At 49.8% G+C, this 57,164-nt stretch carries 54 protein-coding genes (2 of these 54 cut by a window edge); 35 read left to right on the forward strand and 19 right to left on the reverse strand.

Annotated elements, in window-relative coordinates:
* Positions 1-1,450: the final stretch of a RecQ family ATP-dependent DNA helicase gene (locus Q0Y46_RS02340; protein ID WP_297944426.1), read on the forward strand. It extends 3,395 nt beyond the left edge of the window; 1,450 of the gene's 4,845 nt are visible here — the last part of the coding sequence; the start codon falls outside the window, past its left edge; it ends in the stop codon at positions 1,448-1,450.
* 66 nt (positions 1,451-1,516) lie between these two features.
* Here Q0Y46_RS02340 and Q0Y46_RS02345 read toward each other — a convergent pair whose 3' ends face one another.
* Together Q0Y46_RS02345 and Q0Y46_RS02350 are read right to left on the reverse strand one after the other, a co-directional pair.
* Positions 1,517-2,461: a hypothetical protein gene (locus Q0Y46_RS02345; protein WP_297944429.1), complete on the reverse strand. Its 945-nt coding sequence runs from the start codon at positions 2,459-2,461 to the stop codon at positions 1,517-1,519.
* The gene (locus Q0Y46_RS02350) at positions 2,458-3,456 is read right to left on the reverse strand and encodes a DGQHR domain-containing protein (RefSeq protein ID WP_297944433.1); all 999 of its coding nucleotides are present in this window, start codon (positions 3,454-3,456) and stop codon (positions 2,458-2,460) included. The genes Q0Y46_RS02345 and Q0Y46_RS02350 overlap by 4 nt, the downstream gene beginning before the upstream one ends.
* Before the next feature lie 484 nt (positions 3,457-3,940).
* Here Q0Y46_RS02350 and Q0Y46_RS02355 point away from each other — a divergent pair, with 484 nt between their 5' ends.
* On the forward strand, positions 3,941-4,810 hold the full coding sequence (locus tag Q0Y46_RS02355; RefSeq protein ID WP_297944436.1) for a DNA methyltransferase: 870 nt from the start codon (positions 3,941-3,943) through the stop codon (positions 4,808-4,810).
* Between the two features lie 94 nt (positions 4,811-4,904).
* On the forward strand, positions 4,905-5,624 hold the full coding sequence (locus Q0Y46_RS02360; protein WP_297944439.1) for a hypothetical protein: 720 nt from the start codon (positions 4,905-4,907) through the stop codon (positions 5,622-5,624).
* A 137-nt stretch (positions 5,625-5,761) separates the two neighbouring features.
* Here the strand turns inward: Q0Y46_RS02360 and Q0Y46_RS02365 are convergent, their stop codons facing one another.
* Positions 5,762-6,403, reverse strand: coding sequence for a hypothetical protein (locus Q0Y46_RS02365; RefSeq protein WP_297944442.1), 642 nt, complete (start codon positions 6,401-6,403; stop codon positions 5,762-5,764).
* A 306-nt stretch (positions 6,404-6,709) separates the two neighbouring features.
* On the opposite strand from Q0Y46_RS02365, the gene Q0Y46_RS02370 reads away from it, so the two are divergent.
* The 4 genes from Q0Y46_RS02370 (at position 6,710) to Q0Y46_RS02385 (ending at position 12,190) form a co-directional block, all read left to right on the forward strand.
* Positions 6,710-7,207 (forward strand): XRE family transcriptional regulator, encoded by a 498-nt coding sequence (locus tag Q0Y46_RS02370; protein ID WP_297944445.1) that lies wholly within the window; start codon positions 6,710-6,712, stop codon positions 7,205-7,207.
* Positions 7,208-7,211: 4 nt separating this feature from the next.
* Complete coding sequence (locus tag Q0Y46_RS02375) at positions 7,212-9,149, forward strand: DUF3578 domain-containing protein (RefSeq protein ID WP_297944448.1); 1,938 nt, start codon at positions 7,212-7,214, stop codon at positions 9,147-9,149.
* Between the two features lie 17 nt (positions 9,150-9,166).
* On the forward strand, positions 9,167-11,215 hold the full coding sequence (locus tag Q0Y46_RS02380) for an LlaJI family restriction endonuclease (RefSeq protein ID WP_297944451.1): 2,049 nt from the start codon (positions 9,167-9,169) through the stop codon (positions 11,213-11,215).
* Positions 11,216-11,491: 276 nt separating this feature from the next.
* Positions 11,492-12,190 (forward strand): hypothetical protein, encoded by a 699-nt coding sequence (locus tag Q0Y46_RS02385; RefSeq protein ID WP_297944454.1) that lies wholly within the window; start codon positions 11,492-11,494, stop codon positions 12,188-12,190.
* Between the two features lie 186 nt (positions 12,191-12,376).
* Here the strand turns inward: Q0Y46_RS02385 and Q0Y46_RS02390 are convergent, their stop codons facing one another.
* Entirely contained in the window at positions 12,377-12,760 is a 384-nt protein-coding gene (locus Q0Y46_RS02390) for a hypothetical protein (RefSeq protein WP_297944457.1), read from the reverse strand.
* A gap of 466 nt (positions 12,761-13,226) precedes the next feature.
* Between Q0Y46_RS02390 and Q0Y46_RS02395 the strand changes: the two genes are divergently transcribed.
* From Q0Y46_RS02395 to Q0Y46_RS02410, 4 genes are read left to right on the forward strand one after another with little or no spacing between them, the layout of a single operon-like run.
* Complete coding sequence (locus Q0Y46_RS02395; RefSeq protein WP_297944460.1) at positions 13,227-14,276, forward strand: ORF6N domain-containing protein; 1,050 nt, start codon at positions 13,227-13,229, stop codon at positions 14,274-14,276.
* Between the two features lie 32 nt (positions 14,277-14,308).
* A complete protein-coding gene (locus tag Q0Y46_RS02400; RefSeq protein WP_297944463.1) occupies positions 14,309-15,370 on the forward strand; it encodes a PDDEXK nuclease domain-containing protein in 1,062 nt (353 codons plus the stop codon).
* 46 nt (positions 15,371-15,416) lie between these two features.
* Entirely contained in the window at positions 15,417-15,614 is a 198-nt protein-coding gene (locus Q0Y46_RS02405; protein WP_297944466.1) for a hypothetical protein, read from the forward strand.
* A 25-nt stretch (positions 15,615-15,639) separates the two neighbouring features.
* Positions 15,640-15,993: a hypothetical protein gene (locus Q0Y46_RS02410; RefSeq protein WP_297944469.1), complete on the forward strand. Its 354-nt coding sequence runs from the start codon at positions 15,640-15,642 to the stop codon at positions 15,991-15,993.
* Between the two features lie 55 nt (positions 15,994-16,048).
* Here the strand turns inward: Q0Y46_RS02410 and Q0Y46_RS02415 are convergent, their stop codons facing one another.
* A complete protein-coding gene (locus Q0Y46_RS02415) occupies positions 16,049-16,789 on the reverse strand; it encodes a hypothetical protein (RefSeq protein ID WP_297944471.1) in 741 nt (246 codons plus the stop codon).
* A 125-nt stretch (positions 16,790-16,914) separates the two neighbouring features.
* Here Q0Y46_RS02415 and Q0Y46_RS02420 point away from each other — a divergent pair, with 125 nt between their 5' ends.
* The 11 genes from Q0Y46_RS02420 (at position 16,915) to Q0Y46_RS02470 (ending at position 29,011) form a co-directional block, all read left to right on the forward strand.
* On the forward strand, positions 16,915-18,582 hold the full coding sequence (locus Q0Y46_RS02420) for a thiamine pyrophosphate-dependent enzyme (protein ID WP_290735951.1): 1,668 nt from the start codon (positions 16,915-16,917) through the stop codon (positions 18,580-18,582).
* A 12-nt stretch (positions 18,583-18,594) separates the two neighbouring features.
* Complete coding sequence (locus Q0Y46_RS02425) at positions 18,595-19,068, forward strand: 2-oxoacid:acceptor oxidoreductase family protein (protein WP_073189284.1); 474 nt, start codon at positions 18,595-18,597, stop codon at positions 19,066-19,068.
* Positions 19,069-19,124: 56 nt separating this feature from the next.
* On the forward strand, positions 19,125-21,137 hold the full coding sequence (locus Q0Y46_RS02430) for a sulfatase-like hydrolase/transferase (RefSeq protein WP_297944477.1): 2,013 nt from the start codon (positions 19,125-19,127) through the stop codon (positions 21,135-21,137).
* Positions 21,138-21,222: 85 nt separating this feature from the next.
* Positions 21,223-22,233: an LPS export ABC transporter periplasmic protein LptC gene (lptC, locus tag Q0Y46_RS02435; RefSeq protein WP_297944480.1), complete on the forward strand. Its 1,011-nt coding sequence runs from the start codon at positions 21,223-21,225 to the stop codon at positions 22,231-22,233.
* A complete protein-coding gene (locus Q0Y46_RS02440; protein ID WP_297944483.1) occupies positions 22,230-23,639 on the forward strand; it encodes a hypothetical protein in 1,410 nt (469 codons plus the stop codon). The genes lptC and Q0Y46_RS02440 overlap by 4 nt, the downstream gene beginning before the upstream one ends.
* On the forward strand, positions 23,636-24,373 hold the full coding sequence (lptB, locus tag Q0Y46_RS02445; protein WP_173843511.1) for an LPS export ABC transporter ATP-binding protein: 738 nt from the start codon (positions 23,636-23,638) through the stop codon (positions 24,371-24,373). Before Q0Y46_RS02440 ends, lptB begins: the two co-directional genes overlap by 4 nt.
* 10 nt (positions 24,374-24,383) lie before the next feature.
* Positions 24,384-26,024: an RNA polymerase factor sigma-54 gene (gene rpoN, locus Q0Y46_RS02450; protein WP_297944487.1), complete on the forward strand. Its 1,641-nt coding sequence runs from the start codon at positions 24,384-24,386 to the stop codon at positions 26,022-26,024.
* Positions 26,025-26,165: 141 nt separating this feature from the next.
* Positions 26,166-26,483 (forward strand): ribosome-associated translation inhibitor RaiA, encoded by a 318-nt coding sequence (raiA, locus tag Q0Y46_RS02455; RefSeq protein ID WP_173843509.1) that lies wholly within the window; start codon positions 26,166-26,168, stop codon positions 26,481-26,483.
* A 3-nt stretch (positions 26,484-26,486) separates the two neighbouring features.
* Positions 26,487-27,518: an HPr(Ser) kinase/phosphatase gene (hprK, locus tag Q0Y46_RS02460; RefSeq protein WP_173843508.1), complete on the forward strand. Its 1,032-nt coding sequence runs from the start codon at positions 26,487-26,489 to the stop codon at positions 27,516-27,518.
* Between the two features lie 2 nt (positions 27,519-27,520).
* The gene (locus Q0Y46_RS02465; protein ID WP_295683304.1) at positions 27,521-28,435 is read left to right on the forward strand and encodes an MlaD family protein; all 915 of its coding nucleotides are present in this window, start codon (positions 27,521-27,523) and stop codon (positions 28,433-28,435) included.
* A gap of 102 nt (positions 28,436-28,537) precedes the next feature.
* Positions 28,538-29,011 (forward strand): TraR/DksA C4-type zinc finger protein, encoded by a 474-nt coding sequence (locus Q0Y46_RS02470; RefSeq protein ID WP_173843506.1) that lies wholly within the window; start codon positions 28,538-28,540, stop codon positions 29,009-29,011.
* Between the two features lie 197 nt (positions 29,012-29,208).
* Here the strand turns inward: Q0Y46_RS02470 and carB are convergent, their stop codons facing one another.
* A complete protein-coding gene (gene carB / locus Q0Y46_RS02475; protein WP_297944493.1) occupies positions 29,209-32,427 on the reverse strand; it encodes a carbamoyl-phosphate synthase large subunit in 3,219 nt (1,072 codons plus the stop codon).
* Positions 32,428-32,463: 36 nt separating this feature from the next.
* Between carB and Q0Y46_RS02480 the strand changes: the two genes are divergently transcribed.
* Positions 32,464-32,673 (forward strand): hypothetical protein, encoded by a 210-nt coding sequence (locus Q0Y46_RS02480; RefSeq protein ID WP_295684585.1) that lies wholly within the window; start codon positions 32,464-32,466, stop codon positions 32,671-32,673.
* A gap of 42 nt (positions 32,674-32,715) precedes the next feature.
* Here Q0Y46_RS02480 and Q0Y46_RS02485 read toward each other — a convergent pair whose 3' ends face one another.
* The 6 genes from Q0Y46_RS02485 to Q0Y46_RS02510 all read right to left on the reverse strand — a co-directional run bounded on the left by Q0Y46_RS02485 (position 32,716) and on the right by Q0Y46_RS02510 (position 36,544).
* The gene (locus tag Q0Y46_RS02485) at positions 32,716-32,883 is read right to left on the reverse strand and encodes a hypothetical protein (RefSeq protein ID WP_295684588.1); all 168 of its coding nucleotides are present in this window, start codon (positions 32,881-32,883) and stop codon (positions 32,716-32,718) included.
* Between the two features lie 129 nt (positions 32,884-33,012).
* Positions 33,013-33,312, reverse strand: coding sequence for an HU family DNA-binding protein (locus Q0Y46_RS02490; RefSeq protein WP_290960217.1), 300 nt, complete (start codon positions 33,310-33,312; stop codon positions 33,013-33,015).
* Positions 33,313-33,420: 108 nt separating this feature from the next.
* The gene (locus Q0Y46_RS02495; protein ID WP_295684592.1) at positions 33,421-34,548 is read right to left on the reverse strand and encodes an AI-2E family transporter; all 1,128 of its coding nucleotides are present in this window, start codon (positions 34,546-34,548) and stop codon (positions 33,421-33,423) included.
* The gene (locus tag Q0Y46_RS02500; RefSeq protein ID WP_297944499.1) at positions 34,541-35,323 is read right to left on the reverse strand and encodes a CIA30 family protein; all 783 of its coding nucleotides are present in this window, start codon (positions 35,321-35,323) and stop codon (positions 34,541-34,543) included. The genes Q0Y46_RS02495 and Q0Y46_RS02500 overlap by 8 nt, the downstream gene beginning before the upstream one ends.
* Positions 35,304-36,035, reverse strand: coding sequence for a hypothetical protein (locus Q0Y46_RS02505; RefSeq protein WP_295684599.1), 732 nt, complete (start codon positions 36,033-36,035; stop codon positions 35,304-35,306). Before Q0Y46_RS02505 ends, Q0Y46_RS02500 begins: the two co-directional genes overlap by 20 nt.
* Positions 36,032-36,544 (reverse strand): hypothetical protein, encoded by a 513-nt coding sequence (locus Q0Y46_RS02510; protein WP_295684602.1) that lies wholly within the window; start codon positions 36,542-36,544, stop codon positions 36,032-36,034. The genes Q0Y46_RS02505 and Q0Y46_RS02510 overlap by 4 nt, the downstream gene beginning before the upstream one ends.
* Before the next feature lie 43 nt (positions 36,545-36,587).
* Here Q0Y46_RS02510 and Q0Y46_RS02515 point away from each other — a divergent pair, with 43 nt between their 5' ends.
* Complete coding sequence (locus Q0Y46_RS02515; RefSeq protein ID WP_297944504.1) at positions 36,588-37,412, forward strand: tetratricopeptide repeat protein; 825 nt, start codon at positions 36,588-36,590, stop codon at positions 37,410-37,412.
* Between the two features lie 73 nt (positions 37,413-37,485).
* On the opposite strand, the gene Q0Y46_RS02520 is transcribed toward Q0Y46_RS02515, so the two are convergent.
* Entirely contained in the window at positions 37,486-38,631 is a 1,146-nt protein-coding gene (locus Q0Y46_RS02520; RefSeq protein WP_297944507.1) for a 1-deoxy-D-xylulose-5-phosphate reductoisomerase, read from the reverse strand.
* 122 nt (positions 38,632-38,753) lie between these two features.
* Here Q0Y46_RS02520 and Q0Y46_RS02525 point away from each other — a divergent pair, with 122 nt between their 5' ends.
* Entirely contained in the window at positions 38,754-40,736 is a 1,983-nt protein-coding gene (locus Q0Y46_RS02525) for an SUMF1/EgtB/PvdO family nonheme iron enzyme (protein WP_297944510.1), read from the forward strand.
* Positions 40,736-41,902 (forward strand): histidine phosphatase family protein, encoded by a 1,167-nt coding sequence (locus tag Q0Y46_RS02530; protein WP_297944513.1) that lies wholly within the window; start codon positions 40,736-40,738, stop codon positions 41,900-41,902. Before Q0Y46_RS02525 ends, Q0Y46_RS02530 begins: the two co-directional genes overlap by 1 nt.
* A 62-nt stretch (positions 41,903-41,964) precedes the next feature.
* Here the strand turns inward: Q0Y46_RS02530 and Q0Y46_RS02535 are convergent, their stop codons facing one another.
* Genes Q0Y46_RS02535 through frr form a run of 3 tightly spaced genes read right to left on the reverse strand, consistent with a single transcriptional unit; the run spans position 41,965 to position 44,090 of the window.
* The gene (locus Q0Y46_RS02535) at positions 41,965-42,840 is read right to left on the reverse strand and encodes a phosphatidate cytidylyltransferase (RefSeq protein WP_295684611.1); all 876 of its coding nucleotides are present in this window, start codon (positions 42,838-42,840) and stop codon (positions 41,965-41,967) included.
* Positions 42,833-43,543, reverse strand: coding sequence for an isoprenyl transferase (locus Q0Y46_RS02540; protein ID WP_295684612.1), 711 nt, complete (start codon positions 43,541-43,543; stop codon positions 42,833-42,835). The genes Q0Y46_RS02535 and Q0Y46_RS02540 overlap by 8 nt, the downstream gene beginning before the upstream one ends.
* A gap of 13 nt (positions 43,544-43,556) precedes the next feature.
* A complete protein-coding gene (gene frr, locus Q0Y46_RS02545) occupies positions 43,557-44,090 on the reverse strand; it encodes a ribosome recycling factor (protein WP_295684615.1) in 534 nt (177 codons plus the stop codon).
* 149 nt (positions 44,091-44,239) lie between these two features.
* Here frr and Q0Y46_RS02550 point away from each other — a divergent pair, with 149 nt between their 5' ends.
* The 5 genes from Q0Y46_RS02550 to Q0Y46_RS02570 all read left to right on the forward strand — a co-directional run bounded on the left by Q0Y46_RS02550 (position 44,240) and on the right by Q0Y46_RS02570 (position 47,684).
* Positions 44,240-45,628 (forward strand): DNA methylase, encoded by a 1,389-nt coding sequence (locus Q0Y46_RS02550; RefSeq protein ID WP_297944517.1) that lies wholly within the window; start codon positions 44,240-44,242, stop codon positions 45,626-45,628.
* Positions 45,629-45,785: 157 nt separating this feature from the next.
* Positions 45,786-46,001: a hypothetical protein gene (locus Q0Y46_RS02555; protein ID WP_295684621.1), complete on the forward strand. Its 216-nt coding sequence runs from the start codon at positions 45,786-45,788 to the stop codon at positions 45,999-46,001.
* Positions 46,002-46,034: 33 nt separating this feature from the next.
* Positions 46,035-46,340: a hypothetical protein gene (locus Q0Y46_RS02560; RefSeq protein WP_295684624.1), complete on the forward strand. Its 306-nt coding sequence runs from the start codon at positions 46,035-46,037 to the stop codon at positions 46,338-46,340.
* Between the two features lie 32 nt (positions 46,341-46,372).
* The gene (locus Q0Y46_RS02565; protein ID WP_295684627.1) at positions 46,373-47,074 is read left to right on the forward strand and encodes an FISUMP domain-containing protein; all 702 of its coding nucleotides are present in this window, start codon (positions 46,373-46,375) and stop codon (positions 47,072-47,074) included.
* A 4-nt stretch (positions 47,075-47,078) separates the two neighbouring features.
* The gene (locus tag Q0Y46_RS02570; protein WP_297944522.1) at positions 47,079-47,684 is read left to right on the forward strand and encodes a fibrobacter succinogenes major paralogous domain-containing protein; all 606 of its coding nucleotides are present in this window, start codon (positions 47,079-47,081) and stop codon (positions 47,682-47,684) included.
* Between the two features lie 3 nt (positions 47,685-47,687).
* Here the strand turns inward: Q0Y46_RS02570 and Q0Y46_RS02575 are convergent, their stop codons facing one another.
* Positions 47,688-49,007 carry a hypothetical protein gene (locus tag Q0Y46_RS02575; RefSeq protein ID WP_297944525.1) on the reverse strand — a complete coding sequence of 440 codons (1,320 nt, stop codon included), beginning with the start codon at positions 49,005-49,007 and terminating at the stop codon, positions 47,688-47,690.
* Positions 49,008-49,532: 525 nt separating this feature from the next.
* Between Q0Y46_RS02575 and Q0Y46_RS02580 the strand changes: the two genes are divergently transcribed.
* Complete coding sequence (locus tag Q0Y46_RS02580) at positions 49,533-51,500, forward strand: GTP-binding protein (protein WP_297944527.1); 1,968 nt, start codon at positions 49,533-49,535, stop codon at positions 51,498-51,500.
* Positions 51,501-51,518: 18 nt separating this feature from the next.
* On the forward strand, positions 51,519-52,256 hold the full coding sequence (locus Q0Y46_RS02585; RefSeq protein WP_297944530.1) for a lysoplasmalogenase family protein: 738 nt from the start codon (positions 51,519-51,521) through the stop codon (positions 52,254-52,256).
* Between the two features lie 14 nt (positions 52,257-52,270).
* Here Q0Y46_RS02585 and Q0Y46_RS02590 read toward each other — a convergent pair whose 3' ends face one another.
* The gene (locus Q0Y46_RS02590; protein ID WP_297944533.1) at positions 52,271-53,182 is read right to left on the reverse strand and encodes a DMT family transporter; all 912 of its coding nucleotides are present in this window, start codon (positions 53,180-53,182) and stop codon (positions 52,271-52,273) included.
* Positions 53,183-53,237: 55 nt separating this feature from the next.
* On the opposite strand from Q0Y46_RS02590, the gene Q0Y46_RS02595 reads away from it, so the two are divergent.
* Together Q0Y46_RS02595 and Q0Y46_RS02600 are read left to right on the forward strand one after the other, a co-directional pair.
* Entirely contained in the window at positions 53,238-54,029 is a 792-nt protein-coding gene (locus Q0Y46_RS02595; protein WP_297944536.1) for an FISUMP domain-containing protein, read from the forward strand.
* 141 nt (positions 54,030-54,170) lie between these two features.
* On the forward strand, positions 54,171-55,448 hold the full coding sequence (locus Q0Y46_RS02600; protein ID WP_297944539.1) for an O-acetylhomoserine aminocarboxypropyltransferase/cysteine synthase family protein: 1,278 nt from the start codon (positions 54,171-54,173) through the stop codon (positions 55,446-55,448).
* Positions 55,449-55,527: 79 nt separating this feature from the next.
* On the opposite strand, the gene Q0Y46_RS02605 is transcribed toward Q0Y46_RS02600, so the two are convergent.
* Positions 55,528-57,164 carry the 3' portion of an LTA synthase family protein gene (locus Q0Y46_RS02605; protein WP_297944542.1) on the reverse strand. It continues 283 nt past the right edge of the window, so only the last 1,637 of its 1,920 coding nucleotides appear in the window; its start codon lies off the right edge, out of view — the gene reads right to left on this strand; its stop codon occupies positions 55,528-55,530.

The following is a 57,164-nucleotide window of genomic DNA, read 5'->3' on the forward strand; positions in this document are numbered from 1 at the left end:
GACGTTCCATTCTTATGCCTTTGATTTGCTTGGAAAGATGGGTGACCTGAACGAATCTGATTCTGTTATCGAAACAGCGGTGCAGATGATTCGCGAGGGGGAAATTGAACAAAGCAAGATAACGAAAAAAGTCCTTGTCATCGATGAAGCCCAGGATATGGATGAGCACCAGTTTGCTCTTGTCCAAGCGTTGATTGAGCAAAACGAAGACATGCGCGTAATAGCCGTCGGGGACGATGATCAAAATATTTTTGAAGGGATTCACAAGAAAAATGGTTCCGGTTCTGTAAATTTGAGCAAGTTTACAGAGATCTACAATGCGAAAAAATACGAACTTGTCGAAAACTATCGAAGCATAAAGCCGGTGGTAGATTTCAGCAATCGCTTTGTGCAGGATATCCCGAACCGTTTGAAAGAGAACCCCATCGTTTCTGTAAGGGAAGGTGTCGGAGCAGTAAGGATTCGAAGGTTCGCTTCTACGAGCCTGGAATACCCGGTATTGAACCATCTGAAGAAATATCCTCCTCTCGGGACAGTGGGCGTATTGACCCAGACCAACGATGATGCGTTAAAGGTCATGGCACTTTTGAATCATGAAAAGATAAAGGCGAAGTTAATCCAAGATAGCGATGGATTTGCCTTGCACGAACTGATAGAATTCAGAAGTTTCTTGAAGTGGGTCCAAAAGGAAAATGAACCGATTATCAGTACGGAAGATTGGAACCTTGCCGTTGAAAAGCTGAAAGAGAAATACCAAAAGAGTTCCATACTTGACATTTGCTTGCGAGCCCTTGACGTTTACAAGAGCCAGAACGACCGTCTTTATCAAAACGACTTCAAACTATTCTTGATGGAATCCAAAATTTCGGACTTTGAAAGAGGAACGAAGAAAGAAGTTGTTGTATCGACTATTCACAAAGCCAAAGGACGTGAATTCGATAGAGTTTATGTGATGGTGAAAGACCAACGAATGAACACGGAGGAAGGAAGACGTGTTCTGTATGTTGCGTTCACTCGTGCGAAGAATCAATTGTACGTTTTCCATTGTTGCCCCTTCTTGGAAGAGTATGCGCCCGAGAAACTAATAGATAAAGCCGAGTATCCAGAACCGGCAGAAATCATTTGCCAGTTCGGGCACAAAAATTTGTGGCTTGATTATTTCTATGGCGAAGCATCGGGTGAAGGCCCGGAATTGAAGAAAAGGGTTTTCGCACTATGTGCGGGAATGCCGTTGCGATTTAGGAACGGTTGCCTGTATGATTCTTCTTCATCCAAAAATGCGATTGCCGTTTTGTCGAAGGACGCAAAAGCAAAAATAGCGCACCTAGAAGAACTGGGCTATGTCGTGAAAAAAGTCAAAATCCGTTACATAGTCGCTTGGAAAAACAAAGAACGCGAAGATGAGTGCCCGATTATTCTGCCAGAAATAGAACTGGAAAGAAGAGGGTAGTTCTTCGGGATTGTTTTGAACTATTACATTTTGACTAAATTTCACAAATCTAAAAATGAGGCTAGTTTAGGCTTTATGTCTTTTTCCTGAGCGCAGCAATTGGTAAAATTCATTTTTTTCATTACCCCTAGATATATACTCATCATAGAGATAATCTGTTAACAAAGAAATAATCTCACGATAATATTGTGTTGCTTGAGCTTTTTCTGGCCAGCCATCATCTTTTTTGCTTTGAAAACGTAACGCATCTTTTATCAGATCTCGGTTTTGACCGGAAATGAACGAAATACGGCTTTGTATATCGTTGTATGCAGATAATGGCGAATAATTATAAAAATTACGAGTTTGCGAAGGAAATGTTTCTCCATATGTTTTCACATATTCATTCAAAGTAGCATATATAGCCCTTTCATCAGCATCGGCAAATCTATATATCTCTTTTTTTACTATATCGGGCAATACCTTCCATAAAGCCTCATGCGTATTGTCTTTTCTGTGCACAAAAGAAACGACAATTTGATTATCGTCGTCAGATTCATCCATTTCTGCCCAAAAGTAATAATTCCCTTTATAAAAACGAATCAGATTATCGCCAGACAACGTTTGATTTATTAGATTTTCTATTTCATTCGCGTTATTTTCGTCAACAAAAACAAAGCCTCTATGAAGGAAAAGGAGTAAAATAAATGATGAAAAAAATAAATCATAATACACCGTCACAAATTTCCAATTGAATGGTCTCTTCAAAGCGTCTATACACTCATGCTGACGCATCCTCTTTATTTGGAAAAGTGACACCTCAGTAATCAGCATTTTGTAGAATTCTTCTTTAAGGAAGGTTATCTTTGTTGATTCAGAATCCTTTTCAAATTTTTTCGCATGTTTTTTGATTAATTCAATTATTGTCCAAAAATGAGCTTTTTTTGGTGTGACTGATGTGCCTACTAGGGGCAACAAAAATCTATTTCTTATATTTAAAAAACCTTGGCCATTCAGATATATACTACTCAAAATATATCATCCTCGTCAATAGAGCTATATTTAGAATACTCCCTCAATTGAGCTTTCATGTCTGCAACCATCTTTGTGACGGTTGCATTACTGGAACCCACATACGAATCATATGATAAATTAGATATCGGAGTCAGAACATCTTTTAAATTTTTCACCTTGATGTTTTGATACTTATCAAAAGCTTTGTCTATACACTCATTAAAAATTGCAAAAACAGCCTTAAATAAAGAGCCATTCGTTAATTTCACTTTCTCGTTATGGCAACTATTCAACACTTGGTCCGCGGCTTCTAAATAATTTTTTACAGCCTTGCAAACAAGATTAACATCTTTTTCTTTAAAATAACCACTTTCTAGTATATTTTTGGTAGCTTCATTAAAAGTCAATCTTGATATGTAGCCAACTCTACTTTTATTTGCGGAAAAACGCCCTGCCAGTACACTATTCTTGTCCAAATAGTCAAAAAGAGTTCGCTGTTTTTCTTCTAAAGACGTTTCTTTTCCAGCAATGTTTTTTATATCCAGCAGTAAAGTTGCTGGGACTCCCTTTTGATTTGTATTAATGTCAATGAAAAGATTCACTTCTGCAGTAATATTTAAATTATTGAAAATTACAACAGGAACTGCGTAATCCTCTTTTGCTAAAAAATAACCAAATAATCTATGTTGTCCATCCAAAACAAGAAACGAATTTTTACTAATGCTAAAAGTCAGTTCTGATTTCTTTTTATCATAAGATATATTTGAGATATTCTGGGCACTTAGGATCAATGAAGACGGTATGCATTTTTTTCCACTATCTAGATATGCAGCAATATTTTTCGCTCTATTTTCATTCAATGTTCTCTGGAAGCCTTTTCGTGGGTCGGATTCTCTTCGCGAGACAAAACAAACCTCCTTTAATATTGAGCTTGACATGACGGCAGAATAAAAAACGATTCCATTTTGACTACAAGGAATTGCTTTAATTGATTGACTTTTTTGTTTAGACATCATTCGCCTCTGTTGGACATTGTTTGTTTTATTATTAAGTAATAATAACATTAATCTTTATCTTTTTCAACTGCAAATTAGTATAAAGATATTTTTCATTGTTTAATATGTCCCAGAAAAAACGTAATTTTTATAATTTACCCAAAATTACATTTAGTAGAGGTAGAGCCGAACCATCGGATAATATTTGTTAGTTGAGCCGATGCTCTGTCGAAGGGAGTCCTCCCTATAAAGATCCAGAAAATCGCCAATGTTGAAGGATTGTTCAATAAGAAGAATTGCTATAGCATGATAATCGGCAAAATTGAGTCGATTGATTCAGCAATTAAGCAGGGGCTCTGGAGCTTCCTTGTGGTAAGATCTCCGGGCGACTTCAGAGTGAGGAGGATGTTCGGAAATCAGAAAAAATTTTTCCCGATTTCGGCGGCTTTTATTTTTCATATGTCACAAATTGACATCATTGTAAATATATATATTTTCATCCATGAAGTCTCTCGCAAATTCTATTTATTCCTGTTTCAAGAAAAAAGGTGAATTCTCGCTCAAGGAAGCCTATTCCAAAAACTCCGACAAGCCTAAGGAAACTGTTCGCGCAAGAATTTATGACAATCTCGGAATAAAATTCGAACGTGTCGCTAAAGGTCTATACAAAACCATCGATGGCGATGAGAGCTGTGTGTTAATAGAAGGTGATGGACGAAATCTAAGTATGCTTGATGATGCTTCTATCGACTGCATCTTGACGGACCATCCTTGGTTGGATAAAAAATCAAACAAGGGTGGAGACCGAAATTTTGCCACATACGACTGTTTCAAATACAATCTGGATGATTTTAAGGAAAAAGCACGCGTCCTCAAGGACGGCTGTTTTCTTGTTGAAATTCTCCCTGCTGAAAACGAGAACAATTATGATTACCTCTATCAAATCAAGAAGTATGCAGAGCAGTGTGGATTACTCTATTATTCTAAAGTCACATGGAAGAAGGGAAATTTTGTCAGTAACACGGGTCGCAAATCTAAAAATACTCAAGACGTGATGATTTTTTCGAAGGGTAAGGCTCGAAACCTTCGAATTGACGTGAAAAAGACAAAAGAAACTGGTGAAATCCACCATATGAGCGGAACTACGCAGATGCTTCCAACGATGTTCGATATTCCACCAGTTGGAAAGGGCGACAAAATTCACCAAAGTGAACTGCCACTAACCTTGTGTGAAAAAATCCTTCAATTTGTGACAAAACAGGGTGAAATAGTGTTAGATTCCTTCGCTGGAAGTGGAGTTGTGGGGGGATGCCGCATTAAATTTGAAACGAAATTGCATCCTGATAGAACATGCGCATCGGAATATTGTTAAAATTAGGGGTAGGCTTGCTGGCAACCTTTTTTCAAAGAGATGTTCTGGCATGCGAAAACATGAATTAAACATCAAGTAATAAAAGGGTTCGTACATGAAAGCAATTTCTCAGACCGAGCAAGTTATTGCAGCGTTGGAAAAAGAAGGCGGGTTCGCGACTTTTAAACGGTTAAATGAAATTGTTGATTTTTCTAAATGGAAAACGAAAACTCCGGAAGCTAGTGTTCGAAGAATTGTTCAAGACAGCGACCAAATTTTCAAGATTAGACCTGGTTTATGGGCTCTGGAAAAATATCGAAAGGAGGTCTTGTTACGTCTTGATTTGAAAATTGGTGACAAAAAAAGTGAACAATCATTTGACCATGGATATTATCAGGGATTGTTGGTTGAAATAGGAAAGTTTAAGAAACTGACCACATATGTTCCTGCACAGGATAAAAATCGCAAGTTTCTTGGGAAAAAGCTAGCGGAAGTTACTGATACTACCGATATTCCGCATTTTACCTATGACACGATTCTAAGAAAGGCCAAAACGGTTGATGTAATATGGTTCAATGAAAGAAATATGCCGTCGTTTTTTTATGAAGTAGAACATACAACTGATATAAAGAACTCTCTTTCCAAATTTTACGAATTGCAAGATTTTTCGGCGGAGTTCTTTATTGTTGCAGCGGCAACGAGAAAAAATGAGTTTGATGACAAATTGAATGCTTCTATTTTTAATTCCATAAAGGAACGAGTGAATTTTTTGGATTATGACAAAGTCGTTAAACGACATGAGGGTTTGACGATCGCTAAAAATGCGTCTTGGTAATTTTATAAAATCAATATGCGAATCTATTTTCGAAAAGTTTGAATTGCCGACGCTATCGTAATTACAGGGAAACTTATGCTTTCCTTATATTAACGTAAGCTTTTAGGTTATTGGGAGTGGATTGTTGTACAGCTATATTATAGCTTTTTCAAAATAACTTGGAGCTGCTGCCAGTAATCTTCTAGTTTTGGACTTGCTGCAGAGAAATGAGGTAGATAATAAACACGATAGCCTTCTTTTTCCAAGGTGTTTCGTAAAAATCGCTCACAATCCCTTCCAAGGGCGATCAGTATAGGCTTTTTTTTATTATCAAGAATACTAAGTTCTTCTTTTAGTTTCTCTATGTTACTTTCTAGCTTTTGCGGGTTGTTTTTTAGAATGCTTTTAAGTTTTTTTGCATCTTTTGTGGGAATATCTTTTATAAGGTCTGTGATATAAGAACCTTTCGCGGTGCAAAAACTATTTTCATTGCGTTTCATAACGGCGAATCGAAGTTTATAGTCGCGCCCTTTACTATAGGATGAATGAAAGTTAATCCAACTATCTTGTTTTGCATGCCCGTTTTTCCCTTTATGATTGTCAGCTGCATTTAGAGCAATGAATACAAAATCTGTTTTTATTTCTTCTATAAGAAGATTTTCATCCTTCGCCCAATTCATTGAGCCGACATTTTCTTTTGTAGATAGATTGTCAGAATTGGGCATATCCCAAATTGCCCAGCTAGCGACTGCCCCGTATTCTTTTTTTAGTTCATTAAATTTATCTTCTTTAATGCTCATGTCGACATCTGCTTTTTTTACAGAATATATAACAAAAGTAATGGGTTCTACGCTATTTGCAAAGTGATCTGCGTGTTATTTTTATAAAAGATGGGTTACTGACACATAATAATCTCTGGTGGTTTAAAATTTCGTTCAAAAATAGTGGTTTCGGATAATCGTAACAGCCGTATAAAACTCTAGCAATCATGCTGGGGCTTCTGGTACTTTGTGGGGCAAATTATAAAAAAAATGTGCACTATATAGCGTGGCTAAAAACTGCACTATTTATATGTTTGAAGAGAACAGCTTAAATGAATTAGTTATATGTCTCTTCAAAATAATATTGGCAAAGCAATTCGCGCTCTACGTTCGCAGAAAGGCGTTTCGCAGGAAAAACTTGCTCTCGAAACAGGTGTTGGCCGACGCTATATGAGCGACATTGAGAACGGCCGCCGCAACGTCTCACTTGAAATTATTGAAAAACTCGCCAATTTCTTTGAATTAAGTCCGAGTGATTTTGTCAAGCGTATCGAAAATGCTGATTTCCCTCCTCTTACGATTGATTCTTTCAAGAAATATCTTTGCGAACATGGTTATGAGGATACCGTAGTCCTTGAAAAGCCTGATTACATGGAAGCCGTTGTTGGTGTTAGTGAAAATGGCCGTGTCATTTACGCATACGAAAAAATGGTTCGTTCACTGATGCTGTTTGACGGCATGAATTACGAAGAAGCTGCTGAATTCATTGACTTCAACACTCTTGGGGCTTTACCTAGCATGGGCGAGAAAGCTCCGATTGTATTGATGGAAATTGAGGAGTAAAAATATGGCACAACAATTAACGGATATCTTGACTTATTTTCTTGATAATTACATTCAAGGGAAAAAGGAAAAGAATGGAAAAGACGCTGCAGCGTGGAAAGCTATTCGTGACAGTGCTCCAGAGAAGGTATACGAAACAGGGCTGGTTGATGCAAAAAAATATTTGGTCAAAGGAAGCGTTGGAAAAGGTGTATGGGCCGATGTTCCTTGGTTAGGAGTTTTTAGAAAAGACATTACAACTAGCGCCCAAAACGGTGTATATATCGTTTATCTTCTTTCTTCAGACTCCAGTGCGATATACTTAACATTCAATCAGGGCGTTACAAATCCAATAAAAAATGTTAACCCCTATTTGAAGGATGTTAAAGATGATGATCTAAAAAAAAGTAAAGGAAAGATTATCCAAGAAAACGTTGCGATTGTACGTAACAAAATTGACAAACGCATTTTTCAATCGGATGATGAAATACATCTCGCAGAGAAAGGTCTTGGAGAGCAATATGAGAAGGGAACCATTTTTTATAAAAAATATGTTAAAGGTGGGTTGCCTTCTGAAGAGCAGCTTCAAAAAGATTTAAAAGAGATGCTTGAAATCTACGAAGAGTTCTATGAACAATTTTATAAAAGCATTCCCGTCAAACAACAAGAAGAGGAAACAAAAATGGCCAACGAAAATATGAATATGATTTTCTTTGGAGCACCAGGAACGGGAAAATCATATAAAATTGACAGCAACCTTTTCAAAGACGAAAACGGAAATTCCCTTGGAAAGGGTATAAAGGCAATCCCAGACGCTCGCAAATTCCGCACAACGTTCCACCCAGATTACGATTATGTACAGTTTGTAGGCGCATACAAACCAAAAAAAGTCGAAAACATCGACAACGGATTGTTGACTAAGGAACAACTTGCGCAGAAGCTATTTGAGGTCTTTCCTAATAATAGTGATGGAGAACTTGATAAAACGACTGCTATTACATTATTCGGCTTACAATACGCCAACTCCTTGAAAGATAAAAACATGAAAGAAATCGTGAGACTTTCTAATATAGGAGCCGACCAATACAAAAGCGCATACCTGTCTGCAGCAACAAAAGCTCGATTAGAATTTTCAGATATTGATGAGAAAATAACTTATTCCTTCGTTCCGCAGGTTTTCGCAAAGGCTTACGCTACCGCTTGGAAGCAGTATATCGCTGCGGGCAATGCTTCGACAACCGAGAACCAGGTCTATCTCGTCATCGAAGAAATCAACCGCGGGAACTGCGCCCAGATATTCGGCGATATTTTCCAGTTGCTTGACCGTGACATTAACGGATTTTCGCAATATCCGATTAACGCAGATTGTGATCTCGCAGATTGGCTAAAAAAAGACTCTGTCTTGAGCGAAAAGTCTGTTTGGGAGGCATACGAAACACTAATCGGCGAAGGTCTGCTGAAGCTCCCACCCAACTTGAACATTCTCGCCACAATGAACACCAGCGACCAGTCGCTGTTCCCCATGGACAGCGCATTCAAGCGCCGCTTTGACTGGGAATATGTACCAATCAAATACGCAAAAGATGCTGATTGTGGAGATAATTGGAACGCCGACGAATTCAAAATTGACGTTAACGGCTCCGCATACATGTGGCTTGATTTCTTGAAGAATGTCAATGCCGATATTTACGACGCGACGCAGAGCGAAGACAAGCAAATGGGTGAATTTTTCATCAAGCCGAAGGATGATAAGACAATCAGGTTTGAAGACTTCCGCTCAAAGGTGCTTTTCTATCTTTGGGATTCTGTCTACAAGGATGAAACAGACCGGAAGAAAGTATTCTTCTTCGAATACAATGCAGAAATTACAAAGGTGACATTCCAGTCACTCTTCGGTAAAGATGCCGAAAGAATCGTGAAAAAGATTATGGAAAACTTGGGCGTTAAAGAAGTGAATGGCTAACGCCATTTGGTTGCTCCATGATTTTCCTGTTCGAAGAATTTGCCTACGATGCCGATTACCTCAAGAGGGTTATCGGCTATAAGGGCAATAGCGATTTCCAGAGCGAAAGCGGTTTCAACACGGAAACGACCGACAAGGGAGCCAAAATAAACGGAGTCGGTTACTGCTTCTTCAATGGGAATCCTGTATTCGTGCTGCCTAAGGTTTTTCTTGATGGCGGCAAAACAAAAGCGTTCGGGGCTCCAATCGATTCCAAGGGTAAGGATATTTTTGGACAGAGCGATTCACCCATAAAGAACATTCAACGCAAGTTCCTCTCGTCCCTTTCGACATGGCTCTATTCTGCCATAGACAAATACCGTTCAGATAGCGACTTGGCAGGAGTCCGTTCCCCCGACCACATGGAACATTCCAAGTTCAAGGGGGATGCCCGCTACGCGACGCTACTCGATGTCATGAGCAGCATGGAACTGTTCTATAAAAAGAACAAGAACCTGTTCGTATTTGTCGCCAAGAACAAACATAGCGGAAACAACAAAATCAACTGGCAGCGGACTATCGCGAAAAAGGCCCCCTTCATCCAGGACAATTCGCCAATCTATATGGAACTGGTGAACAAGAAGAAGGTCTTCGATTTGGACGACCGGCTGCTTGTCTTGTATTTCTCCGCGATGAAGTTCATCCAGGACGAATTCGGGTTCGAAATGCCACAAAGCGAGTACTATGTCCCGCTTAAAAAGCAGGAATTCGCGCGTCTTTTAGAAAACGAGCGCGGTTTGCGCGAGCTTCGCCGCATCAAGTACAAGTATTTCGAAGACCGTCTGCTAAAGCTCTACAATATCATGGATGCGTTTTTCCGTTGGGGCGCCAGGTATACCAATAAAGACGTAAAGGCGAAGGAATACCTGATTGCGAATTCGTTCAATAACGTATTCGAGACGATGATAGATAGCCTCATCAGCGACCAGGACGCAAAAACTAAGAAATTGAAGAACAACGAGGACGGCAAGATAATCGACCACCTGTACAAGGAAAAGTCCCTGATATTTGCCGACGGACACGAAAGCATTTGGCATATTGGCGACAGTAAGTACTATCAGGAAGATAATGACTTGTCGACAGAATCCGTTGCCAAGCAGTACACCTACGCCAAGAATATCGTCCAAAGCTTCTTCTCGCCAAAATTTATAAATGACGACAAGAAATACTATGGTTCGGGAGTCTATGAAGGTATCCGCTATAGGGACCCGTTAACGGAAGGTTATAGCGTCACGCCAAACTTCTTTATACGCGGATTTGTCCCGGAATACGAAGGCGACGAACAATATGACGACCCGTATTTCTCGACGAAGGACGGATTGAGGGATCCCATCAAGTCCGATGAAGACGACATGTGGGATAAGCGCAACCGTCATTTCCGAAATCGTCTTTTTGACCGCGACACGCTCCTACTGAAGGTGTACAACATTAACTTCTTGTATGTGCTCAAGACGTACACTTCCAAACAATCGTCCCTGCGCGAAGATTTCAAGAAAAAGACGCGCAAAAGATTCCGCAAGGAATTCCTGGAATTGTTGGATAAAAAATATGTATTCTATGCGGTATGGCCTAAAGAATCGGAGGTCGATTTTGTCAACGCCCATTTCCGCATGCTGGCCGGAAAAATCTTCAAGCCTACCGGCTTTAAATGTTTGATTTTGGCTTTGGAAAAAGAACCGCCGCAGACCGACAAAGAAAAAGAAGATTTAAATGAAATGTGGGGCAAAATAAAAGATAAATGTGATTGGTTCAATATTACACCAAAAGATATTTTCCCAAATGTACAAGATCTAGAAGAGGCCAAATTTGAAAAAGAAGATTGGCTCTTTGACGAACGAAAGTTTGGAATTTTTATTAAACGAAAAGTTTTTGAAAAAGCGGAAATAGGAAAAACATATCGTTTACCAGCAAATATGGGAGAATACAAACTGGTAGGCAGCGTGTTTGGCGACATTGATTTGGAACGAATAAAGAAGAATAAATCTCCACTAGACGAATATTACTTTTTGCCCTGCAAAGAAGTCTGACACTTCCTGGATCTGCAGTATTCCCAATATGTATGGAATCGTTCAGAAATTAAAGAAAAAATGATGCGCTTGTATGGGATTTCTCTTGCAAATTTACTTTTTTTATTCTAAATCCCTTGACATATCTGATTTCTTTTCTATATATTGCGGCGGATCTCTAGTTCAATAAGGTGACGCCTTGCGTAGAACGCCACGAAAGTGGAAATCCCGGTTCGATTCCGGGGGGGTAAAGCATTGCAAGAAACAGTGTTTTACTCCCCTTAAATTGAGACGAATATGAGCGTGCAATATACGGATTTGTGCGAAAATTGCAGAAAAGCGGAATCTGTTTGGAAATTTTCCAAACGGATTTTTAATGATTGCCTAAAAAGGAATAAAATAGCAGAAGCCGAATGCCAAACAAAAGTTTTGGCGATTTTGTATTGTACCATAGCGGAGTCCTATTATTTAAAAATTTTGTACACTCCGAATTCTTTGTCTGAATCCGAAATTCAAGAAGTAAAGGATACAACAAAGTTTCATGGTATTTCAAAAGGATGGGAAAAATGCTTGGATATTGCATTAAAAAAATGCCAAGCAGCACCGAAAGGCTCTCATATACCGAATGTAAAACAAACTGTTGAACGGCTTATTAAAGCATATATTTTGGACCCGTCATTAATTCGGAATAAATTTGCTCATGGACAATGGTCAAATGCATTAAATAGTGAGCAAACAAAATTAAATTCTGAAGTGACAACAAAAATTCAAAAACTTGACGTGTCTGAAATAGAAAAATGTAAGTATGCTTTAACGAAACTTGCGCAAATAATGACAGACATATTAGCTTCCCCAAATAAAGCGCATATGAGGGATTTCTGGAAACTCATATGTGAATTGGAAGAAGAACTAGATAAACGACGTGAATGGACATTTGTCTCAAAAAAGGAAAAGCTAAAAAAAATCCCAGCGCCATTAAAGTTGCGAAAACGTTAATAATGGCTGAAAGACAATGATTTTCCCGCATCCGCGTAGGGATAGTGACCCCTTGGGGCGGAGACGCGCTTGCGCGGCTCCGTTTTAACAGCGCTGCGGGCGGGCCGCCAGGGCCGACCGGAGCGCGTTAAAATATAGCCCGACCCAGCGGGAGCCGGGGAACGCCCGTAAAGGGGTTCGCGGGATTCACTTGGAAATCTGCATCAGCATCCGGTTTTCCTCATTCCCCCACTGGACCTGGTACGTGTCCCCATCAATCTGGTCCAGCATTATAAAGTTGTACATGTTCTGCGTCGGGAACAGGGCGTAGCGTCCTGCCTTCTGGCTCCTTTTCAGGGCCTTCGCGATGTTCCCCGGGTTCAGCGGCACTTCGAACCGGGTGTCGTTCCCTTTCACCGAGTACTGCACTTGCCAGATTCTGCCTGTCTCCGTGTCGAGCTTCAGGAACGTCCACATGTTCTGCGTCGGGTACAGCTTGTACCGGGCATCCGTCCCGAACACGGAATCCGAGCATGCCGCAAGGCCGAACATGCAAATAGGCAGGAACAACAGGGCGATCATCCTTTTCATCGTACACCTCCGTCTTTTCGTGAACCGCGCCAACATGGCGGCCATCATAGTAAATATACGCCGATTCCACTGTCAAATAATGACAAAACGAATTTAGCCCAAAAAGCGCCATATAGTTAGGCAAATTGCATTTTTTGCAAAATGCTTTTGGAAAGCAGCAATTTTTATGTATATTTACCCCTGTATTACGACAATCCTCGTGACAGTCGGCATAGGCCATTGGCCCGTACGTGCATCCGCGACGAGGCGCATCCACCTTCTTGTAGGTGATGTTGGATAGCTGGCAGGAGAAACAGCCTGCTCGAGTGTGTGGCGGAAGCCATGCCAGGTAACGCCGGGGAAGGCCCCCGCCAACAGCATCGCAAGAGCATCCCAAATATAAACAAACCCTTATTGTGCCTGCAGTGCAGACGCAATTAAAACCGTTTTTAATGTTCGCTCATGCCGAGCGGGCTAAAGGATTATTATGTCAAGAAAAACTGATAAATTGGCTGTCGCGGAGTTCCCGCTTATTGACGAAACCCTGCTCAAATCGCGGATATATACCATCCGCGGGGTCAAGGTGATGCTTGATGCTGACCTGGCCGAGATTTACGGGTATACGACCAAAGCATTCAATCAGCAGGTCAAGAATAATATCGAAAAATTCGATGACGATTTCCGTTTTCAACTAAGCAGCAAAGAAGTTGATGAATGTTCAAGGTCAAAAATTTTGACCTTGAACGGCGGACATCGGGGGACTAACATAAAGTATGCCCCCTATGCATTTACCGAACAGGGTATCTACATGCTTATGACGGTGCTCAAGGGCGAACGGGCGACTGCTCAAAGCAAGGCTTTGATTCGCCTTTTCAAGCAGATGAAGGACTATATCGTTGCTGAAAACCATCAATTGCTCGGGACAGCGGGAATTGCCCAGATTGCAGCACAGACTGTTCAAAACACGCGCGAAATCGCAACGGTTTCCGCTGAAGTAAAGGAGCTTTCCGGCGAAGTTCGCGATATCCGGAGCGATTTGGGAAAAATCAATGTGGACCTCCGGATGGTCATGGAAAATTTCGTTGATCCTTCGTCTTTCAGGCACTTCCTGATTCTGAACGGTCAGAAATTGGAGGCAGATGTCGCTTACGCGCAGATTTACGGCATGGCGAAGAAATCGGTGCTGATTGTAGATAACTATGTAGATGTCAAGACGCTGAATTTGCTCCGGAACGTGCGCAAAGGCGTTTCCGTCCTGATTTTTAGCGACTTGCTCGGTGGAAGCCGCATGACAGACGACATGCTTGCCGATTATCGGGCCGCCCGACCGGACGTGTCGATTGACAAGAAACCCGCCATGCACAAATTCCACGACCGCTACATTCTCGTAGATTTCAAGACCAAGAGCGAAAAACTGTACCATTGCGGCGCATCTTCCAAGGATGCGGGCAACAAGATTACGACCATCGTCCGGCTCGATGATGCTGATGCATACCGGAACATGTTTGAGGAATTGTTGGAGCAGAGCGGAAAGTAACCGGTCGCAAATTGCGACCTCATGGAGGCTATATGACTAAAAATAAAGAGAATGTCCCTGCAAAAGCGGTGGAATCACTATTCAATAAGGTTTCGAACTTGATTGAACAAGCGCGAGTTCGCGTGGCTACGGCAATGAATGTTGCCGAAGTCTACACGAAATACCAGATTGGGCGATTAATCGTAGAAGATGAGCAAAAAGGTAAGTATCGAGCGGAATATGGCAAGCAGATTCTATCGAAATTGTCAGAACGATTGTTATCAACCTATGAAAGTGGGTGGACCGTTGATACGCTCAAGCGTTGTCGCTTTTTTTACCGTGTTTATTGTCCTCAGCAAATTGGGGCAACAGTGTTGCCCCAATCTGAAGTTTTGCCAGAATTCACCCTTTCGTGGTCCCATTACCTGGTGCTCATGCGTATCAAGAATGCCGATGAACGCCGTTTTTACGAGATAGAGGCCACTTCCGGGAACTGGTCTTTTCGCGAGTTGCAGCGGCAGTATGGTTCAAGCCTGTATGAGCGTCTTGCGCTGAGCCGGGACAAGGAGCAGGTTGTCCGTTTGGCACAGGTTGGCAACGTGGTGGAAAAGCCGGAGGATATCATCAAGAATCCGGTGACGCTTGAATTTGTTGGCTTGAAGCCGGACGCTTCGTATTCGGAATCGAAACTGGAATCTGCTATCATCGGTAAATTGCAAGATTTCCTGCTTGAATTGGGGAAAGGATTCCTGTTCGAAGCGCGTCAGAAGCGTTTCTCCTTTGACGAGGACAACTACTATGTGGACTTGGTCTTGTACAATCGTCTGCTGCAGTGCTATGTGCTCGTTGACTTGAAGGTCGATAAGTTGACCCATCAGGATCTCGGCCAGATGCAGATGTACGTAAACTACTACGACCGGTATGTAAAGCAGGATTTCGAAAAGCCGACTATCGGCATTTTGCTTTGCAAGGAGAAGAAGGATACCCTTGTAAGGCTGACATTGCCCGAAGATGCGAATATTTACGCCTCCGCTTATGAGTTGTATCTGCCGGACAAGAAACTATTGCAGGCGAAGGTCAAGGAGTGGGTAAATGAATTTGAAAATGCAAGATAAGAGTATTGTGAAGACGCGCCCTTCAACCAATTAAAGGAGAAATACGATGAAGAAAAAATCAGAAGAAGAGAACAAGAAAGATAATACTGGATGGAATGCCTTTTTGGAATTGCGTAGGCAGGCTCAGCGCGGTATGCTCCGGACCATGCAGCAGCTTTCCGCCGATGCCGAAAAGGTTGGTTCCGCCGAAATGACACTCGACGAAATCAACGCCGAAATCGCCGCAGCCAGGAGCGGGAAATAAACTTAACCATAAAAGTGAGGAAAAAATGGACTATACATTTACAGAAAAAGAAGTTGAAATGATGTATAACTGGGGGATGTACGCTGATGGGGAAAGCGGCTTCAATGAAGAAGAAAAAAAATTATACAATAAATTGGAGCGAATTTTTACACCGCTTCAAAAAGAAAAAGATAATGAGCAAAAGGTTGTAGATTTTTTCGAAGAAATTAGCAATACATACGAAAATGTGAGTTATTATTGGGGTACTGGCACCTGTATCAAATTTATCGACTTTGACAAAACGCTTTGCTTTGACACTAAAAAAACTAAATACACAGATGTAGTGCTCGAGGTGTCGAAGGTAATAAACAAATTGAAGGTGAAGAAGCGAAGCAATTGAAAATTCAACCGGTCACAAATTGGGGCAACAGTGTTGCCCCATAGCTCGAACTGGGCTAGTCCTCTTCCTCTTCTTCTTCCTCCTCGTTCTCTTCTTCTACCTCTTCTTCTTCGTCCTTTTTCGTTGATTCGAGTTTCTTTGATGTTTCCGACTTGCATTCGTCCTTGAGCTCGTTAAAGAGCCTTTCCCGTTTTTCCTTTAGGGCTTGCTTGGTTTCTTCATCATCCAGACCCCAGAAAAATACGTCGTCGGTCGTGGAAAATTCCCAAATGGTGATGGTTTTGATGCCCTCGTCATCGAAACATTCCAGTTCATCGTCAGTTCCCTTCCACTTTGTACCACTATAGCTTCCTCTGTGATCACCGGGTCTTGAACACACCAGTTGTCTCATAGAGCCTGTGCCCCGGATGTATAGCGAATCGACATAGGTGGTGTCGTTGACCAGCACATAGTGTTCCAGACGCCTTTCTCCAAAAGTTTCGCTGCTGAGAACTGTGTAGTAGGCCCATATTTCGTCGTCTATGTCAAGGTGGTCGCAGCCTTCCTTGAAATTTATGGAGCCCGCGTTCTCGAAGACATGACGGGTATTGCTAAAATCTTCCTCGCTGGAGGAGCTGGACTCGGCTTCGGAAGAACTGGACTTGGCGTTGTCCTTGCCGCTATCTATTTCGGTTTCGTCGTCTCCTGCGCTACTGGCGTTACTGCTGTCGCCGCTGCAGGCCACCATGCATAGCGCGATGGCGAAGGGAATGCTCATGGCCAAGGCCTTTGCGGTGTCTATAATTCTGGAATTCATAATGGGTGCTCCCGTTTGATTGGTTGTGCTGTTGTGTAAATATATAATACATTTGGTTTTTTTCTATATTTGCGTGCGTTTAAGGTTATGCCTTAAGGACAATTTGACTCAAGAAAAGGAACGCTATGCCAGCTTTTGATCCGAATGCGAAAAAGATGCTGATTTCGGGAAACGAGGCCATCTCGCTTTCCATGCGCCACTGCAACGTGCAGTTTGCCGCAGGTTACCCGGGTACTCCCTCTACCGAAATCCTCGAGGACTATTCTGAACTCGGCGGGTATGCCCAGTGGGCCCCGAACGAGAAGGTCGCCGCCGAAGTGGCCCTGGGCGCAGCCTTTGGCCATGCCCGCAGCGTGGTCACCATGAAGATGGTGGGCCTCAACGTGGCTAGCGATGTGCTCTACACCGCGACCTACACGGGCGTGGACGGCGCCATGGTGTGGATCGTTGCCGACGACCCGGGTCAGGGCAGCTCCCAGAACGAACAGGATACCCGCAACCACGCCAAGGCATCCGTTTGCCCGATGTTCGAGCCCTCCAACTCCCAGGAAGCCTACGACTTCTTCCGCATTGCGGTGCAGACGAGCGAAAAGTTCAAGATTCCCGTCATCCTGCGCATGACGACCCGCGTGGACCACTCCAAGTCTATCGTGGTGCCCAAAGAAGAACTCCCGGCTATGGTGCCGAACTTCGAACGCAATATTGCCGGCCATGTGATGGTGCCCGGCTTCTCTAAGCCGGCCGGCCGCCGTCTCCGTGCCAAGATGGACGAGATGGAAGCCTGGAACGTCGCGGAAGGCCCCAATCGGGTGGAAATGCGCAGCGAGGACTTCGGTATCATCGTGAGCGGCATCAGCTACCACCATGTTCGTGAAGCCGCCCCGGAAGCAAGCATCCTCAAGCTCGGCATGACCTACCCGCTGCCGATGCAGCTCATCAAGGATTTCGCCAAGAAGTTCGAAGGCAAGCGCCTCATGGTCATCGAAGAGAACGACCCGTGGCTCGCCGAGAACATCAAGGCCGCCGGTATCCAGTGCGAAAGCAAGTTTGACCCGATTTTCCGCTTTGGCGAACTCGACGTGAACCGCGTGCGCCGCATTATCGCTGGCGATCGCAATCCGGACCCGGTTCCGGTCAAGGGCAAGCCGCCTATGCTTTGCCCGGGCTGCCCGCACCGCAGCTCTTTCGCCATGCTCAAGGAACTCGACTGCATCGTCTCCGGCGACATCGGCTGCTATACGCTCGCCGCTCTCCCGCCCATCAGCGCGATGGACTACATGATTGACATGGGTGCCGCTATCGGCATGGGTATCGGTCTCCGCAACGTGCTCCCGCGCGAACAGGCCAAGAAGGTCGTCTCCGTGATTGGCGACTCCACGTTTGTTCACAGCGGCATCACCGGTCTCGTGGAAGCGGGCTACAATCGCCCCGACACCGGCCATGTGGTCGTCATTCTCGACAACAGCATCACCGCCATGACAGGCCAGCAGGAACACCCGGGTACGGGCCGCCATCTGGACCACAGCCCGGCCTACAAGCTCGACTACGGTGCCATCGCGAAGACCGCCGGTTTCGACAACGTGTACGAAGTGAACCAGGTCAAGGAACCCGAGAAGTTCAAGGAACTCGTGAAGGAAGCCCTCGAGAAGGACGAGCTCACGCTCATCGTGGCGAAGAGTCCCTGCATTCTCGCTCTCAAGAGCATCCTCGCCTGGGACAAGGCCAACAAGGAAAAGGCTGAAAAGGCTCTCGCCGAGTCCGAAGCCGCTGCTAAAAAGAACGGCAATTTTTAAGGAGAAGTTTTTATGAGCGTAGTTAACGTGAAATTTGCCGGCCTCGGTGGCACAGGCGTTATCAAGGCGAGCGACGTGATGGCGGAACTCGTGTTCGAACAGGGTTACGACGTGAAGAAGGCCGAAGTGCACGGCATGAGCCAGCGCGGCGGTTCTATTGCTTCCGATGTCCGCTTCGCGAAGGACGAAGAAGTGCAGTCCCCGATGATCCCGACTGGCGAAGCCGACTACCTGGTGGTATTCGACGAGACGCAGGTCGTGGTGAACGAGGCCTTCCTCAAGCAGGGCGGCGTGCTCCTCACTCCGGCGGACATCGATGTCTCGAAGCTCGAGAACGTGAAGGCCCTGAACGTCGCGATGCTCGGCAAGCTTTCCAAGCACTTCGACTTTACCGTCGAACAGTGGGAAGTCGCCCTGAACAAGCTTTTCGCCGAAAAGTTCCACGAAGGGAACAAGAAGGCGTTCATGCTTGGCCGCGAAGGCTAATATTCGGATTGCCGGCCTATATTGTATAGGCCGGTTCTTTTTTTAGGATGGGCTTTATGGAGAAGTTATACTGGGTCGTTTTCGGCTGCCTTTTGTGGGTGGCGCGTGTGGCGCAACTCTGTTTCCTCTACTGGATGGACGCTCCGACGGGCGGGCCGATTGTCGAGGATTGGGGGCGGTTCTTCCCGCAGTCGATGGTTGTCGAGGCGGGTATGGCGATGGCGATTGCCTTCGTGTTCGGCTCGGTTTCACTTTTGCTGAAGGGCCATGCCCTGCGCAAGGTGTGGGGTGTGCTTTCGGTTGTTGTCGCGGGCGTGTATATTGTCGCTAGTGGCGGTGACGACGAACTGGTCCGCTGGATGGGCCAGCACCTTTCGCTCTCCTTCTTTGGTACGTATTCCAACGCGGCCTCCGATATGGGCCTCGTCGGGCGAATCTTTATTGGCGGTATCGGGCATTTCTCGCTGAGTATCGGCTGGGGCGCGGCTACGATTTTTGCCGTGGTGATGCTGTACCGCAAGTTGTACTGGAAATGGTTCGGCTCCACGCACAAGAAACCTGCGATGGTTGCGCTCGGAATGTTGCTGATTGTCGCTGCCGTTGGGCTCTCTGCCCGTGTTTGGCTGGTCACGAGCAACATGTGCTGGAACCGCGTTTGCCCGGTGCTGTGGCGCATTGCCGGAGAAATCCGCGAAAACTTTGCCGACCCTGTGAAGGGCGAGGGCTACGAGGCGGGTATCCGTCTGTTGGGCGGCGACCCGTCGAAGGAATATCCCTTCTGGAAGGAGTATCCGCGCGAGGCGGTGTCTATTGCCGAGTTCAAGGCGAAGCCGATGGACGAGAGACCTGACATCATCTTCCTCACTATCGAGACTTTCCGCGGTTGGACGGGCGATATGCGCATCGGTACGGCTTGTGAAAAGTTCCATAACCTTTGCCGCCTTTCCAAGAAAGCGCTCTATTACCCGAACGCGCGCAGTGTGGGTTACCCCTCGGTTGAGGGCTTTTTGGGTGTGCTTGCTGGCGTGTGGAGCCACCCGACAAAGTCGTTCCTCTCGGATTACCCTAAGACAAACTTGCGCACCTTGCCGCAGATTCTCTCGGATGCGGGTTACTACACCGATGTGCTCACGGCGACGGAACCGAGTTTCGACAAACTGGACCCCTGGTTTGAGGCGTGGTTCAATCATTGGGAATTCAAGAGCGAAAATCAGCACGACGTTCCGCTGGCTGACCGCTTCCGCGAGGTTTACGCTTCGCGCCCTGCCGACAAGCCAATTTTCTTGAACTGGATGAGTACTTCCATGCATGTGCCGTTCAGCATTCCCTCTGAATATGGCCCGACGCCCGAAGACCCGGATGAGGCATACGTGAGGGCAGTCGCTTACATGGATAGCGCGGTCGGCATTGTCCTTGACGAAATCGAGAAGGGCCCGCGTGCCAACCAGACGTTGATTTTTGTAGTGGGTGACCATGCTTTTGGCAACAATGCACAGCATACGACGCCGGAATATATCGGGACTGTGCAGGAAGGCTATACGTGGGTGCCGTTGATGGTTGTTGGCCCGGGAATCAAGCCTAGCCTCCAGACTGAGGTGGTTTCGCAGGTAGACATTGCTCCGACGATTTTGGATTACCTTGGTCTTGAAATTTCAAATAACTTTGTCGGCCATACCCTTTTGGAACGCATTGCTGACGAACCTGCCGTTGCCGAAGTTCCGGCGGATTCTGCTGATTCGCTTGCCCAAGGGGATTCTGCCGCGGTGGCTCCGGCTTACCTGTTCCGCGCAACCTCCCAGTATGCTCCAGTATTCTCGTTCCGCCTTGCAGACATTGCCATGCAGCGGGATTCCCTGATTTACTACGGCAACATGGATGATCCGGAAGCGTCTTCGGTGTTCGCCACGCGGCTTGTCCCGGACTGGGATACCTTGCACCTGGCCGAAGGGTTTGTTACCGGACGGCGTTTGGGGGCGATTCCTGCCGATTTCGCCGATACCGAAAAGGCCATGCGCGATGCTGCCGAGGCTTGGCTGTATATCGTGAACAGCAATAAGCTCCGTCCTTGATTTCGCGTGCCCGCACAGGCCCTTTGGGCTTTTTTCTGTGCGTTATAATTTGTAAATTGTACTCGTGGCACGATTTTTGCATAACTTGCATAAGTTTAAAAAGGAAGGCGCCGGGAATGGCGGCTTCCTTGTCGCCGTGTTTTTGCTTTGGGCCCTTGCGTTTTTTGCGGGTTGCGAAGAAATCGAAGAAGAAAAGCCGTGGATCCAGGTGGACCGCCCGCAGATGCTCTTCACCGATACCACCTTGCTCGACAGTTACAACGGCAATGTGCTTTCGTGGAAATTAAAGACGGCCTACCTGGAACGCTGGGCCGACAAGGAGATTGTGTTTGTCCGCCCGATTTTCGTGGACATCTATGACTCTTTGGGAGAACGAGCCGCATTCATGCGCGCTGATTCTGGCCGGTTCGACATGAAGTTTACCTACGTGAACGCCTATGGCCACGTGTACGCCCTGACCCCGAAGGGAGCTTCGGTCCGTGCGGATTCGCTTATTTGGAATAAGGCAGATAACCTTGTGCGCACGGAGAGCTACGTGCGCGTGGTTTCCGAAGACGGCGACGTGTTGCAGGGCAAGGGTTTCGAAAGTGATGCGAGGATGGACAACTGGAAAATCCTTGCGAACGTGACGGCCATTTTCCAGGATGCGGCAAACCGCCTGAAAGAAGAAGACCAGAAAGAGGCCAAGGAACATGCGTTGGATTCCCTGAAGGCCGATTCCGTGCAGAAGGCCAATGCGTCGAATGCAACGAATGCACCGCAAAATCCGGCGCCGGCTCCCCAGGCGGGGCAGCCCGCGCCTGCACCTGCGAACCCAGGCGCCGCGGCTCCTGCTGGCCAGCAGGCTCCGGCACAGGCATCTTCTGCGACTTCGACATCTCCGGCTCCTCCGGCCTCCTCCGCCGCGCTTGACACCTCTACCGGCCCGCGCGAGATGAACCCGGAGGCCGATGCGGAATTGCTCAAACAGTCCCGCAGATCTCTCATGCACCACATGCGCCCGAAACCGGCAAAGGATTCTGCTGCACCTGCTCCTGGTCCCGCTCCGGCACCTGCGCCTGCGAAAAAAGATTCTTCCGGGAGCGCCAAGAAATGATGCGCCTTGCCGTTCTCCTTTTGCTGCTTGCATCGACTGCGTTTTCGTCGTCGCCGCTTATCATGAAGCATGCGGATAATCTGAATGTCGCGCGTACTCGAGGCATCTTGAATTTGCAGGGGAGCGTTTTCTTTGTCCACGACAGTATTGAATTCCGTACGGAGTATGCCACGTGGAACAAGGACGCCGAGATGGTGACTTGCAACGGGGGCTTCTTGTTCACGCACCCCTCCGGCTATATCCAAGCGCAGGAGGGCATTTACCAAAAGAAGAACAGCATGGCCACGGCCCGTGGCGACGTGAATGCGGGCGACTCTGCGCACACGTATGCTTTCAAAGGCGAGTACCTGATTTACGACCGCGAGCAAGAAATCCTCACCATGCCCGACCGCCCGAAACTTTTCCAGTTCGAGACGCACAAAGACAGTACGGTCGATACGGTGACCATCGAGGCGCGTCGCATCATCTTCAACAAGAAGGAATCTTTTGCCGAGGCTTACAAAGACGTAAAACTCACGCAGAAGGATATGATTGTCACTTGTGACACAGGTTATTTTGACCGCAAGAACAATTGGCTTTCGCTGACGGGCCACCCGACTTGCGACATGAAGAACTACCACCTCACGGGCGATTCCATTTTCATGGTTCTCGATTCGACGGGTAAACAGCTCCAGTCGGCCCTGGTTATCCGCAATGCGCACGGTGTGCAACAAGAAGAAGACAAGCGTGGCGCTCCAGGGCATGTGACTGAGGCTTTTGGCGATACGCTTTATGCCGAGTTCAACGATGGCAAGATAGAGCGTTTGTATGTAAACTTGAATGCGCGTGGATTTTTCTACGAAAACGATTTGAAGGAATACCGCAATTTGATGGATGGCGACCGCCTAGACCTTTTCTTTAAGAAGGGCAAGATGGACAGGGCCGTTGTGTCGGGCAAGGCGCAGAGCACCTACTTTTTTGTGAAGAAGGACCGCACTGTGGCGGGCAAGAACGAGGCTACGGGCGACACAATCCATTTGCTTTTCGATGCGCAGAAAAATGCCGTGAAGTCGCTCAGGCTCTTGGGTGGCGGCACCATGGCAAGCGGGCGTTATGTGGATATGGAAAAGACGGCTCGCCAGAAAAAGGCGGCTGAACTTGATTCCATAAGCAAGATTGCGAATGATAGGATTGCAAAGGCTGCTGCGAAAAACGATTCAACTGCGAAAGTCGTGGCACCTGCTCCTACAGGGAAGACGGATGCGTCTAAGGGGAAGGCTGTAACACCTACGGGAAAGACGGTCGCACCGGCTCCGAAGTCTAAAAACGGGCCTGCTCCGGCTCCGAAACAGCCTACATCGAAGAATGGGACAACGCCTGCACCCGCTCCCAAAAAGCAACCCGCAAGCACGGAGGGTAAACCATGAAGAACCTAGTGAGTACCATACGCACCGACAAACTGCGCAAGATTTACGGCGGACGCCAGGTGGTGAGCGACGTGTCTATCAGCGTGTCGCAGGGTGAAATTGTCGGGTTGCTCGGGCCGAATGGTGCCGGGAAGACGACTACGTTCTACATGATTGTGGGTATGGTCCGCCCCGATGCTGGCCACATCTTTTTGGACGACGTGGAAATGACGGACAAGCCCATGTACAAGCGCGCTCGCCTCGGGCTCGGCTACTTGCCGCAGGAAGCTTCCATTTTCCGCAAGCTCTCTGTGGAAAACAATATCATGGCTATCCTCGAGACGCAAGACATGAAGCGTCGCGAACGCAAGCGCCGTTTGGAAGAACTCCTTGAGGAATTTAAGATTACGCATATCCGCAAGACAAAGTCGATGAGCTGCTCGGGTGGTGAACGCCGCCGCCTGGAGATTGCGCGCGCCTTGGCAAGCGATCCCTCGTTCCTTTTGCTCGACGAACCGTTCGCAGGCATCGACCCCATCGCCGTGGCCGACATCCAGTCCATTATCTCTGGGCTCAAGGACAAGGGCATGGGCATTTTGATTACCGACCATAACGTGCGCGAGACGCTCTCGATTACGGACCGCGCCTACATTATGTACAAGAGCCAGGTGCTGACGGAAGGTTCGTCGGAACATCTCGCAAACGACGCCGAAGCAAGGCGCATTTACCTGGGCGACAGTTTCCGCCTGGACTAGGAGATTTTAGATGGACGTTACGATGCAGCTTGGACAAAGCCAACGGCTGGAGCAGACGCTCTCGCCGCAGTTGCTGCAGTCCGTGACCATCCTGCAGAAGAACTCGCTGGAACTTGAGACCGCCATCAAGGAGGAGGTCGAGGCGAATCCACTTCTGGAATTGGACGACGGCGGCGACGACATTTCGTACGAGGACTATGCCGCCGAGGCAGAGAACAGGGATTCCCATGGCGACGATGAGGCCAACTCGGGCGAGTCCATTGACCCGCGTGAATACGAACGCGGCGACCTGGACGACAGCGCTGCGGTGGACCGCGGTATGCTTGACGGTGCGACGAATGCCGAACTGGATTGGGGTTCCTACCTGAACGACGGCTACTCCGACACCGACGCTCCTTTCAAAGATTTGAACGCCGGGCCAGCAGATCCGGACGACGAGTGGGACCGCCCTGTGAAGGACGTGGACCTGAGCCTGCAAGACAAGCTCAAGAACCAGCTGCGCGAATGGAACGGGACGCACGAGTTGCAGCAGCAGTTACGCGAGGCCGGTTGCGACGATGCGCATTTCCGTAGCTTGGTGGAGTACCTTATCAATTCATTGGATGAGAACGGCTTTGTTCAGGGGCTCAAGGCGGGCGCGGCCATTGCGAGAGCAATGGCGAGCGATGCCTTCGTCGTCGAGATTGAGTCGGTGTTGTCCCACGAAAAAGAACTGGACGAGGCATCGCTCCCTGTCCGCGAGGCTTTCCACGTCTTGCAGTCGTTCCAGCCTCGCGGCATTGGCGCCCGCGATTTGCGAGAATGTTTCCTCATTCAGGCTTATGCTATCCCGGATTTCCCCGAACTTGCTATCCGCATTCTCGAGACGCATTTCGACGACCTGAACGCGCTGCGCTATGCAAAGATTGCCAAGGATCTGGGCGTGTCGACCGACTCCATCCAGCAGGCTGTAGGCAACCTTGCCCGACTGACCCCGCACCCCGGTCTCCAGATTTCTAACGCCCCTTCCATGTCGATTTCGCCGGACATGCGCGTGTACGAGAAACGCGGCCATTTCGAGGTCGAGGTCTTCAAGTCCAGGAGCCAGAAGTCCCTGCGCATAAACAAGATGTACCTTGAAATGTTGCAGAACAAGAGCTTGCCCAAGGCTGACCGCGATTTTATTGCGGACAAGCTCCGCCGTGCGAAGGAGTTCATGACGGCTGTAGACAACCGCCATTCTACCATGGAACTGGTCATGCGTGCCATCGTCAAGCGCCAGAAGGATTTCTTCGAGAAGGGCCCGGCCGCGCTCAAACCCATGATTTTGCAAGAAATCGCCGACGACGTGGGCCGCGACGTGAGCACCGTGAACCGCGTGACAAACGGCAAGTACGTGGAAACGCCATTCGGTGTGCGCGAACTGAAGGATTTCTTCACTTCTGGCGTCAAGCAAGGGGAATCCTCCGATGCCGCCGTGGTCGGTTCGGCCCAGATTTTGGACACCATCAAGGCGCTCGTGGCCGCCGAAGACAAGAAAAAGCCCCTCTCGGACCAGGCCATTGCCGATAAACTTTTGGAGCAGGGGATCAAGGTCGCCCGCCGCACGGTGGCCAAATACAGGGAGGAAGAGCTCAAAATTTTGCCCGCCCGATTGCGGAAAATGGTCTAATTTGGGCATTATTCCCGTTTGGATGGTAATTTTGTAGCAAAAATGTGCGAAAAGGTTGTTTTTTTTGCCAAAAAAGATGTATATACTCTTAATGCGGAATGGAAAGTACCCTTCTGCTCTAAAACTCACGGAGGTTTTACTATGGATATCAATTTTTCTGCTCGTCATTTTAATGCATCTGCCGGTCTCCAGGATCGTATTCAGGAAGAAATGGATAAACTCGCTCGTTTTTACCCGAACATCACTAGCGCCTCCGTCATCCTAGACCACGAAGTGGAACATCTGCGTCATTGCGAAATTTCCATCAACATTACTGGTTCCGTGGTTGTGGCGTCTGCCGATGAAGAAAACATGGGCAAGGCAGTGGATGTGGCTCTTGAACGCGCCAAGATCCAGCTGAAGAAGGCCAACGACAAGCAGAACGACCACCGCGCACAGCCGCTTTCCGATTTGGCATAGTTCGTGGCGGACAATAAACTGAAAGATCTCAAGATCCTGCACCGGGAGAAGCTCTCGGTGCGGGACTTTTTTTGCCATTACGGCAAGGACCTGCAGATGGTGCAGTGTTCTCCAGAAGAGGACCTGGACTCCTTCATTGCCGAGAGTGGTATTCACCGCCCGGGGCTTGCCATGGCAGGCTATACGGCAGTGTACAGTTCGCAGCAGATTCAGGTGGTGGGCCATACAGAATGGAACTATCTGGAATCGATTGGCCCCGAGGCCCGCAAAAAGATTTTTGACAATCTTTCGGTCTTTCACGCCCCGATGTGGGTGGTGACGCACGACCAGACCCCGCACAAGGAGCTCCGCGAGATGTGCCTCAAGTTGCACATACCGCTGTTTTTCACGACGCTCCACACTTACGAATTTAACAAGCTCTCCCAGCGCATCCTGGAAGAATACTTTGCCCCGCACGCCATTATCCACGGGAGCTTGGTCGACGTTTACGGCATAGGTATGCTCTACGTGGGCGACAGCAACGTGGGCAAGTCCGAATGCGTCTTGGACCTTGTCGAAAGCGGCCACCGCATGGTCGCCGACGATGTCGTGCATATCAGCCATGTAGGTAACTGCATCGTGGGCCGCCCCGACCCGCTGATCCGGCACCACATGGAAATTCGCGGCGTGGGAATTCTGGACATCCGCTCGATGTTCGGTATCCATGCTATCCGCAAGGTGAAAAAGATTGAGGTCATCGTGGAACTCCAGCCGTGGCGGCAAGACGTGAGCTACGACCGCACGGGCCTGAACGAACAGCAGGAATCGATCATGGGCGTCTCTATCCCGAAGGTTATCATTCCTGTGGCGCCGGGCAAGAACTTGACCGTGATATCCGAAGTTATCGCGATGAATGCTTTGATGAAGATGAACGGCCAGAACGTGGCCCAAGAATTCAACGAGACCCTGATGCAGAAAATCAAGGCGAAGGCGAAGGGTGAATACTCCGACGACCTCTTGCAAGTTGATCCGCAGCATTGGTCTCCGTACGAATAAAGATGAATAACGTTGTTTACAAGATAAGGCAAAATATCATCCCGTTCTGTATCGCGGTGGTGCTGCTTACAGGCATTTGCGGCGCATGGTTTTTCTATCATCCGTCCAGCCCGTATCACGAGCGCATGGTGTTTGTCGTGAGCTTCGACAAGATTGGTACGCTCAAACCGGGTAACCGGGTTGCGGTCCGTGGTATTGGTTGCGGGCAGGTACTCAGCGTGAAATTGACCGACGATGCGGTTTACGTGACGGCAGAGGTGCTTGCCAGCACGAAGATTCCCAAGAACTCGCAGTTCAGGCTCATTACCGCAGGGCTCATGGGCGAACGCGAACTCAACGTGCTTTCGGGTGATGGCAAGGAATACATTGCTGACGGCGATACCGTGAAGGGCATGTACGAAGAAGGTGCCGCAGGCATTACCCGGAGCCTTCGCGAGATTCTTGCAGGTATCCGCGAAATTCGACAGGAACTCGAAGCGACGGACAGTACCGTGATTCGCCCGATGGACGAGCAGGTGATGCGCGTGGGGCGGAAGGCGACACGGCTTGTGTCTACCGTGACGGTCCGCATCAAGAGGTGGAAATCTGAACTGGATACGCTTCTGAGCGATTGCAGTACGCTCCTGGCCAATGTGGATTCCGAACTGGATGTCGTGGTGGAAAGGGGTGGAGAGGCCGCCGAGAGGGCAAAAGAGATCCTTCCTCGGGTCAAGGACCTCATCGAGAAGACGAAGTCTCTCCAGACTTATGCAGACACCCTTGTGAAGAAGATGGGAGCCGATGACAACTCAATTGGGCTGATTTTGGCCGAAAAAGGCCGGTTATCGGAGGAACTGGACCGGACCGCGGCAGATATCGATGCCTTAATCGAGGACCTGAAAAAGCAGGGCTTGAAATTGAATGTGGATATTTTTTAACATTGGGTGTTGCTTTTTGTAAACAAAAAGGATAGATTACAACGACAACGGGCACCCCTGGTGCAATACGTCTAAATTACTCTACTAGAAGGAGTTCATATTATGGCCGAAAAGAAACCCGCAAGAATGAGCGATGCCGATCTCAAGTTTTTTGAGGAGATGCTGTTGGAAAAGCGCCGCCAGTTGGTGACTGCCCAGAGCGAGTCCGAAAAGGCCAACGTGTTCCAGGGGCAAAAAGCCCAAGCCGGTGACGGCGCCGATTCTGACAGTGCCGATTCCGCCACGGATTACAATTCCCTCGAAACGAACTTCTCGCTTGCTGCCCGCGAAGGCAAATACCTCGTGTACCTCGAAGAGGCGCTCACGCGCATCCGTAAGGGCACCTTCGGCGTGTGCAAGGTTTGCCAGGAACTCATCCCGAAGGCCCGCCTTATCGCCGTCCCGACGGCAACCAAGTGCGTGAACTGCAAGGAAGAGACCAAGAAGAAGGAACAGGAAAACAACCGCATCGAGATGGCGAAGCTCTTTGCCGAAGAGCAGCGCAAAGAAATGATGCGCAAGAACGCTGGCCGCTAGTTTTCTTGACGCTTCTGAAAACGGCGCTCTTAGACAAAGCCGTTCATTTGGATTTTACGAAAAAAGGACTGCATTGCTGCAGTCCTTTTTAAGTTCTGGATTGTTTCGGGGCTATTCGCCCCTCGCAATGACGCGCTGAGACGGCGCTTCGGCCCTTCGACAAGCTCAGGGACCTTACTCAGCGACCTTCAGGGACCTTAGATCTCTTCGATGCTTGCATGGTACTCCTGCAAGCTCTTCACAGCACCATGGCCGTTGCGGGCGGCGGCGATGCCCTTCACGGTGTTGTAGGCACCGGCGAGGGTCGTGATGTAAGGAACCTTGTACTTGATGGCGGCCTTGCGGATAGCGCTTTCGTCCTTGATGGCGTCGCGCTTTGCCCACGGCGTGTTGATGATGAGGTTCACCTGCTTGTTCAGGATGATATCGAGAACGTTCGGGCGACCTTCAGCAATCTTGTTCACCACTTCGCACTTGACACCGGCGGCTTCGTAGAACCTGGCGGTACCTTCGGTAGCGTAAATCTTGAAGCCGAGCTTCTGGAATTCCTTGCCGATTTCGATGGCCTGTTCAGACAAGTTAACCTTATCGGAGAGGCTAATCAGCACGGCACCTTCGTTCGGGAGGAAGGAACCTGCGGCTTCCTGGCTCTTGTAGTAGGCCAGGGCATAGTCGTCGGAGAGGCCGAGCACTTCGCCGGTGGAGCGCATTTCGGGGCCGAGAACCGGGTCCACCTTCGGGAACTTGTCGAACGGGAACACAGCTTCCTTGGCGCCGTGGTGGTTGAACTTCTTGTCCTTGAGCTTGAGGTCTTCGAGCTTGGCACCGAGCATCAGGCGGGTCGCGAGGCGGGCCATCTGCGTGTTACAAACCTTGGAGACCAGAGGCACCGTGCGGGATGCGCGCGGGTTCGCTTCGAGCACGAACACCTTGCCGTCTTCGATAGCGTACTGCATGTTCATGAGGCCGCACACGTGGAGGGCTTCAGCGATCTTGCGCGTGTAATCCTTGATGGTGGCGAGGTTTTCCTTAGTGATGGTCACCGGCGGGATAATGCAGGCGGAGTCACCGGAGTGGACACCGGCAAGTTCCACGTGTTCCATCACGGACGGGATGTAAACGTGTTCGCCGTCGGAGAGGGCGTCGGCTTCGCATTCCAAAGCGTTGTGGAGGAAGCGGTCGATGAGGAGCGGACGGTCCGGGGTCACGCCCACAGCCTTCGCCACGTATTCGCGGAGCATGTTTTCGTCGTAGATGACTTCCATGCCGCGGCCGCCAAGCACGAAGCTCGGGCGGATCATCACCGGGTAGCCACCGATCTGCTTGACGCAAGCGAGGGCTTCGTCGATGTTCGTGGCCATGCCGCTTTCCGGCATCGGAATGCCGAGCTGGTCCATCATCTTGCGGAACAAGTCACGGTCTTCGGCGATATCGATGGAGTCGATGCTCGTACCGAGAATCTTCACGCCTTCGTCGGAGAGGGCGCGGGCGATGTTCAGCGGAGTCTGGCCACCGAACTGCACGATGACGCCAGCCGGCTTTTCCTTGTGGTAAATCTGGAGAACGTCTTCGAGGCTGACCGGTTCGAAGTACAGCTTGTCGGAAGTATCGTAGTCGGTAGAAACCGTTTCGGGGTTGCAGTTCACCATGATGGTTTCGTAACCCATTTCGCGGAGAGCCATTGCAGCGTGGCAGCAGCAGTAGTCAAATTCGATACCCTGACCGATTCTGTTCGGGCCACCGCCGAGGATCATGATCTTCTTGGCGTTGTCTGTAGCGGTCGATTCGTCCTTGCAGTTGTAGGTGCTGTAGTAGTAGAACTGGTTTTCCACACCGCTCACCGGCACGGCACACCAGCCTTCGACCACGCCGAGTTCGGTGCGCTTCTTGCGCACGTCCTTTTCGCGGATGCCGAGGATCTTGGCGATGTACTTGTCGCTGAAGCCGTCCTTCTTGGCCTTGATGAGGAGTTCGTCAGCAGGCAGGCGACCCGGAGTCTTGAGCATTTCTTCTTCGAGTTCCACGAGTTCGCGCATCTGCTGCACGAAGTAGGCCTTTTCGTAGGTGGCGGCGAAGATTTCTTCGTCGGTAGCACCCTTACGGATGGCTTCGTACATCTGGAAGTGGCGTTCAGAAGAAGCGGTCTTCATCATTTCAAGGAGTTCTTCCTTGCTCTTCTTGTTGAAGTCCTTCGCAAAGCCGAGGCCGGAGCGACCGTTTTCGAGACCGCGGATAGCCTTCTGGAGGGTTTCCTTGTAGGTCTTGCCGATAGCCATGACTTCGCCCACGGCCTTCATCTGGGTGCCGAGGCAGTCATCGACGCCGCGGAACTTTTCGAATGCCCAGCGAGCGAACTTGAGCACCACGTAGTCACCGCTCGGGGTGTACTTTTCGAGGGAGCCGTCGCGCCAGTACGGAATCTGATCGAGGGTGAGGCCTGCGGCGAGCTTTGCAGAAATGAGAGCAATCGGGAAGCCGGTAGCCTTGGAAGCAAGAGCGGAGGAGCGAGAGGTACGCGGGTTGATTTCGATGATCACCACGCGGCCCGTCTTCGGGTCGTGAGCGAACTGAACGTTCGTACCGCCGATCACGCCGATGGATTCCACAATCTTGAAGGCGTCGCGCTTGAGGCGTTCTTCGAGGGCCTTGTCGATGGTGAGGAACGGGGCTGCGCAGAAGGAGTCACCGGTATGCACGCCCACCGGGTCAATGTTTTCGATGAAGCAGATGGCGATCATCTGGTTCTTGGAGTCGCGGACCACTTCGACTTCGAGTTCTTCCCAACCGAGGATGGATTCTTCGATGAGGCACTGGTGCGTCATCGAGAGTTCAAGACCGTTGGAGCAAATGGTGCGGAGTTCTTCCACGTTGTAGCAGAAACCGCCGCCTGCACCACCCATGGTGTATGCCGGGCGAACGACAACCGGGTAACCGATTTCGGCCACGATCTTTTCGGCTTCTTCCACGGAGTGGCAAATGCCGGAGCGCGGAGTCTCGATACCGAGCTTCTGCATGGTTTCCTTGAAGACTTCACGGTCTTCGCCGCGTTCGATAGCGTCGAGGTTCACACCGATGACCTTCACGCCGTACTTGTCCAAGACGCCGGCCTTGTTGAGGGCGCAAGCGAGGTTCAAGCCGGTCTGGCCGCCCAAGTTCGGGAGGAGGGCCTGCGGGCGTTCCTTCTCGATAATCTGGGTCAAGCGGGCGACGTTCAGCGGTTCGATGTAAGTGGCATCGGCCATGACCGGGTCGGTCATGATGGTAGCCGGGTTGGAGTTCACGAGCACGATCTTGTAACCCTGTTCGCGCAGGGCCTTACAAGCCTGGGTGCCGGAATAGTCGAATTCGCAAGCCTGACCGATCACGATCGGGCCGGAACCAATGATAAGGACTTTGTCGATGCCTTCAATCTTCATTTTAGTATTCTCCGTTTGACTAATTATTAAATCCTAATGATGTTCCCTTCGGCAAGCTCAGGGAACTTAATGGGTAAAAAAAATGCTGAACTAAAAAGTCCAGCAAAATCAAAAAAAATAGAACCCTTGAAAAAACCGACTGCCGTTGCGCAGTGGATTGCGCAAATTGCATTGGGCTTCGACATTGCAAGAATTCTTTTCATTTTTTGTCTAAATCACTCAAGGCTTAAACTTGCGCAAATATAGAATAAAGAGCAAGGTTCTGCAATGTTTTTTTTAACTATTCCCCTAGTATCCCTCTTCTTCGTCCTCATCCTCATCATCTTCGTCGTCATCGTCATAATTCAGGCATTCCTCGTCCTGGTCGTCGCAATCGTCGCTAACGGAATCGCTGCCGCCACAGGCGGAAAGGGTGAAAATACTGAGTAGTGCCAAGAAAATGAATTTTTTTAGCATAGTCATCGTCCCTTGCAATTGGTTTAACTCTAATTATTATAGAAAAAAAGTAAATAGGATAATTGTATATAAAATAAAAAGGGACCACCTATGGAGGTAGTCCCCTTAAAAACCTTGTCTACAACAAGATTACTTCTTAGCCTTGCTCTTGGCAGCGTCGGCCTTGAGAGCAGTACCGGCCTTGAAGCCGACGGTCTTGGAAGCCTTGATCTTGATGGTAGCGCCAGTCTGCGGGTTGCGGCCGGTACGGGCAGCGCGAACCTTGACAGAGAAGGTGCCGAAGCCGATCAGCTGGACGTTGCCGTCCTTCTTGATGCCAGCGGCGATACCGTCGAGCACAGCGTCGACAGCGCGGCCAGCAGCAGCCTTGGATTCTAAACCAGCGTCCTTGTTGGCGAGGATGGCTTCAATGAGATCTTGTTTGTTCATTTTCAACTCCTTGAGTTAGGTTTTAAGAAAAGTATGGTGATATTATACCTTTTTTTTTTCGTACCGAGTAATTTTTTTGAAAAAAAATATCGCCTGAGCCCTTTTAAATCAAGCCTCGGGGTGAGGTCCGGCCGCTTCGGCATGCATCGCTTCGGACTTTTTTTGCACCTTGCGAATGAACACGAGACATAGGCAAGTGAAGGGCACTGCAACAAGTAACCCTAAGAAACCCAACAACTTACCCCATATTGAAAGAGACAGCAAAATGCCCACAGGAGGCAGGTTCATCGACTTTCCGACAATGTGCGGAACCAAGAAAAGGTCTTGAATTATCTGCACGACAAGATAAATGAAAAGGACGATTATCGCGACTTCCCAAAGGGGCATTCCCGAATCCAACGAGTACACGACCGACAAAACGAGTGCCAGCGGGATGCTTGTCAACTGCAAATACGGGACCATGTTCAATGCGCCGGAGAACAAGCCGAACACAATACCCATGGGGAGCCCCATGATGCTGAAGCCTATAGAATAAAGTATTCCGACAGATAAAGCGACGATAGACTGTGCACGGAAATAGTTGCCCATGAAGCGGTCCACTTCGTGGGCCATTTCAAAAGCGTCGGCTTGATAACGTTTGGGAATAAGGCTTGCCACGCCGCTGCGGAGCTTGGGCATGTCTACCATAATGAAGATAAGGTAAAGGAACATCAAGGCGCCGGTTGACAAACCGAAAATAATTGTCACTGTTTTCGAAACGACGCCCCAGGCGCCCGGGAGAATTTTCGAGGCTAAATTTCCGACGCTTTCCCAGGAATCAAAACTTTGGAGGGCGGCGCCGATTTTTTCCCAACCGACAGATTCCCGGATGAAATCCCAAATGTCTGTCGGAATATACGATGCCATCCGTTCGGACCAGGCGGAATCATTGAACATTCTCACGAGCAATGAGCCCAGGTATTGGACTTCGTTGACGACTTTCGGTACAAAAATGAGCATGCAGCCCGTCAGGATGAGTCCACCGCCAAATATGACCACCAAAACGGCGGCAATTCGGTGCTTCATCTTGACTTGGAGTTTGTTTACCAGCGGGTCGACAATATAGGCGAGCAAAAAGGCTGCAAAAAACGGGAAAAGCACGTTTCTCAAATAATATGCAGTCCCCACAATTACCACAAAAACGGCAGCAAACATCATGAGCCGCATAATGCGGTCAACAGTCCAAATTCTAGGCATTCTCCCTCCTGTATGCCGAAGATTTCTTTTTCTTGTGTGATCCTTCGCGATCGGCCAAAATTTGCGAAGCCAGGAATGCGACGATGACAAAAGCTAGCACAATGTACATGGCATTTATGAATCCATGATTTTGCCCGTACATGTGGATAGAATAAATTTCGAATTCGTCGGGAATCCCGCGCAGGGCCCCTTCGCCGTTAGAAATTTCGAAAAGTAGCGCCCGGTTCCAGTACGTAAAGCCGTCGTCGTGGTCGAGGCCGTTCATCACGAGCCAACGTTCAGGGACAGCAAAAGAAGACAGCGGAATTTTTACCTCGCTCGCTTTTGAATCGACGGGCATCGTGGCCAAAAGGGGGCGATAACTCAGGTATTCTCCTTCGCGTGAATATTCCGGGTCGTCTGTCAAGATGCGCAGAGTGAGCGACTTCATGCGGCCGGCCGATGCCGTGACTGCAATCGTGTCGAATTTTGAAAAATCAAAACGGGATGTTGCAGGGCGATGGTCCACAGACATCAGGTTCACACCTACGCCTGCATAGGGGTACGCCATTCCCGAACGGATATTTACCTTCGCCGAAATCGTGTCGCCATGCAACGAGATGTCGGATGTGGAATAGCCGCCGGAGGCTGCATCGGTCAATGCGTAGGCCTCATAGGCGAGTTTCGGGAAAAAGGTGAGAGAATTGTCCTTGAACGTGCAGAACAAGGCCGCCCACGCACCCAAAAGCACGACAAACGCGGCAACCGAGATGATTCTAATCTTCCTTGTCTTCATTCTTCTTATGGTGGCGGAAGCCCACCGCGACAATGGTTATACCCAAGAAGGCGAAAAGTACCGCGCCGAACCAGAAATTGCTGAGACCCTTGGCGGAAACTCCATGAAATACGATGGAGAATGTCTTGCCGCGCGGTTGGTTCCAGCCTGGAGCGATTTCCACGCGAGCCATGGATTCCTGGTGCCTCTTGTTCAGTTCCTTGTCTACATGGGCGTCTTCGTACCAGAAATCCGGCGTGTAGAACTGTTCCATCGGGACGACGATGCGTTCGCGCCCTCCGGATACTTTCACCTCTTTCATCAGCAGGCGGAAGGTTTTCGGTTTTTTCACGTCGGTCACGTCGGGGTCGTATGCCCAGAGCTTCACGAGAATCTCGTCTGTGCCGGAGGTTTCTACGTCGAAAATGAGCGAATCGACAAAAATCCAATTCCGGTATTTTTCAAGTGTGTCCGGATCAAAATTCCAAAGCATGCCACACCAGGCTGCAACTGTCGTATCGGTCCCCAGCGTACATTCGAACTTCATGGAGGAATCCCCCATTTGGAGCGAGGCATTCGAAAAACCGCCATCGGCCCTGTCGTCGTAATTCGTGACGAACATGCCCTCCTCCAGCGGATAAACGCTCTCGACAAAGAACGAGTCAGGTATCTGCGAATAGATGACTAAAACGATAACGGCAATAACACCAAGGATGGTATACGTCTTTCTCATTTTTCAGAAGGTTCCAAAATGGGCTTGAAGAACATGTTGTATTGAATAAGGTCCAAAGGGTCTACTTCGGGCTGTTCTTCGCCCATTCCCTTTGAAATGAGTTTGTCAAGCAGACGGATAAAAAAGAAATGGTGCTTCCCTTGTTTTGCGGTCGCCTGGAACGGGTGCTCCAAAGTGTGTTCCAGCAACCGGACGGTGAGCTCGGGTGTCAGGTGGAACGTCTGGCAGCATTGCGTCACCAGTCCGTCGTAACCATAGTCGGGCAACTTGCCCTGGACAAGAGGTTCCCCATGGTCGATGCACTTGGCGGATTCAGGTGTGGCTTGGAGTTGTTTCGCCTTGAGAGCCTTGAGCCATAGTTCACGGGTCTTGTCGCTGAGCTCGCCACGGAAAGACGTGGTCTGGCTACACGGGAAGAACGTGGAAAAACACTTCGGGCAAAGTCTCAAATCCAAAGTGTGGATTTTGATGTCCACTACGTCTGCATCGCAAAAAGGGCATTTACTCATATAATAAAAATATAATAAATCCGCCATTTGCTACATTTGCGGTATGGCAAAAGTAGTACAGATTACCGCTGAAAATTTTGAAGCCGAGGTCATCCAGGCCTCAGAAACCCGAGCTGTCGCAATACTCTTCTCGTCTGCAGAATACCCGGATTGCGCCCCTTATTCACAGCTGTTGGGCTCCCTTTCGACCAGCATGGACTTTACGCTCGGCGTGGTCAGTTGCGACGAACGTGAAAACATGCAGCTCATCCAGATGTTCCGCGTGCGCTCGGTGCCCGAAATCCACATAGTGGACAAGGGACAGATTGCCGACGTGCTCCAGGGAGTCCTCTCCGAGGCAGACCTCAAGAAGCGCCTTGAAAAGTATTATGTGAGCGACGAAGCCCGCGTGCAGAACGCCATCGAAGAAGCCATCGCGGCCAAGCAGTTCGACGAAGCGATTCCCCTGCTCGACGAAGCGCTCGCCAAGACCCCCGACGACAAGAAATTGAAGTTGCTCTGGGCCAAGGCAAGTCTCGGTATGGGTGATACGGAAAAAGCGAAGGATGTTCTTTCCAAATTCACCGAAGCCGATGACCAGTACCGCGAAGCTAAATCGCTCTTGGAACTCCTGGACTTCCACGCCGAAGCCGCCAAGAAGGATGTGCAGGGCAAGGAAGCCATCGTCTACCACGAAGCATGCAAGCTCGCTTGCAGCGAAGATTTCGAAAGTGCATTGCAAGCATTCTTGAATCTCTACGTAGAAGCGCCCGAATGGAACGATTCGGCAGCCAAGAAGGCAATGCTCACTTTGTTCGGAGTCCTAGGCCCCAAGCACGAACTCACTTGGAAATATAGGGCTAAGCTCAATACCATGATGTTCATCTAGCCCAGATGCTCTAGATTCAAAAACGAAACCCAGCGAAAGTTATTCGCTGGGCCGTTTTTTATACAAAATGGAATTACTTGATCAATGCTTCTGTCAGCTTGCGGGCTTCGGCATCGGCTTCGAGCACCTGGTCAAGCGTGAGGTGCCCCGTCACGGTGGGGGCGCCGGCCATGATGGTTTCAACATGCTTCGGGATGTCGGTGAACTTGAGGTTGCCCTTGAGGAATGCGTCCACCAGCACTTCGTTTGCGGCATTCATCATCGCCGGCACGATACCGCCACGGCGGCCGGCTTCGAAAGCGAGGGCGAGACAGCGGAACTTGTTGAAGTCCGGCTCAAAGAAGGTGAGTTTCTGGAGCGTGGGCAGGTCGAGGCGCTTGGTCTCGAGCGGCAGACGGTCGGGCCATGTGAGCGCCACTTGGATAGGAATGCGCATGTCGGGAGCGCCGAGCTGCGCCATCAGGGAACCGTCACGGAACTGCACCAGAGAATGCACCATCGACTGCGGATGCACCACCACCTTGATCTGCTCGTACGGGATATGGAACAGGAAATGCGCTTCGAGCACTTCGAGGCCCTTGTTCATCATGGATGCGGAATCGATGGTAATCTTCTTGCCCATGCTCCACACCGGGTGATTGAGCGCATCGGCAACGGTGATGGATTCAAACTTCTCAATAGGCCATTCGCGGAATGGTCCACCGGAGGCCGTAATTTCAAGGAACTCCACTTCTTTTTCGGGGCGGCCGGAAAGGCACTGGAAAATGGCGCTATGTTCGGAATCAATCGGCGTAATGAAGGAATTCGGATTTTCGGCGAGTTTATCCCAAATGACCGGGCCCGCCATGACCATCGTCTCTTTGTTGGCGAGCGCCACATGTTTGCCATGTTCGATAGCGGTAATGGTCGGGAGGCAGCCCACGGCTCCCATCAGAGCGTTGATGATAATGTCGGCCTTCGGGTCGGCGGCCAGTTCGCAGAGACCGTCCATGCCGGCGAGCACAGGCATGCCGAGTTCTTTTTCGAGTTCCTTGGCGGCAGCTTCGTTGAACATGCACACGCGTTCCACCTTGAACTTGCGAACGAGTTCGGCGACCTTCGCCACGCTGCTGTTCGCGGCAACCGCATAAAGCTTAAAAATGTCAGAATGTTGCAAAATGACATCGACACTTGAAGTGCCGATAGAACCGGTTGCACCGAGAAGAACGACGTTTTTCATGATTAAAGCCTCTTTTTACCCAAAGATAGCATTATTTATTTCCAATTATTATAAAATTTTACATTCCAAACAAAAAATTCAATTTATATTAATATCAGGTTTTTGTGGTTTGGAGTCGCATTATGCGGGTATATTCTTTATACGTCCTGGCTGCGTCCTTGTGCGCAGCCTGTGTTTTTTCGGGGTGCTCGGAATCGTCGGAAAGCGACGTTTCTGCACCGGAGCTCGGTTTATCGTCCAGCGCGGGCGATACAGAAAATCCCGAAGGCAAGTCCTCGGATCCTCAGGATTCTACAGGGTCTTCAGTCAGCAAGACATCTCCGGATGACTCTTCGCCTAGTTCTGCTGCGAATTCAAATGATTCCAGCAAGCCAAGCAGTACAGATAAAGTAAGCAATTCGGCAAATAGTTCCGGAGGCACTTCTGCTACGCCTGGTGCCGATGCGACTTCGAGTGGTGGCGCCACTCAAACGACTTCGTCCAGTACAACCCCATTCACTTACGTGGCACCGGCCAGCTTTGCCGATACGGTGAACGGAGTCGTATTCAATATGGTGTACGTGCCGGGGGGCACATACACGCGCGGCTGCGACAACTGCGCCGAACAAGACAAGATTTACGAGACCCCTTCGCACAAGGTGACGGTCAGCGATTATCACATTGCGCCGACCGAAGTGACCATTGCGCAGTGGAACGCCGTGATGGGCGGCAAGAAAAACGCTTGGGAATCGGAAAAGGCGCCTAAAATTGGCGTGAGCTGGTTCGATGCAAACGGTTTCGCCTGCAAGCTAGGCCAACTTACGGGGCATCAATACCGGCTGTTGACGGATGCCGAATGGGAGTTCGCTGCACGTGGCGGCAAGGACGGTGTCGCCGACAAGTTCAAGTTCTCGGGCAGCAACACGGCCGATGATGTGGCATGGTATTCCGAGAACAGCGGAGGTAAGGCGCACGACGTGGCCACCAAGAATCCGAACAAACTCGGGCTCTATGATATGAGTGGAAATTCCTGGGAATGGGTGTACGACTGGCTCGTGGGCTATACCTCGGGCGACAAAGTGGACCCCGTTCAACTTACCGGATCGGGCAACAAGACACGCCGCGGCGGCAGCTACGGCGAACCTGCTGAATTTGCCCGCGTAAGCCGCCGCGCCATCCGCAGCCGCGATGGCGCCGCCGACATGGGCTTTAGAATCGGCATGTCTAGCGAACTTCGGCCAGGGATGGTCAGCCCCTGCGAGGCGGCAAACCCTGCTGCGGCAGCTTGTCAGGGCGACAAAAACCGTGATTGCCGCCTGATTACCGCTGCAGACGAAGCTTGGATTAGCGACGATTACACCGTAGTCATCGCCGATGACGGCAATGCGGCCGTCTCCGGCTTCCCGAACGTTTCGGGCCAGTGGTACACGCTCAACAACCGCAGTTTCAACGTGGTCACCAAGAGCGGCACCAAGACATACGCATACTATGTGTTCAGTCAGGACGAAATGACGATGATTAGCGACGATGGCATTCCATACCGCCTGTACCGTCGCGCCATGAGCGAAGCGAAGAACAAGGTGACGCTCACGTCGGCCTCCAATCCAAAAACTTTGGCCGAACTGATTGCAGCCGTGGAACCCGAACGCCTCGTGACCGACGAACAACTCATGCACCCCGACACAAGCGTACGCGACCCGCGTATTGCCGCCGAAAGCGGATACACGTGGTTCTTCGACGGCCGTTGCTGCGGCGGTAACCACAAGTACCGTTTCCACTTGGACAAGAGCGGCGATGCTGAATTCGTGGTGATGGATTATGACGACACCCACCATGAGAACATTCTTGCGAAGGGCCGCTGGTTCACCGTGGGCAACATCGGGCTCCACATCGTTTTGAACGGCAAATATTTCAACTACCTCTACACCTCGGGCAAGCGCGACATGGGCTACAGCGAGTACATGCCGGCAGGGCCGATTTTCTGCCACATCTCGTTCCAGAGCTACGAACGCGGGGACTTCCGCATTTTCAACAAGACCGTGTTTGACGACAAAATCAAGCGCCCGCGTGGGTTCAACGGGGAAAACCCTGTTTACGAAGCGGGCGAATACCAGTGGGGCTCGTAATGCGCAAATCCATGTTCGGCGCATCCCGTGCATTCCCGGCAGCCACAGCGCTTGCATTCTCGGCGCTGTTTGCTTTGCTCGCCGCTTGTGACGATTCTTCGTCGTCTACTTCTGCAGGCGAAGAAAATCCGCCAACCTCTTCTGAATCTTCTGTCCAGCCGGAATCCGCGGCCGATCCGGCTGAATCTGCCAATTCAACCGGTTCAGCGGAATCAACTGACTCAAAACCTGCCGATTCAGCCAGTTCTCCGTCTACGGAGTCGAGCTCTTCGGCAGCTACATCGCATGGCCACGCTACATCGCATAGCCACAAAACGACTTCGTCGGCAAACGGGGAACCGGCTTCTTCCGCAGATCAAAAATCAAGCCCGTCAATGTCGTCGCCGGCATCTTCGTCCACACCGGCTCCTTCGTCTGCGGCGCCTACCACAGTAGTTAAACTCGACAAGGATGGCTTTGCGACGGTAGCCGATGTGTACCATAGCCTCGCCCCCACGGAAAAGGCCGTATTCATCATCCGCCATTCCGAACGCGAGGACGCCGTAACCATCGAAACGGAACTCACCGCGAACGGCATCAAGATGGCGCAAGATTTGGGTGCAACGCTCAAGAGCGACGAGGAATTCAGCTACATCACCTCGGGATTTGTGCGCACAAACGAAACCGCGAACAACATTTCGAAAGGGCGCGGGGAAGCTAGCCTTCCGAAACTCATCACGAATTACGACATTACGGGCAACTGGTTCCTGAAAATCACGGCCGATGAACTCGCCCAATACGGAACCAATCTCGGAATGAGGGGTGGCTCCGTGGAACTCATGTCGCACTGGGCGTATGGCGAGCCGTATGCCGATGCACTCTATGAACTGGAGCCGCGCGCACAGGAATTTATGCAAACCGTCATCCTCAAGAACCTATCCAAATGGAAGCGCGTGAGCATCATGGTCTCGCACGACATCTTGGTGATGCCGCTTGCCGTGTTCGGCTCCGAGAAAAAGGTCGCCCTCAAGTATTACGAAGACTATCACTGGATAAACTATATCGCAGGCCTTGCCATTATCGCAGACGAACAGAACAACCTGCGCTACATTCCCGTTAAAGGGGCCGAGTCGGGCGTCATCGACTACCTCGCGATATATATGGAAGAATACAACAAGAAAAAGTAGCCAAAAAAATAGCCCCCTCCCCTAAAAAGGGAGGGGGTGAATCTGATTAAAAAGTAGGGTTGCTACGAAATTTTCTGCAAGAAATCCAGAACCAAGTAAAGAGTCGGAGCTGCAAGGAAGAACGAATCAAAACGGTCGAGCACACCGCCATGACCGACGAAAATCGTGCCGGAATCCTTTGTCCCGCTCCAACGCTTGAGTGCGCTCATTAGCAGGTCGCCCGCTTGGCCGGCGGCTGCAATTAAAAATCCGAGAGCGATGCCCACCGGCAGTGTTATCTGCACATTGAAGCTGGCGAGGGCACCAGGTGCAAAATAGGCGACAAAGGCAATTGTGGTGATTGTCCCAGCAACCGAGCCTTCCCATGTTTTCTTGGGGCTGATGGACGGGGCAAATGCGTGCCTGCCGAACGGCCCTTTACCGGCCGCAAATTTTCCGAAAAAGTAAGCGACAGAATCGCAAATCCACATGGACAGGAGCACAAGCAAGAATGCATAGCAGTGCTCAAAACCTTGGCCAGAACCTAAAAGAAGGATGCTTGCTCCGCCCCACAATCCAAGATACAGCGGAGCTCCAAGGTGCAACACAAGCCAAGGGAAGAGACTGGCGATATCGACCTTCGCAAAGCCAATCGCTATATAAATACCGAGAATGAAAACGGCCGTGGGCCCCATGACTGCGGGGACAGCGGCACAACCGAAAAAGCCCCCTTTGGAGAATACCCACGCCAACATGAACGCCACCGCCGATGCCAGCGAAAGGTAACGCATGTCGGGCCCTTTGTACATCTTCCCGACCATCTTCGCCCATTCCCAAGCGCCGATGCCGCCCAGGAAGCACATCAAGAAAATTCGAGAGATGTCGTTGAACCAAATACAAAAAAGAGCGACGGGAATTGCCACCGCCGCAAATAGGAGGCGAACAGCCAAGTTATTCATCAAGAACCTTCCCAAATCTACGCTGGCGGGTTTTGTAGAACTCGACAGCCTTCAAAAATTCGTCTTGAGTAAAATCAGGCCACAGCGTTTCGGTTACATAAAATTCGCTGTAGGCCGCCTGCCAAAGTAGGTAGTTCGAAAGCCTGAACTCTCCACCCGTGCGGATGACCAAATCCGGGTCGGGAGCGCCTTTCAGGTACAAGTTTTTTGCAAACAAGTTTTCGTCAATGTCTTCGGGGCGGAGCGTCCCTGCTGCAACCTGTTCTGCGATAGATCTTGTTGCATCTACAATTTCTTGCCTGCCACCATAAGAAATGGCGAGGTTCAGTTGCATGCCCGTATTACCTGCGGTCTTGTCTATAGCAGACTGGAGAGATGCACGCGGCTTTTCGGGGAGGCGTTCCATATTGCCGATGACCTTGAGCTTCACGTTCTTTTCCATGAGGTCGGGGATTTCCTTTACCACCATTTCTATAAGGAGGTTCATCAGGTAATCCACTTCCTTGGAAGGGCGGCCCCAGTTCTCGGAACTGAATACATAGAGCGTCATGTGCTCCAGTTTCAAATTCACGCCGACTTCTACCGCGTCGATTGTCGCCTGGGTCCCCTTGCGGTGGCCCAGGAATCGCTCAAGACCGCGGCTGCGGGCCCAACGCCCATTGCCGTCCATGATGATGGCGACATGTCTAAGCTGATTTGCCACAGCAAACCCCGGACTACACCTTGAGGATGTCCGCTTCCTTTTCGGCAAGCAGACGATCGATTTCGGCGATAGCCTTGTCGGTTGCCTTTTGGACTTCGTCCTGTTGCTTCTTGACTTCGTCTTCCGGCAGTTCCTTGTTCTTCTTGAGAGCGTCGTTGGCATCGCGGCGGATGTTGCGGATAGCCACGCGGCCTTCTTCGGCATGCTTGCGGGCGAGCTTTGCAAGTTCCTGACGGCGTTCAGTCGTAAGAATCGGGAGCGACACGCGGATGCAGTTACCATCTTTCATCGGGGTAAGGCCGATGTTTGCGGCGAGAATTGCCTTCTCGATCGGGTCGACCATGGTCTTTTCCCATGGGGAGACGAGCAACATGCGCGGTTCGGGAACAGAAACTTTTGCCACCTGTGAAATCGGGGTGGGCGTGCCGTAGTAGTCGATGCGCACATCGTTGAGGATGGCGGGCGATGCCTGGCCGGCACGGATCTTGGAAAATTCACGTTCGGTGGCCTCGATGGCCTTGTCCATTTTTTCTGTATATTCAGCCATAATTATTAGTTGGTAGACAGTGGTTTAAGGTTAATCTTACATTTGGAAATATAGGTAAAAAATTATCGTGGGGGTACAAAAAATCCAAGAAAGTCCAAAGAATCAATCACAGGAAAAGATGTATATTAAAGCAAAATTTATCCCACGCCATGTCCTCCCGTACCTACGCTGCCATAGACCTTAAATCCTTCTTTGCTTCGGTGGAATGTATCCTTCGGGGGTTGGACCCGCTTACGGCGAAACTCGTGGTGGCTGACGAAAGCCGTACCGAGAAGACGATTTGCCTTGCGGTGACGCCTGCGCTCAAGGCCTACGGAATTCCGGGGCGTGCGCGCCTTTTCGAGGTGAACCAGAAGGTGCGCGAGGTGGAACGCCGTACGGGCGAGAAGGTCGAGTTTTTGATTGCGAAACCGCAGATGGCGAAGTACGTGGAGTATTCCACGAAGGTCTACAATGTTTACCTGAAGTACGTGAGTGCCGAGGATATCCACGCCTATTCCATTGACGAATGTTTCTTGGATTTGACGCGTTACCTCAAGTTGTACAAGAAGCCTGCGCGTGAACTGGTGAAGACGATTATCCAGGACGTGTTCACGACCACGGGAATTACGGCGACGGGCGGAATCGGCACGAACCTTTACCTGTGCAAGATTGCGATGGACGTGATGGCAAAGCATGTGGAAGCCGACGAAGACGGCGTGCGCATCGCGGAACTCGACGAGATGAGCTACCGCAAACAGTTGTGGTCGCATCGCCCGATTACGAGTTTTTGGCAGGTTGGCCGAGGCATTGCGGAGCGATTGGAAAAATGTTATTTGAACGGGGGGCGCGGAATCCGCACGATGGGCGATATCGCCCGTGTGAGCGTCAAGAATCCTGAGGGCCTGTACAAGCTTTTCGGCGTGAATGCGGAACTGTTGATTGACCATGCGTGGGGTTACGAGCCTTGCACCATTGCCGACATCAAGAAGGCGAAACCGCGTAGCCAAAGCACGGGCGAGGGCCAGGTGCTGCAAGACCCGTACAGCTTCGAGAAGGCGCGTCTCGTGGTGCGCGAAATGGTCGATACGGTGTCGATGACGCTGGTATCGCACGACCTGGTGACGAATGCCATGGTGTTGACCGTCGGTTACGACCGCGAGAATGTAGACAAGGGAATTTACCATGGCGAGACGGTGCAGGATTTTTACGGGCGGACAATCCCGAAGCCTGCGCATGGGACGGCAAATATCGGCTACTATACGAGTTCGCAGACTGTGATGGCAGAAGCGGTGATGAAGCTTTTCGACCGCATCGTGGACCCGAAATTGACAGTGCGCCGCTTGAACCTTGTGGCAGCGGACATCGTGGATGCAAGTTACGAGCAGTACGACCTGTTTACCGATGTGCAGAAACAGCAACGCGAAAAGAAGCGCCTGAAGGCAGAACTCCTTATCAAGAAGCGTTTTGGCAAGAACGCCATCGTGAAGGGCATGGATTTGCAGGAAGGAGCCACGACCATCGAGAGGAATGGACAAATCGGAGGGCATCGTGCTTGAAAGAGTGTTTAGTGGTTGGTGGTTAGTGGTTAGGAAAAATATTTCTTCCATAGATTTGTATAATTCCTAATCATCAACCACTGTTTACTAACCACTGTTTACTAACCACTGTTTACCAACCACTGTTTACCAACCACTGTTTACCAACCACTTCTCTATGCCTCAGGACGTTTATAAAGACATCATCAATTTGCCGTACCCGCGGGATGATTGGAACTTCCTCATGAAGCATCCGCGCATGAGCATGGAAGACCGTGCGAAGATTTTCCACCCGTTTGCGGCGCTTCGTGGGCATGCAGAAGCGCTCGATGCGACGGCTGAACGCAAGCAGAATGCCGTTGAGAACGAATTTACCTTGGACGAGAATTACTAAATTGATTTTGTCAAACCTTAACCCGAGGTGACTATGAGTATTGATGAAGAACGTTTCCGCGAACTCCAGCTCAAGGACCAGGAACACGATGCGCGCCTGGACAAGCAGAAGGCAAGGGACGATGAACAGGAATTCAAGCTCAGAGTCCAGGTGGCGAAGGATGCCGAGCACGATTTTCGACTGAATTCCGTAGATGTAAAGAATGTGGAACAGGACACGGAGCTGCGTCGCCAGCGCGTGAAGGACAACGAACATGATTCCCGCCTGGACCGTTTGGAAAAACTCTGCGCCGATTTGGCGGCACGCGTTGCGGCTCTGGAATCGCAGGTGAACAAGTAGAACATTCAATTCTGGTTAATTGGAGTTATAAAATGGGTATTCTCAAAAGTTTTTGCAAGGCCTTGCCCTTGGCCGTGCTGGTTGGTTCTGTATCGTTTGCTTTCGCCGAAGACGAATGTAAGGATGCAAGTTTTGGCAAGATGGTACGAACGAACAACAAGTACATCGTGTGCGATCCGGAATTGAATGCTTGGCGTGATGCGTCAATGACGGAAGCCTCCATCCAGAAATCATGTACGAAAAAGAATCTGAATGAAAAGGTCTCTCTCAAGAATATTTCTCTGGTGTGTTCGGATGACGGCTGGGAAGGTACTTTCGTGGATAGCCGCGACAACCGCAAGTACGCAGTCACGGTTATTGACCAACAGATTTGGATGAAGGAAAACTTGGATTACGAGAAGATGTTCGGCATCAACTGCAAACAGTGCGATGGCTACCACATTTACGACTTTGGCGATGCCCAGAAGGTTTGCCCGAAGGGTTGGCGCCTCCCGAGCATTGATGAATGGGATTTTATCTCGAAGAACGGCGGAATCATGAACGTTGCAACCACTGGTGCGTTCTGGAGCTCTACGAAAGTCAAGGAATCTACCGCTATCAAGCAAGGCTATGCCGCCGACATCCGCTGGAAATGGGTGGATGGCGAGGTCGACAAGGTGCAGAAGTTCTTCGTGCTGCAGCAACCGCTCCCGCGTAAAAACGGTTACCCTGTGCGTTGCATGACGGACAAGTAATCCTATGAAAAATCTTCTTGTGCTTTTTATGGCGCTTTGTGTTGCATCGCCTGTGTTTGCGGCAAAGGGCAAGCATGCCGCGAAGGCCCGCCCTGCGGAATTCAAGGATCCTCGCGATAAGCAGAGTTACCGCCTTGTAAAGATTGATGGCCGGGAATGGTTTGGCGATAACCTGAATTTCAAGGCCGAAAACAGCTACTGCTACGACGACAGCGATGACAACTGCATGGCCTATGGCCGGCTTTATACATGGGATGCTGCGAAAAAGGCTTGCCCGGCTGGATTCCGCTTGCCGAACCAGGAAGATTTCGAGAGTTTGTGGACTGCTGCCGGTGCCGATTTCAATGCTGCCTACCTTTTAAAGACAACGTACGGCTGGAAGGGCGAAACGAATGGAAACGATACGCTCAAGTTCAGCGCCATGCCTGCTGGCAACCGCTTTGACGACGAAACCTATGGCAATATGAGCAAGTTCGCCTTTTTCTGGAGTGATTACGCAGAAGATGGCTCCGGCGATGCTCGCGTATGGTTCATGACCAACAAATCCATGGGCTTCAGCTATTCTTCCAAGCCCAAGATTTTCGGATTTTCGGTGCGTTGCGTCCGTTAGGAGTTACTTCTTGTAAGACCAGTCTCCCGTCTTGGTGTGGAAAACGATTTTTTCGTTTCTCATGAAGGCGGTCGCGGAACGCTGGGTTTCCATATTTGTCGGTTTATTCTTCAGCTTGAGAACCTTATTCACCTTGACACAGAGCTCTTCGGTGGAAATTTTCTTGCCATAGGTGTAGAGAATCCTTTGTGCGATATCTCCCTTCGATTTGAGTTTGCCGATGGGGACCGTGAAACAATTACCAACCTTTTCGATATAACTCAGGTTGCTCAGGAGGTGAATCAGTTTTTCGTCGTCCAGTTTTTTGAGCCCGCGCTTGGCCAGCCCCTTTGATATTGTCGCAATGTCGACAGGGATGACTTCGTTTTGCAAAATTTCGTAGGAGCAATCGGCGATGGCTTTGATAAGGTGGGCCGTTGCGCTACTATTGGTGACGAAGATGTCGAAGCCTTTGGGCTGCCCGTAGCGTTTCAGGTCGCGGACCTTGTAACCGGAAGCGCGGCAGAGTAGGCGCGAGACGAATCGTTCCTCGTCGGTAATTTCCTTGATGTTGAGGCTGAATTGGCGCAGGACATCGTTTGCGGCGAGGAACGTGTGCTTTTTGATAAGCTCACGTGCATTGTTCAACTGCACTATGGCTTGCCCATCGATTCTCGGCATGTCCGGAATATTTTTGCCAGTCAAATAAGCGGCGATTTTTTGCGTGTAGCGAATCTTGTGGAGGTCTTCGCCAGGTACGATGGCCTTGAGACCATTAACATACATCGACAATACATTCTGTTTGCGTTCGGTTTCGTGGTTCTTGTAATACTTCTTGGTATCCTTTATCCAAGAACGGAGTTCAGAAATGGCGACATGTTTGCTTCGCAGGGTTTCTTGAAGTTCCTTCATTTTCTTTTGAAGAACCTTCATGTTGTTGATGTGCAACTTTGCGAAAGCGATGCTCAATGCGGCATTGCAAGGGAACAGGAATTTTGTTTTTTTGCGGTCAACAAGTTCGTCGACATCCTTCTTGATGATGGCAAACTGGCTCTGGATGGAGGCCAAGTGCTTTGCCTTGAGGGATTCGGGGATGTCTTTGATTCCGAGAACCTTCATGTACTTGATGAGTTCATCGATGCGCTTGTTGCCGAAATATTCCGCCTTGGTGAGTTCCTTGTAGTTCTTCTGCAAATCTTCGACGGAATAGATGTTGGCCTTGATAAAGGCCCTGGTCAGCAACTTGGAAGGTGGTGGCGAAAAAGAAAATTTCTTTTTTGTCTGTACATTGTCATTACGATGTGTAGACGAACCCTCGGGCAACTTGATCCCCTCTCGTTGCATGTAATCTAATAGCGCGGCTACAAAAATTCCGCCAAAACCTAGACCATTTATTAACCGATTATAGTTCTTTTGTAAATCCTCGACGGTCTTTATGTTGGCCTTTTTGAATTTGTTAACCAGTTTCGTTGGTATGTTTTGCAATTCCATAAAAGTTCCATTAATTTGCACCCCAAAAACAATATAGCAAACTACACTTTCCCGAAACGTACAGTGCAAAGAAAGTTTTACAAAGTATTCCCAAGAATGGCGTTTTTGGCAAAAAAAGGTAATTTTCGTCACGATAAAAAATTATATACAAATTATTTTTTCCGTATAGAATTGTTGCGTTTGTTCTAAATTTGGTCCGAAGGGCAGTAAATGGGCTACTTCTGTTTTAGAATAACATTGTCTTTTTTGGCAAAATCAAACGATTTATTTAAAGTGAAACCCTAAAAATCGCCGTGATTTCGGCCGATTTATGCGGCAAACGGCTTTTTCGGGAAGAATTTTAGAGGATGCCGGTGTGAAGTTATGTATTTTTGAATTATGTCGCAGCCGATACGGAATATTGCCATTTTGGCCCACGTGGATGCCGGGAAGACGACTCTTTCCGAGCGAATCCTGTTTGCGGCGGGGGAGGTGCGCCGACCCGGCCGCGTCGAGGACGGCCTAGCGACGATGGACTACATGCCCGAGGAAAAGGAGCGAGGCATCACCATCGAGAGCGGCGTGGCGCATTTTGAATGGAAGGATTCCTGGTTTAACTTTATCGATACGCCGGGACATGTGGACTTTGGAGCCGAGGTCGACATGGCTCTCTCGGCTGTGGAGGGCGCCGTCCTGGTGGTGAGCGCCGCGAGCGGTGTGGAAACTCAGACGATTGCTGCATTCAAAAAGTTGCGCGAGGCGGGGGTGCGGACAATCCTGTTTGTGAACAAACTTGATAATCCCGACTATTCGCTTGATGACACTCTGATTAATATTGAAGAAATCCTGGGTGTACGCCCGGTGCTGATGACGCTCCCGCAATACGAGAACGGCCGCATGACGGGCGTTCTCGATGTGCTCAGCCAGAGCCGCCTCACGCATTCCGACATCGGGGAGGAAGTCGTTGATGACGGCTGGAACGTGGAAGACGGCTGGGATGGATCCCGCGAACTCAAGCAGCACTACGCCGAGGCGGTGGAATTTGCGAGCAATTTTGACGACGAGATTTTGAAGCTTGCCATGGATGGCAAGCGGGTTCCGCCCAAGATGCTCCTGCGGGGCCTCAAGGCGCTGGCCAACAGCGATGATTACGCGCTTTGCTATGCAGGCTCTGCGATGGAAGGCTTTGGCGTTCGCAGCCTCGTGACAGCGCTGACGTTCTTTTTGCCCGATGTCCCCGAATTTAACGAAGGCGAACTCGGCCAGGTTATCCGTTTGCGGCATTTCAAGGGTGTTGGCGAAATTTCCCTTTTCCGCAGCCATACCGACATGGAACGCAAGGCATGGCCTGCGGGTTTTGAGTTTTCGCGTCTCAAGGCGAACTTGTTGCAACCTGTCGATGAGATCCGCGCAGGCGATATTTACGCCATGCGCACCCCGTTCGAAACGGAGCTGGGACAAATCCTCAAAGTGACGCCCGAAGGGCGGAGCGACCTCATACCTCAAAGCGACCAAGGGGAGCGACCTCATGCCTCAATCCGTGACAAATACCAGCCTCTGTTGCAGACGCGCGTGGAATGCCTCGGTTCCGAAGACTACCATCATGTGGAAAAAAGTCTGAATACGCTCAGCCGCATGGACCCGAGTTTCCGCGTGCAAAAAGACGATGGCGGTTTTTGGTACTTGCATACCGTGGGCGAGGTGCAGCTGGACGTGTTGCTTGCCCGCCTCAAACGTGAATTTGGTTGCGAAGTGCGAGCCGGTAGCCCCGAAGTCCGTTGGCAAGAACGTTTGTGCCGTGATGTCGGCCCTGTCGAGAATACTTTCCAACTCGGCCCGCACAAGATTTCGATTAAACTTTCTGCAACTCCGCTTGACAGCGACGCACATGATATCCGTCTTTCTGCCGAATTTTTGGAGACCGCACCCCGCGAGATTTTGGCGGGTGTTCGTTCGGCTCTCCTGGAATCGACTGAAGTGGGAATCCTTGGCAAGGGAGCCCTTGTCGGTGTTTGCTTCGAAGTCCATGAATTTACATGGACCGAAGGGGCGCTCCCGCCCATGATCAAGAAGGCGTGCGCCGATGCCGTGACCAAGCTGATTAAGCCGGCCGATGTGCAATTGTACGAACCCATCATGGAACTTTCTCTGGAATGCCCAGTGAATTTCGCAGGGCTTGTGACTGGCGACATCCAGGCCCGTGACGGCAAGGTGAAGGAAATTGGCGGTGACGGCAAGACGCACTTTTTGAAAGCCGACATCCCGCTCCGCAAAATATTCGGTTATGCGACAGGCGTCCGCAGCATCAGCAAAGGCACTGCGCTTTACAGCATGAAATTGCTTGGATATCGCCCAGCAACTGTGTAACGCAAACATTTTGAGAAAATGAAGAAGGAAAAAATCATCGGTTTGCTTTTTGCCTTCGCTGCAATTCTTACAGCGTCTTTCCTGGTGATGGACTGGCTCGTTTTTTACCGCTGTGGTGCGGTTGAACAGTGTCTTATGGATGGGCACGGTTATCAGGACGTTGCGAAGTTTGCCACCACAGCCGTCATGACAATTATCGTTTTGCTTATCGGTCGTAGTGGATTTTGTACAAGGGATAGACGCCTTTTGCAGGCGGGCTTTTTGTTGTCTTTGTGTGCGGATTTTTGCTTTAAAATTTTGCATGACAATTTGACTGGTGTTTGTTTGTTTATGGTTGTACAGACATTGTATATCATTCGTCATACACGCAAGAGTGATGTGGATAAACATTTTCCCAAGATTCTGTACATTCCGCTCGGTACGATGCTCCTCATGGCGTTGCTTTACTGGGTTGGTGTTTTCGAGAAGCTGATGCCTCCGATTATGATATCTTATAGCATATTTATCGCATGTTCCGCCCTTGTAGCGTGGCTAACTCCTAGAATCGGTTATTACCCTGCGACGAATGCGAAGTGTATCAAGTGGGGAATGGTCCTGTTTGCTTGCTGCGATATATGTGTGGGGTTGTCGGGCTTGGTCTCGGTAGACCACAGCGTTCAAGAAATTGTCGCTACCGTGACGCATAACTTCGTTTGGATCTTCTATGTCCCGGCGCTTGCCCTGCTTGCCCTTAGCGGATATAAGCAAAAAGCGTAACTTTGATGCGAATATTATTTCCGTTTTATCTCGGCTAAGACCATTCCTGCGATAATCGCAACCGCCCCGGCGATGGCGATAGGCGTGATGCGTTCACCGAGTGCGATGACTGCGGTAATCATCGTTACCATGGGGAGGGCGTAGCCATAGTTGCTGGCGAGCACTGTGCCGAGTTGCTTTAGCACCTTGTTCCAGATGAGGTAACCGAACAGCGACGAGAATACCGTAAGGCACAAAAAGTTGAGTGTAACGACGGGTTCCGTAAAATTCTGCCACGGGATATTAAGGGCTTTGTGGCTACAAGTTCCTGCCTCTATGAATAACGCAGGAATCGAAGTGAGGGTCCCATAAAAGAACATCCTACGCGTGATAAAGAGCGTGTTGTACTTGCCGTTCAGTTGCTTGACGATTAACGAATAGGCGGCCCACATGAGCCCGGCGCAACAGGCGAGTAGGTCGCCTGCGGGCGAAAGCTTCAGGATGAACTTGCCATTCAGTACTACGAGTACCATCCCGACAAACGTAATTAGGCACCCGAAAATCTGGCGCTTGTTGAGCCGTTCGCTTTTGTAGATGAGCCCACCGAGAATCATGATGAGCAGCGGGTTCGTGCAGACGATGAGGGCGACGTTGCTTGATGGCGAAAGCGATAGTGCTGTGTTCTCTGTCCAAAAGTAGAGCGTGCATCCGGTGATGCCGCAGATGAACATAATGAGTTCGTGCTTCCAGTTTTCGCAACGGAACTTGCTGTGCGATGCCGCGAGGAGAATCAGGTAGGTGACCGCAAAACGCAACGTGAAAATCTGCACGGCGCTAAATCCGTGGTTCAGCAGTACCTTCGTGCTCACGAAACTCGTGCCCCAGAATGCAATCGTTATGATGGCGAGTAGGTGCCAGAGAGCTATGTTGTTTCGTGTGGGTGTCATCGGGGGCAAAGATAGTTTTTTTACCTATATTTAGCCTATAAATATAAGGGCTCCTATGAAGAAAATTCGCTTTATCCTTTTGATTTTGACTTTGTCCTTGTCGTGTCTCAACGTCGCCTGCCTTTTTGATGATGAATCCTCATCGGCAGGACCTGTCCCTAACTTCCGCGTTTACGAGGGCTCGATGGTCGACGAACGTGATGGACAGGTCTATAAAACAGTAACCGTCGTGGACAGATACAACGACTCCGTTACATGGATGGCCCAGAATCTTAATTTTGAACCTGAGATTGGCAAGAGTTTCTGTTATGAATGCGAAAAATACGGTCGCCTTTATACTTGGGCCGCGGCGGTTGATTCTGCCGCTGAATTCAGCGACGAAGCCAAGGGATTTGGTTACCAGGGCTTCTTGACTTCGGGATATACGGAATTGAAGGGGGATGTTCGGGGAGTTTGTCCTGACGGATGGCGTTTGATCAATTATTACGATTTTGACTGGCTGTCCCGTTACGCGCCAAGTGGAGAAACAAATTACGCGAATCGAATGATGAAGTCCGCAACGGATTGGAATGGTACCGATGAATTTGGTTTAAATATTCTTCCTGCAGGCTACCTATATGAAGATAACATATATGAGCACCCTCTTGCCGACCCCACACATGTTGTTGAATGGCGCGACGGTGGCAAGGCGGCTTATATTTGGACTTCGAATGATCATGGGAATGCGTATGGAGCGTTTGCGGAATACTTTGCTCCGGAGGACTATGTTTCTGATTATCGCGATGTCAAGACTACGGATGTGATAAACAAATACTATGGGCTTTCCGTTCGCTGTGTAAAGAGATAACGCAAAACTTATGCAGATATTTGCATAAATGCATTGACAAGCAATAGGGTTTTTCTATATTTGCCTATCAAAATGGTGTGGACTCTCGTCTAACATACCTCACTATTTATATTTGGATTTGAAATTAAACAAGAGGCAAATATGTCCAAGATCGAAACTCTTTGCATCCAGGGCGGTTGGCAGCCGAAGAACGGCGAACCGCGCGTTCTTCCCATCTACCAGAGCACCACTTTCAAGTACGAAACCACCAACGACATGGCGGACCTGTTCGACTTGAAGGCCAGCGGCTACTTCTACACGCGTCTGCAGAACCCGACCAACGACGCTGTCGCCAACAAGATTGCCGCGCTCGAAGGTGGTGTGGCTGCGATGCTCACGAGTTCCGGTCAGGCAGCCAACTTCTACGCCGTCTTCAACATCTGCGAAGCGGGTGACCACTTCATTAGTACGAGCGCTATTTACGGCGGCACGAGCAACCTCTTCTCCGTCACGATGAAGAAGCTCGGCATCGAATGCACGTTCGTGGACCAGGACGCCAGCGATGAAGAAATCGAGAAGGCTTTCCGCCCGAACACTAAGTGCCTCTTCGGCGAAACGGTCGCCAACCCGGCCGGCAAGGTCTTGGACCTCAAGCGCTTTGCTGACATCGCCCACAAGCACGGCGTTCCGATGATTGTGGATAACACGTTCCCGACCCCGATTCTCTGCCGCCCGATTGAATTCGGCGTTGACATCGTGACGCACTCCACGACCAAGTACATGGACGGCCACGCGATGGCTGTGGGTGGCTGCATTGTGGATAGCGGCAACTTCGACTGGGAAGCAAATCACGACCGTTTCAAGGGCCTCACCGAACCGGATCCGAGCTACCACGGCCTCGCCTACACGAAGGCTTTCGGCAAGGGTGCCTACATCACGAAGGCGACTGCCCAGCTCATGCGCGACTTCGGTTCCATCCAGTCTCCGCAGAATGCGTTCCTCCTGAACGTCGGTCTCGAAACGCTTCACCTTCGCATGCCGCGCCACTGCGAAAACGCTCTCGCTTGCGCCAAGTTCCTCAAGAACCATCCGAAGGTGGCCTGGGTCAACTACGCTGGCCTCGAAGGCGACAAGTACTATGAACTCGCCCAGAAGCAGTTCAAGGGCGGCCTCCCGTGCGGCGTTCTCACGTTCGGTATCAAGGGCGGCCGTGAAAAGTCCATCCAGTTCATGGACAGCCTCAAGATGATCTGCATCGTGACCCACGTGGCCGACGCCCGCAGCTGCGTGCTGCACCCGGCAAGCCACACGCACCGCCAGCTCAGCGACGAACAGCTCATCGAAGCCGGTGTCGCTCCGGACCTGATCCGCTTCAGCGTGGGTATCGAGAACGTCGAAGACATCATCGCCGACCTCACGCAGGCCCTCGACAAGGTGTAATCGCGTTATTTCGTAGCTTTTAAAATCATCCCGTGGCAGAAATGCTGCGGGATTTTTTGTTAGGCGCGATGCCCGTTAATCACTTGAAAATAATATTCCGCTTGTTGTCGAAGATGGAGTTGTATTGCAACATCCTGTATTCCTGCAGCATCTTCTTTTCTTTACCGTCGGCATAGTTGTAGTTCAGGAACTTGTGATGCGTTGTGGAATAGAATCCCCAGGAATTCATGGCGGGGATTTGCTCCTGCATATCGCTCAGGAAGCGGTTGTAGGCCGGGAACTCGATGCCTGCGACCTTGTACACATAGTTGCTCAGGTAGTTGAGGCTTGTCAGGGGGACGTCTATGGATTTTGATTCGTAGTTTGTCCACACGAAGAAGGGAACTTTGTACAACTTCTGGCGTTCCTTCAGGGACGTAAATTCCTTGCCATAGACTTCTTTGTAGAATTCTTTATTCAGCCCTGGAAAGTGATCCCCGTAGAACACGATGACGACTTTTTCTTTGACTTGTTCAAAATAGTGTAGCAGGTATTTCAGGGCCTTGTCGGATTCGCGGATAAGGCCCGTGTAGAGTTCTGCATCGGGATATCCTGGGTAACGCTTCAGCGGGACTTGGAGTTTCTGGCTTTCGTCGTCGGGATTGTACCCGCTGTGGTTCTGCATGGTAACGCCGTAAAGGAACAGCGGCTTTTTCTTGTGTTCGAACTTGCCGATGATGTATTCGAACATCTCCCGGTCGCTCACGTAGTCGCGGAGCTTTTTCTTTTGCGGGTAGTCTTCGAGGAAGGTCGTGGTCTCGAAACCGAGAAGCGGCCAGATTGTTTCCCTGGACCAGCCCTGCCTATGGAAGGGGTGCGTGGCGATGGTTTCGTAGCCGAGCCCTTTGAGGTGTGCTGCCATGGAGTAGGCGGGCGCCTTGATGTACATCTGGTAGACGGAAATGCCGTGGTTGAAGAACGCCATGGAATTGCCTGTCAGGAATTCGTATTCGGAGTTGGCCGTGCCACCGCCATAGACGGACGAAAGCGCGAGCCCTTTGACGGTGTTCTTGTGGAGCGTCTTGTAGAAAAGCGTGTCGCCGAATTCCGGGTTCAATGTGCTGATGTCGGCATAGGCCTCGTCCATGATGACGATGATGGAGGGGAGTTCCGCGGTGGAATCGGCGTGTGCGGAGTCAGTCACGACGGAACTGGAATCTTGTGTGATGTAGCGTTCGGCGATTTTTTCCGTAATCTCGTAGGAGTATCCTTCCGGTGCCTGCTTGAGGGTAGTGACAATCTGCGCGAAGAAGTTGACCAGGAACCCGTTGTGGGTCGAGCCCATCTTTTCCCAGCTCATCACGTAGACGGAGGGGAGCCTCGCGATGGAAATGCCTGCCGCCGCCACACACAAGATGGCAGAAACAATGCGTACAAGCTTTCGCTTGTTGAATTGTGCGGGCTTGAGGCAGAAGCCCATGTGCAAAATAAGCAGGTACGAGAACAGCCCGCAGGTGGGGTTGAACGACCAGCCGAAATTGTAGTTGTTGGCGACTTCTTTGGCAACCCCTATGGCCAGGAAGTCCATGGGCGTGAGCTCGTTCCCGCGGAAGCTGAATATGTAGTAGTTCGCGAGGGAAAGGAGTAAAAACGGGATGACGCCTACGGCAAACGAAAGCCTCGGTTTCAGCGTGATGGCAAGCAGGAGCAGCGGGAAAGTCGCGAGCATCAGGAGTT

This window comes from uncultured Fibrobacter sp. (assembly GCF_947305105.1).
GTDB lineage: Bacteria > Fibrobacterota > Fibrobacteria > Fibrobacterales > Fibrobacteraceae > Fibrobacter.

Excerpts from the sequence above, each read along its gene's own strand:
- Q0Y46_RS02415 (WP_297944471.1), bottom strand. The coding sequence starts at position 16,789 with ATGAATTCCAGAATTATAGACACCGCAAAGGCCTTGGCCATGAGCATT.
- Q0Y46_RS02580 (WP_297944527.1), top strand. The coding sequence starts at position 49,533 with ATGTCGCAGCCGATACGGAATATTGCCATTTTGGCCCACGTGGATGCC.
- Q0Y46_RS02590 (WP_297944533.1), bottom strand. The coding sequence starts at position 53,182 with ATGACACCCACACGAAACAACATAGCTCTCTGGCACCTACTCGCCATC.
- Q0Y46_RS02370 (WP_297944445.1), top strand. The coding sequence starts at position 6,710 with ATGTCTCTTCAAAATAATATTGGCAAAGCAATTCGCGCTCTACGTTCG.
- Q0Y46_RS02525 (WP_297944510.1), top strand. The coding sequence starts at position 38,754 with ATGCGGGTATATTCTTTATACGTCCTGGCTGCGTCCTTGTGCGCAGCC.
- Q0Y46_RS02535 (WP_295684611.1), bottom strand. The coding sequence starts at position 42,840 with ATGAATAACTTGGCTGTTCGCCTCCTATTTGCGGCGGTGGCAATTCCC.
- Q0Y46_RS02395 (WP_297944460.1), top strand. The coding sequence starts at position 13,227 with ATGTCAAGAAAAACTGATAAATTGGCTGTCGCGGAGTTCCCGCTTATT.
- lptB (WP_173843511.1), top strand. The coding sequence starts at position 23,636 with ATGAAGAACCTAGTGAGTACCATACGCACCGACAAACTGCGCAAGATT.
- Q0Y46_RS02390 (WP_297944457.1), bottom strand. The coding sequence starts at position 12,760 with ATGAAAAGGATGATCGCCCTGTTGTTCCTGCCTATTTGCATGTTCGGC.
- Q0Y46_RS02595 (WP_297944536.1), top strand. The coding sequence starts at position 53,238 with ATGAAGAAAATTCGCTTTATCCTTTTGATTTTGACTTTGTCCTTGTCG.
- Q0Y46_RS02530 (WP_297944513.1), top strand. The coding sequence starts at position 40,736 with ATGCGCAAATCCATGTTCGGCGCATCCCGTGCATTCCCGGCAGCCACA.
- Q0Y46_RS02560 (WP_295684624.1), top strand. The coding sequence starts at position 46,035 with ATGAGTATTGATGAAGAACGTTTCCGCGAACTCCAGCTCAAGGACCAG.
- Q0Y46_RS02355 (WP_297944436.1), top strand. The coding sequence starts at position 3,941 with ATGAAGTCTCTCGCAAATTCTATTTATTCCTGTTTCAAGAAAAAAGGT.
- Q0Y46_RS02360 (WP_297944439.1), top strand. The coding sequence starts at position 4,905 with ATGAAAGCAATTTCTCAGACCGAGCAAGTTATTGCAGCGTTGGAAAAA.
- Q0Y46_RS02440 (WP_297944483.1), top strand. The coding sequence starts at position 22,230 with ATGATGCGCCTTGCCGTTCTCCTTTTGCTGCTTGCATCGACTGCGTTT.
- Q0Y46_RS02500 (WP_297944499.1), bottom strand. The coding sequence starts at position 35,323 with ATGAAGACAAGGAAGATTAGAATCATCTCGGTTGCCGCGTTTGTCGTG.
- Q0Y46_RS02485 (WP_295684588.1), bottom strand. The coding sequence starts at position 32,883 with ATGCTAAAAAAATTCATTTTCTTGGCACTACTCAGTATTTTCACCCTT.
- Q0Y46_RS02405 (WP_297944466.1), top strand. The coding sequence starts at position 15,417 with ATGAAGAAAAAATCAGAAGAAGAGAACAAGAAAGATAATACTGGATGG.
- Q0Y46_RS02510 (WP_295684602.1), bottom strand. The coding sequence starts at position 36,544 with ATGAGTAAATGCCCTTTTTGCGATGCAGACGTAGTGGACATCAAAATC.
- Q0Y46_RS02585 (WP_297944530.1), top strand. The coding sequence starts at position 51,519 with ATGAAGAAGGAAAAAATCATCGGTTTGCTTTTTGCCTTCGCTGCAATT.
- Q0Y46_RS02385 (WP_297944454.1), top strand. The coding sequence starts at position 11,492 with ATGAGCGTGCAATATACGGATTTGTGCGAAAATTGCAGAAAAGCGGAA.
- Q0Y46_RS02575 (WP_297944525.1), bottom strand. The coding sequence starts at position 49,007 with ATGCAACGAGAGGGGATCAAGTTGCCCGAGGGTTCGTCTACACATCGT.
- rpoN (WP_297944487.1), top strand. The coding sequence starts at position 24,384 with ATGGACGTTACGATGCAGCTTGGACAAAGCCAACGGCTGGAGCAGACG.
- Q0Y46_RS02470 (WP_173843506.1), top strand. The coding sequence starts at position 28,538 with ATGGCCGAAAAGAAACCCGCAAGAATGAGCGATGCCGATCTCAAGTTT.
- Q0Y46_RS02600 (WP_297944539.1), top strand. The coding sequence starts at position 54,171 with ATGTCCAAGATCGAAACTCTTTGCATCCAGGGCGGTTGGCAGCCGAAG.
- Q0Y46_RS02350 (WP_297944433.1), bottom strand. The coding sequence starts at position 3,456 with ATGTCTAAACAAAAAAGTCAATCAATTAAAGCAATTCCTTGTAGTCAA.
- Q0Y46_RS02515 (WP_297944504.1), top strand. The coding sequence starts at position 36,588 with ATGGCAAAAGTAGTACAGATTACCGCTGAAAATTTTGAAGCCGAGGTC.
- Q0Y46_RS02550 (WP_297944517.1), top strand. The coding sequence starts at position 44,240 with ATGTCCTCCCGTACCTACGCTGCCATAGACCTTAAATCCTTCTTTGCT.
- raiA (WP_173843509.1), top strand. The coding sequence starts at position 26,166 with ATGGATATCAATTTTTCTGCTCGTCATTTTAATGCATCTGCCGGTCTC.
- Q0Y46_RS02425 (WP_073189284.1), top strand. The coding sequence starts at position 18,595 with ATGAGCGTAGTTAACGTGAAATTTGCCGGCCTCGGTGGCACAGGCGTT.
- Q0Y46_RS02565 (WP_295684627.1), top strand. The coding sequence starts at position 46,373 with ATGGGTATTCTCAAAAGTTTTTGCAAGGCCTTGCCCTTGGCCGTGCTG.
- Q0Y46_RS02410 (WP_297944469.1), top strand. The coding sequence starts at position 15,640 with ATGGACTATACATTTACAGAAAAAGAAGTTGAAATGATGTATAACTGG.
- carB (WP_297944493.1), bottom strand. The coding sequence starts at position 32,427 with ATGAAGATTGAAGGCATCGACAAAGTCCTTATCATTGGTTCCGGCCCG.
- Q0Y46_RS02365 (WP_297944442.1), bottom strand. The coding sequence starts at position 6,403 with ATGAGCATTAAAGAAGATAAATTTAATGAACTAAAAAAAGAATACGGG.
- Q0Y46_RS02480 (WP_295684585.1), top strand. The coding sequence starts at position 32,464 with ATGATGTTCCCTTCGGCAAGCTCAGGGAACTTAATGGGTAAAAAAAAT.
- Q0Y46_RS02375 (WP_297944448.1), top strand. The coding sequence starts at position 7,212 with ATGGCACAACAATTAACGGATATCTTGACTTATTTTCTTGATAATTAC.
- Q0Y46_RS02430 (WP_297944477.1), top strand. The coding sequence starts at position 19,125 with ATGGAGAAGTTATACTGGGTCGTTTTCGGCTGCCTTTTGTGGGTGGCG.
- Q0Y46_RS02420 (WP_290735951.1), top strand. The coding sequence starts at position 16,915 with ATGCCAGCTTTTGATCCGAATGCGAAAAAGATGCTGATTTCGGGAAAC.
- Q0Y46_RS02520 (WP_297944507.1), bottom strand. The coding sequence starts at position 38,631 with ATGAAAAACGTCGTTCTTCTCGGTGCAACCGGTTCTATCGGCACTTCA.
- Q0Y46_RS02570 (WP_297944522.1), top strand. The coding sequence starts at position 47,079 with ATGAAAAATCTTCTTGTGCTTTTTATGGCGCTTTGTGTTGCATCGCCT.
- Q0Y46_RS02465 (WP_295683304.1), top strand. The coding sequence starts at position 27,521 with ATGAATAACGTTGTTTACAAGATAAGGCAAAATATCATCCCGTTCTGT.
- Q0Y46_RS02555 (WP_295684621.1), top strand. The coding sequence starts at position 45,786 with ATGCCTCAGGACGTTTATAAAGACATCATCAATTTGCCGTACCCGCGG.
- Q0Y46_RS02495 (WP_295684592.1), bottom strand. The coding sequence starts at position 34,548 with ATGCCTAGAATTTGGACTGTTGACCGCATTATGCGGCTCATGATGTTT.
- frr (WP_295684615.1), bottom strand. The coding sequence starts at position 44,090 with ATGGCTGAATATACAGAAAAAATGGACAAGGCCATCGAGGCCACCGAA.
- Q0Y46_RS02380 (WP_297944451.1), top strand. The coding sequence starts at position 9,167 with ATGATTTTCCTGTTCGAAGAATTTGCCTACGATGCCGATTACCTCAAG.
- Q0Y46_RS02400 (WP_297944463.1), top strand. The coding sequence starts at position 14,309 with ATGACTAAAAATAAAGAGAATGTCCCTGCAAAAGCGGTGGAATCACTA.
- Q0Y46_RS02505 (WP_295684599.1), bottom strand. The coding sequence starts at position 36,035 with ATGAGAAAGACGTATACCATCCTTGGTGTTATTGCCGTTATCGTTTTA.
- Q0Y46_RS02490 (WP_290960217.1), bottom strand. The coding sequence starts at position 33,312 with ATGAACAAACAAGATCTCATTGAAGCCATCCTCGCCAACAAGGACGCT.